The following is a 44,386-nucleotide window of genomic DNA, read 5'->3' as shown; positions in this document are numbered from 1 at the left end:
CCCGGCCACCCCCACCGGCGGGCGGACGCCGACGTACCGGGAGGGGACGGGCCGGGGTGCCCCCGCAGGGGGACGAACGGAAAGGGGCTGGACGTCATGGAAGTGGGTGCACGTTCGTCGCCCGAGGAGGTGCCCCGGACCGGCACCGACCAGGCACAAGCGGCACCCGCAGACGAAGAAAGCACCCGCACGGGTGGGCGGGTGGGCGGGCGGGAAAAATAAGCAAGATGAGGACACACGCGGTGATCGCCTCCCCCGTAGGCGACCTGACAGTGGTCCGCGAGGGCCCCGCCCTCGTAGGGCTCTACTTCGAGGGCCACAAACGAAGGCCCAACAAAACCACCTTCGGCGAACGCGCCGACGAATCCTTCGACGACGTACGCCACCAGCTCAAGGAATACTTCGCCGGAACCCGGCACACCTTCGACCTCGAACTGACCCCGGAGGGCAACGAGTTCCAGCGCCGCGTCTGGACCCTGCTGACCCGCATCCCGTACGGAGAAACCCGCTCCTACGGCGACCTCGCCCGCCAGCTCGGCGACATCTCCCTCTCCCAGGCCGTCGGCGCCGCGAACGGCCTGAACCCGTTGTCGGTGATCGTCCCGTGCCACCGCGTGGTGGCGGCCGACGGAAACCTGCGCGGCTACGCGGGCGGCCTTGCCCGCAAGCGGTACCTGCTGGAACTGGAGGAGCCCGACGCCGCCTCGGCGGACCGCCTCTTCTGAAGCGGACCGCAGTTCCGCGGCGAACCGCACCTCCGAAGCGAACCGCACCTCCGAAGCGGACCGCAGGTCCAAAAGCCCCCCGCGAAAGCCACCTCACGTTTCGGCGCCCCCACGCGTTTACCCCATGTGAGCAAGCCACTGTTCGAACAGATCGTGACCGACCACGGGCCGATGGTGCTCCGGGTGGTCCGGGCCGTCGTGGGCCCGCACGACGCGCAGGACGCGTGGTCGGAGACCTTCCTGGCCGCGCTGCGGGCGTACCCGGAGCTGCCCGCGGACGCGAACGTCGAGGCGTGGCTGGTGACCATCGCGCACCGCAAGGCCGTCGACATCACGCGGGGCAACGCGCGCCGCGCGACACCGCTGGCGGAGCTGCCCGAGCGGGCGAGCCGCACCGGGCGGCCCGAGGACTGGGACCCGGATCTGTGGACGGCGCTGAAGGCGCTGCCGGAGCGGCAGCGGCAGACGGTCGCGTACCACTACCTGGCGGGCCTGCCGTACAAGGACATCGCCGCCGTGACGGGCGGCAGCCCGGACGCGGCGCGCAGGGCCGCCGCCGACGGGGTGAAGGCCCTGCGCCGCAGCTATCCGCGGGACACCGCGGGAGGAGGAGACCCCTCATGAACGACGCGAACGACGCGAACGACGCGAACGACACGAACGACACGCAGGACGTGCAGGACGTGCAGGACACGAACGACACGGCCGCCCAGCTCCTGGAAGCCCTCACCGCGCAGGACGACGCGACGATGGACCGGCTCCACGAGCGCCTGGCGGCGGAAGCCGGGCAAGCCGGGCTGCTGGACGTCGCGTACCGGACGCTGGACAGCCCGGTGGGCCCGCTGCTGCTGGCGGCGACCGAGAAGGGCCTGGTGCGCGTGGCGTTCGCCGTGCAGGACCACGCGGCGGTGCTCCAGCAGCTCGCGGACACCATCAGCCCGCGGGTGCTGCGCGCCCCGCGGCGGCTGGACGCGGTGAGCCGCCAGCTCGACGAGTACTTCACCGGGCAGCGCCGCGGCTTCGAAGTCCCCCTGGACTGGCGGCTGTCGAAGGGCTTCAGGCGCGAGGTGCTGACGCACCTGCCGGACATCGCGTACGGCAGGACAGCGAGTTACGCGCAGGTGGCGGCGGCGGCGGGCAGTCCGCGGGCGGTCCGCGCGGTGGGCACGGCGTGCGCGCTCAACCCGCTGCCGCTGGTGGTGCCGTGCCACCGGGTGGTGCGCTCGGACGGTTCGGCCGGGCAGTACGCGGGCGGCGCCGACGCCAAGCACCTGCTGCTGGAGCTGGAGACGGCCGCCTGAGGCGGGCGTGACGTCCCGCGTCAACGGCCGTACGGACCAAGGCCGTTACGGCAGCACCCCGTCCTCCGTCCGCAGCAGCCGCAGAAACGCCTTCAGACCGGCGATGATCTCGGTGTTGTCGGTCAGCCGGTTCACCGTCGCCTCGAACTCCCGCGCCAGCGCGGCGATCCGGCGGTCGGTCCCGTCGGCCCGCGCGTAGACGGACAGGCCCAACGCGTCGACCGCGGACCGGAGTTCGCCGAGCGCGTGGTACTGCTCCTCGGCCTTGCCCTCCAGGACCTTGGCGCCGCTCTCGACGCGGGTGACGGTGGCGCGCAGGGCGAGGACGTCGTCGCGCGGGTAGGTGACGTCCTTCAGGAGGGTGCCGAGGCGGCGCCGCAGCGCCGCGAACCAGGCGCCCGCGGGCCGGAAGACGGTGCTCAGCAGGAAGAATCCGGCGAGCCAGTAACCGGCGGCGCGGCCGGTCGCCGCGGCGACGGCGACCGCGAGGGCGGCCGTGACGAGGTGTCCCGCGAGGGCGACGCGCAGCATCAGGCGGGCGATCCGCCCGGCCTCGGTGTCGCGTTCCGGGGAGACGGTCAGGCCCTTTTCGCGGCTGGTCCGGATCTCGGCGAGGACGGCGTGGGCGCGGAAGTAGAGGTTCCACGGCACGGTCAGCAGAAGGAGCAGCCAGAGCAGGCCGAGCAGGCCCGCGGCGGTGCCGAGGACGGTGGACAGCGGTGCGCCGACGGCGTGGACGACGGCGAGTGTTCCGACGGTGACGAGGGTGACCACGACCGTGCCGGTGAATTTCCCCATGCCGCTCATCGTCCCGCCGCGCGGGCGGCCCGGCATGAGTACGGCTACTCAGGAGTAATACCCTTTCGCCGTACGGCTATCCGGCCGGGCTCGGCGACTCCGGCGCGGTGCTGGGGGCGTCGGTCGTGGGCGGCGCGGTCGTCGGCGGAGGCGTCGTCGGGGGCGGGGTGGTGGGCGGCGGGGTCGTCGGCGGAGGCGTGGTCGGCGGGGGCGTCGTCGGGGAGGACGAGGACGGCGGCGGGGTGGTCGGGGAGTCAGAGGCGGGCGGCGGCACATTGCGGGTGGAGGAGCCGCGCAGGATCACGGTCGCGTGCGCCGGGGAGAAGGCGATGCGGGCGGTCCAGGAGCCGGAGGGCTCCAGGGCGTGGTCGACGCTCAGGGTGAGAGTGACCGATTCTCCGGGCCGCAGGTCGCCCGAGGTCGCGGAGAGCCGGATCCAGAACGCGGCGGTGTCGGCCGTCCAGTGCACGGGGGCCGCGCCGCGCGCGGTCAGGGTGACGGTGGTGCCGCTGGCGGTGACGGTGAGCGTACTGCCGCCGGGGGACGCCGAGCCGGCGGCCGTGGGGTCGGTCGAGACGGTCGTGGTGAGGACCGGCGCCGGGGTGTCCGTACCGCTGGAGTGCTGGGGGTCGGGGGCCTGCCGGGAACTGCCCGCCTCCTGGTACGGGTCGCCGTTGAGACCGTCGGGCTCGCTGGCGGCGCGGTCCGTGCCGGGCGCGTCGGCGCCGAGCGGCGCCGCGTGATAGGCGGCCCACAGGGCGAGTACGGGCGCGGCGACGACGGCCGCGACGACCGTACTGGTGACGGCCCGGTGCCTGAGCTGCGCGCGGCGGGCGGCGCGGTCCTTGAGGTCCATGGGGAAGCCGCGCCGGTCGAAGCGCGGGGTGGCGTCGCGGGAGCGCCCGGCCCCGGCGTCCATGGCGTGCAGCAGGGCGGCGTACGCGGCCGAGCGCGGCGCCTCGATGAGGGCGAGGACGGCGGTGGACCCGGCCCCCGGAGCGCCCGGTACGCCCGAGGCCCCCGGCCAGGGCCCCGCGGCGACGACGCGTTCCGCCGTACGCCTGCACACCGGGCAGTCGTCGACGTGCCTGACGAGTTCCGTGCGCAGCGCCGTACCGAGCAACACCTTGGTCTCGCCCGCGATCTGGGCGAGGGCGGCGCAGTTGCCGGTGTCCACGACGGACAGCGCGGTGCGGGTCCGCTCCACCTCGCAGGCGGCGCGGGCGAGCAGGCCGCGCGCGGTGTCGGCGTCGATGCCGAGGACGGCGGCGACTTCGTGGGGCGGGAGTTGGTGGCGGACCGCCAACTCCAGGGCCTCGCGCTGCTCGGGCGTGGTGCCCGCGGCCTCGGGCCAGGCGAGCGCGGCGAGTTGGGCGTGCCGCTGCTCGGCGACGGCGACCGACGTGCTCGGCGGCTCCGGCGGCCCGGCGGCGAGCCGGCGCAGGCAGGTCCAGCGGGCGAGCGCGTACAGCCAGGGGCGGAGCAGCTTCGGGTCGCGCAGGTGGCCGCGCTGCCGTTCGGCGAGCGCCAGCACCTCGCCGAGCGCCCCGGCCGCCGCGTCGTGCTCGCACAGGATCGACAGGCAGTACGTGAACAGGCCGTCCAGATACGGCTCGTAGTGCGCGGGCGGCTGCATGGGGAGCGTGCCGTGCGGGCGTTGACGGTCGTGCGCCTTGTGCGTCGCTTCCCGGCGGACGTCCTTGCGGCCGTCCTTGCGGCCGTCCTTGCGCGACGGCTCCTTGCGGGCGGCCTTGCGCGCGTCGCCGCGGGCCTCCTTGCGGGACACGCGCGCTCCCTCCACGCGCGGTCCCTCCGGACGCGGCGCCTCGGTGCGCGGCGCCTCGCCGCCCGGCGTGTCCTTGCGGGCGGCCCGGCCGGCCGGCGCGCGGTGCTTGCGGTGTGCGCCGGTCGTCTGGTTCTGGGTGGGGGTCTCCTGCCTGCTCATCACCGGGCGACGGTAGGCCCGGTACGGCCCCCGGTTCAGCTCTCCTGGCGTGCGTTAATCCTTATGGGTAGTGATGCTGCCCAAAAGGGGACAGCTCCGTCATTCTTACGAGTGAACGCACGTGCGCGCGCTCGATGTCCGCGCCGCACGCCCCCTTGAGCGCCCCCGGCAGCCGCAGGAGCCGGTCCGGCCGCCTTGTCGGACCCTCCCGCTACGGTGGGCGGCATGGCTGCCCGTAAGACCGTCTCGAAGGACCGTCCCTCCTACCGCTGCACCGAGTGCGGGTGGACGGCGCTGAAGTGGCTGGGCCGCTGCGGCGAGTGCCAGGCGTGGGGGACGGTGGAGGAGTTCGGCGCCGCGCCCGCCGTACGGACCACCGCGCCCGGCCGGGTGACGACGGCGGCGCGGCCGATCGGCCAGGTCGACGGGCGGCAGGCGACCGCGCGCTCCACGGGCGTGCCGGAGCTGGACCGCGTGCTCGGCGGCGGCCTGGTGCCCGGCGCCGTCGTCCTGCTCGCGGGCGAGCCCGGCGTCGGCAAGTCCACGCTGCTGCTCGACGTGGCGGCGAAGGCGTCCAGCGCACAGGGCGCGACGCTGTACGTGACCGGTGAGGAGTCCGCCTCGCAGGTACGGCTGCGCGCGGACCGGATCGGCGCGCTCGCCGACCATCTGTATCTGGCCGCGGAGACGGATCTTTCGGCCGTTCTCGGTCACCTGGACGACGTGAAGCCGGCGCTGCTGGTGCTGGACTCCGTGCAGACCGTCGCGTCGGCCGAACTGGACGGCGCGCCCGGCGGCACCGCGCAGATCCGCGAGGTCGCGGGCGCGCTGATCCGGGCGTCGAAGGACCGCGGGATGTCGACCATCCTGGTCGGACACGTCACCAAGGACGGCTCGATCGCGGGCCCGCGACTGCTGGAGCACCTGGTCGACGTGGTGCTCAGCTTCGAGGGCGACCGGCACGCGCGGCTGCGGCTGATCCGCGGCATCAAGAACCGTTACGGCGCCACGGACGAGGTCGGCTGCTTCGAACTGCACGACGAGGGCATCACCGGCCTGGCCGATCCGTCCGGCCTCTTCCTCACCCGGCGCGACGAGCCGGTGCCCGGCACCTGCCTGACCGTGACGCTGGAGGGCCGCCGCCCGCTGGTCGCCGAGGTGCAGGCGCTGACCGTCGACACCCAGATCCCCTCGCCGCGCCGCACCACCTCGGGTCTGGAGAACTCGCGCGTGTCGATGATGCTCGCGGTGCTCGAACAGCGCGGCCGGATCAAGGCCATCGGCAAGCAGGACATCTACACCGCGACCGTGGGCGGCGTGAAGCTCACCGAGCCCGCCGCCGACCTCGCGGTGGCGCTCGCGCTGGCCAGCGCCGCCATCGACACCCCGCTGCCGAAGAACCTGGTGGCGATCGGCGAGGTGGGCCTGGCCGGTGAGGTCAGGCGCGTCACCGGCGTGCAGCGCCGCCTGTCGGAGGCGGCCCGGCTCGGCTTCACCCACGCCCTGGTACCGCCGGACCCCGGCAAGATCCCGGCGGGCATGAAGGTGGTGGAGGTCGCGGACATAGGGGACGCGCTGCGGGCCCTGCCGAAGCGGACCGCACGGTCGTAGCGCCACGGCGTACGCCGGTACGGCCGCGGACGCCGGTGCCCGTACGGCCGTGCAGACGTCCGCGACGTACGGCTGTACGGCCGCAGGCGCCCGGCTCGCGGGCACGGGGGATCGGCCCCGCACCCCTTCCCGGAGAACGCCCGGCTCGCGGTTCCGGGGAACACCCGGCACCCGTTCGGGTTGCGCGCGGCGTACAGTCACGGAAGGCCCGGCACACGGTCGTGCGGGGCCTCGCGCGCGCTCCCGGGAGAGCCCGCGCGCCGTCGCGGGACCCCCGTAGGACCGTCGCGGGACCCCGGTAGGAGCCGTCCGGCCCGCGCCGCGCCCCCCGGAAGCCGTAAACTTTGCCCTGGTCTCGCCCATTGGGCATCCGTAGCGACCGGAGGATTGCAGAGTGGCAGCCAATGACCGGGCAGGGGGCCCTCCCCCGGCCCGAAGGGCATCGGGCGACTCCCCCGGCAGGTCCGGCGGGGTTTTCGGCGCCGACGCCGGGCTGATGCGCGCCTCTTTGAGCGCCGTCGCACCCGGCACCTCGCTCCGTGACGGCCTGGAGCGCATCCTGCGCGGCAACACCGGCGGCCTCATCGTGCTGGGCATGGACAAGACCGTGGAGTCACTGTGCTCCGGCGGCTTCGTGATGGACGTGGAGTTCACCGCGACCCGGCTGCGCGAGCTGTGCAAGCTGGACGGCGCGCTGGTCCTCGACAAGGACATGACGAAGATCCTGCGCGCGGGCGTGCAGCTCGTCCCCGATCCGACCATCCCCACCGAGGAGACCGGCACCCGGCACCGCACCGCCGACCGGGTCAGCAAGCAGGTCGGCTTCCCGGTCGTCTCGGTCAGCCAGTCGATGCGGCTGATCGCGCTCTACGTGGACGGGCAGCGCCGCGTCCTGGAGGACTCCGCCGCGATCCTCTCCCGCGCCAACCAGGCACTGGCCACGCTCGAACGGTACAAGCTGCGCCTCGACGAGGTCGCGGGCACGCTGTCCGCGCTGGAGATCGAGGACCTGGTGACGGTGCGCGATGTCACCGCCGTCGCCCAGCGCCTGGAGATGGTCCGCCGGATCGCCACCGAAATCGCCGAGTACGTCATCGAGTTGGGCACCGACGGACGGCTTCTCGCCCTGCAACTGGACGAGTTGATCGCGGGCGTCGAGCCCGAGCGCGAACTGGTCGCCCGCGACTACGTGCCGGAGCCGACCGCCAAGCGCAGCCGTACGGTCAACGAGGCGATGGCCGAACTCGACTCGCTGCCGCAGAGCGAACTCATCGAACTCACCACCGTGGCACGGGCCCTGGGTTACACCGGCTCCCCCGAATCCCTCGACTCCGCCGTCTCGCCGCGCGGTTACCGGCTCCTCGCCAAGGTGCCCCGGCTGCCCAACACCGTCATCGAGCGCCTGGTCGAGCACTTCGGCGGCCTCCAGAAGCTGCTCGCCGCGAGCGTCGACGACCTCCAGACGGTCGACGGCGTCGGCGAGGCCCGCGCCCGCTCCGTCCGCGAGGGCCTCTCCCGCCTCGCCGAGTCGTCCATCCTGGAGCGGTACGTCTAGACGTACCGCTGGAGTCAGCTGCCTCGGGGACCGGAAGCGCCCCGACCTCGTCCGCCGCCCACACGAAGCGGCGGACCGGGGACAGCCGGGGGGCCGGACCCCCCGGGGTTAGTCCTGGGAGAGGACGAAGGAGACCTGCTTGGCGCCGTAGCCGGAGAGCCGGGCCTGGATCAGGTAGGTGCCGGGCGCCGCAGCGCTCCCCTTGGGGGTCGCGCACTTCGGGGAGCTGGTCTTGGCGTTCCACCGGAGCGTGTACGTCGTGGAGCCGTGGGCGGGCACCTGGAGGAGGTAGGAGCCGCTGCCCGCGGTGGGGCAGTCGTCGGAGGCCCAGGTGTGGGCGTTGCCCGCGGTCGAGGTGATCGTGAAGACGGCCTTGGCGGGGCCGAAGTCGACCTTGCAGGAGACGGATCCGGAATTCGCGGCGCGCAGCTCGAAGACGGGGGTCTCGTCCGGCGAGTAGGAGTTCTGGACGCTGCGCAGCGAGAGCTGGACGCTGCCGGGCGAGCAGTCGGGGAGCGTGGAGCCGGCGGGCAGTTGACCGCCCGAGCCGCCGTTGCCCGAGCCGCCGCTGGTGGCGACACCGCCGGAGGCCGCGCCGCCGGACGACGAGGTGCCCGCCGTACCCGACGTACCGCCGTCGTTGCCGCCCGAGGAACCGGCACCGGCCGAACTTCCGTCCGTGGCACCGCCGTTGGAGCCGCCATTCGAGCCGCCGCCGGAGCCGGAGGAGCCCGCGGAGGAACCGGAGGAGCCGCCGCTGTCGCCGCCCGAGGTGTCGCGGCCACCGGGGCGCCCGGTGATGTGCGTACCGGTCGGCTCGGGGCCCGGCGTGATCGTGCCGACCGGCGTGTGGGTGCCCGAGGAGCCGTTGTTGCCGCTACCGCCGCCCCCGCCGGTCGAGTTGACCAGCCAGAAGATCAGCAGGGCGACGAGCGCGAGCACACACAGCGCAACGGCCCGCCGCCGCCAGTAGATGGTCGACGGCAGAGGTCCGACGGGATTGCGCATTGAGCCCACACCCGAACTCTAGGGGAGATCACCCGCGCCTCGCCGCAACACCCGCCGCTCGGCGCCCGGTCTTTGCCGATCATCACGTTTAAGGGGACGGCCGGTCGCTGTCAGTGGCCTGTGCGAGGATCGGGAGGACATGAGCACCGACATCCGCGACGCTTCCGTCAGCACCTCAGCCCGCACGTCCCCGGCCGCCCCCGCGGGTTCGGCGGTCCCCCCGGCTCCCCCGGCCGCCGTCACCGAACTGCACGACCTGGTGATCGACTGGTTCGGCGAGCACGCCCGCGATCTGCCCTGGCGGCGGCCGGACGCGGGCGCGTGGTCGGTGATGGTCAGTGAGTTCATGCTCCAGCAGACGCCGGTCGTCCGGGTGCTGCCGGTGCACCAGGAGTGGCTGACCCGCTGGCCCCGCCCGGCCGACCTCGCGGCGGAGTCGCCCGGCGAGGCGGTACGCGCCTGGGGGCGGCTCGGCTATCCGCGCCGCGCGCTGCGGCTGCACGCGGCGGCCACCGCCATAGCGGCCCAGCACAACGGCGAAGTCCCCGAGGACCACGGCCAGTTGCTGGCCCTGCCCGGTGTCGGGGAGTACACGGCGGCGGCCGTCGCGTCCTTCGCGTACGGGCGGCGGCACATCGTGCTCGACACCAATGTGCGGCGGGTCTTCGCCCGCGCGGTAACCGGCACCGCGTATCCGCCGAACGCGACGACGGCCGCCGAGCGGCGGACCGCCCAGACGCTCCTCCCGGCCGAGGAGCCGGTCGCGGCGCGGTGGGCTGCGGCCACCATGGAGCTGGGCGCGCTGGTGTGCACCGCCCGCTCCCCCGAGTGCGGGCGCTGCCCGATCGCGGCGCGCTGCGTCTGGCGGCTGGCCGGTTCGCCCGCGCACGACGGGCCGCCGCGCCGGGGCCAGACGTACGCCGGGACCGACCGGCAGGTACGCGGCCGGCTGCTGGCCGTCCTCCGCGCCTCCACCGCTCCCGTACCGCAGGCCGCGCTCGACGCCGTGTGGCACGAGCCGGTGCAGCGGGCCCGGGCACTGGACGGCCTGGTCGAGGACGGCCTGGTCGAGCCGCTGGCGGACGGCGTGTACCGGCTGCCGGTCTAGGGCGTACCCGCCACCGCCGTATCCGCCGCAGCGCCGTATCCGCCACCGCGCGGTATCCGCCACCGCGCCGCATCCGCTTCAGGGCCGCATCCGTCACAGCGCCGTAACCGTCACAGCTCTCCGCCGGGCACGGTCTCCGGATGATCCGGGCCCGGCGGCGCCGCGCGCCCTCCCCCGGCGGTGCCGTGTGCCCGCCCCCGTCCCCACTCCCACCTCGGCTTTCGTGGGCCGCGCCCCCTGTGACGCCTGACTTCTCGGGTCCGTAAATGCCCGTTTAAACACAGAATGCGCCTATTCATAGCGATTCACGGCTTGCATTCCACCCGTTACAGAACCGATGGGTTGCTGTGAGGCCGCTGTGCGCTCGCGGTGGCGAAAGCCCAACATCCGCTCCGTAGCGTCCTCGATGTCGGCAGGGAACGACGACAGCGGCAGGCAGGCACGGGACGGAGTCACACCATGGCGGGGAACGGCGAGGTACTGGAGTTCGAGGAGTACGTGCGGACTCGGCAGGACGCCCTGCTGCGCAGCGCCCGCCGCCTGGTGCCCAATCCGGTCGACGCGCAGGACCTCGTACAGACCGCGCTGGTGCGGACGTATCCGCGCTGGGAGGGCATCGCCGACAAGACGCTGGCCGACGCGTACATGCGCCGGGTCATGATCAACACCCGTACCGAGTGGTGGCGGAACCGGAAGCTGGAAGAGGTGCCCACGGGCGAGCTGCCGGACGCGAGCGTGGACGACGGCTCGGAGCAGCGCGCGGACCGCGAAATGCTGCTCGACGTGATGACGGTGCTGGCGCCCAAGCAGCGGCAGGTCGTGATGCTGCGGCACTACGGCCAGCTCTCCACCCAGGAGACGGCCCGCGCGCTGGGCATGTCGACCGGTACGGTGAAGAGCACCCTGCACCGGGCGCTGGCCCGGCTGCGGTACGAACTGGAGCACGGCCGCTACGGCTACTCCCGGCTGGACGCGGTGGACCGGGACTCTGCCGGGCGTGACGCGTCCCAACCGGAATCGGCATACTCGACGCACCCGGCTCATTCGACGGACGCGACCGGACCGCTCGGCGCGGCCGCTCCGCTCGGCACGGCCGGCTCGACCGGGTCGGCCGGCTCGACCGACCCGCTGGACCCGGCCGCGCTCGGCCGGGAACCGATGGAACGCATGGAGGGCGTGTGGGCCGCGTAGCCTCGACTCTCGCGACGGGCGCGCTGGCGTGCGCGTGCGTCGTGGTCGCAGGCTGCGGTACGGCCGCCACCGGCGCCCGCCGTGAAGGCCCGGCGCCGGCCGCCACCCGGGTGAAGACGCCGTCCACCGTCGCCCCGGCGATCGTCGCCGACCAGGTGGCGCTGGCCACGATGGTGCGCAAGGACAACAGCGTCAGCGCGGACGTACGCGAGGATCTGACGCCGTGCGTGGGGGCCGGTTATCCGATGGACACCGACTCGGGCGACCTCACGGCGGGCGACGGCCCCGACCTGGTGATCAACGTGACGACGTGCGGCGACGGCCTCGGCATCGCCGCGTACGTGTACCGGATGGTCAACGGCAAGTACCAGAACGTGTTCGCGGACGAGCAGCCGCCGGTCTACGGCAGTGTCGAGGACGGGCGGCTCCAGATCATCCACGAGGTGTACAGGACCGACGACCCGGCGACGTATCCGACCGGGCAGGAGTCGATCACGTACGCCTGGCGCGGGCAGCGCTTCGTCGAGGTCGCGCGGGACTTCTCGGACTTCGGCGCGCGGACGCCGACCGTCTCGCCCGAGCCGACCTCGACCGACCCGGCGCCGCTGCCCAAGTCGGACCCGGTCGATCCCGGCGTGCCGGCGGCGGAGACCACGACCCCGGCGCCGGCCAAATCCCCCTCCTCCGGCGTGTCCGGCAGGCCGAGCAGTCCCGCCGCTGCCGGTTCGACGGCCCCGCAGATGTCGGCCGACGGCGACGCCGTCCAGCACGGCCAGGGACAATAGCCCGGTGGCCGCCACTCATGTCCTGTTCGTCGAGGACGACGACGTCATCCGCGAGGCGACGACTCTCGCGCTGGAACGCGACGGCTTCGAGGTCACGGCCGCGCCCGACGGGCTCGAAGGGCTCACGGCCTTCCGCGCCCGCAGGCCGGACCTCGCGCTGCTCGACGTGATGGTGCCGGGCCTGGACGGCGTGTCGCTGTGCCGCCGGATCAGGGACGAGTCGACGGTGCCGGTGATCATGGTGTCGGCGCGGGCCGACGCCATCGACATCGTGCTCGGCCTGGAGGCCGGGGCCGACGACTACGTGACCAAGCCGTTCGACGGCGCGGTGCTGGTGGCGCGCATCCGCGCCGTACTGCGCCGCTTCCGGGCGGCGGGCGGTGACGACGGGCTGGACGACGCGCCGCAGCTCTCCTTCGGGGACATCGAGATCGACCCCGAGGGCATGGTGGTCACGCGGGCCGGGGAGCGGCTGGCGCTGACCCCGACCGAGATGCGGCTGCTGCTGGAATTCGCGGGCGCGCCCGGCACCGTGCTCTCCCGCGACCGGCTGCTCCAGCGGGTCTGGGACTACGAGTGGGGCGGCGACACGCGGGTCGTGGACGTCCATGTGCAGCGGCTGCGCGCCAAGATCGGCCAGGACCGGCTGGAGACCGTCCGCGGTTTCGGCTACAAGCTGCGGGCCTGAGGTCGCGTGCCGTCCCGTCCGGCGGACTCGCCGTCCGCCTCCTCGTACCCCGGAGCCCCGCGCCGCTCGCGTACCGGCCCGCGCCGCTTGCGTACCGGCCCGCGCCGCTTCGGTACCGGCCCGCGCTGGTTCCGTGCCGGTCTGCGCTGGAAGATCGCCGCGGCCATCGCCGTGGTGTCGGCGCTGGTCGCGCTCGCGCTGAGCCTGGTCGTGCACAACGCCGCGCGGGTCAGCATGATCAACAGCACCCGTGACGTCCAGGACGAGCGCGTCCAGTCGGCGCTGCGGATCTACGAGACGACCGGGCGGCTGGTGTTCTACGCCAAGATCGACGACCCGGAGCTGCCGCGCGAACTGAAGGAGTTCGCGGCCAAGGGGCAGCGCGCCACGTATGTGCAGGACACCGGCGGTCACCCGATGGTGTGGGCGGAGACGCCCGCCGCGGACGGCCGGGTGCTGTCGCTGAAGACCGGTTTCACCGACCGCTACTCCGTGCTGGACGACCTCGACCAGGCGCTGGTGGCCGGGTCGCTCGCGGTCGTCGTCGGCGGTACGGCGATCGGCGTGCTGATCGGCGGCCGGATGTCGCGGCGGCTGCGAATGGCGGCGGTCGCGGCCCGCAAGGTCGCGGACGGCGACACCGAGGTACGGGTGCGCGAGGCGATCGGCGGCCGGCGCGTACGGGACGAGACGGACGAGCTGGCGCGGGCCGTCGACGCGATGGCTGACGCGCTGCAACTGCGGCTGGAGGCCGAGCGGCGGGTGACGGCCGATATCGCGCACGAGCTGCGGACGCCGGTCACCGGCCTGGTCACCGCCGCCGAGCTGCTGCCGCCCGGCCGCCCCTCGGAGCTGGTGCGCGACCGCGTGCACGCGCTGCGGACGCTGGTCGAGGACGTCCTGGAGGTGGCGCGGCTGGACGGCGCCGCGGAACAGGCCGACCTCCAGGAGCTGGCGCTCGGCGAGTTCGTCCGCCGCCGCGTCGTGGCACTGGCGCCGGACGCCTCGGTCACGGTGGCCGAGGAGGCCGTCGTGCCCACCGACCCGCGCCGCCTGGAGCGCATCCTCGGCAATCTGCTCGCCAACGCCGCCCGGCACGGCGGCGCCCCCGTCGAGGTGGTGGTCGACGGCCCCTATCTGCGCGTCCGCGACCACGGGCCCGGCTTCCCCCCGGACCTCCTGCGCGACGGCCCCAACCGCTTCCGTACGGGCTCCGCCGCCCGCTCGGGCGGCGGCCACGGCCTCGGCCTGACGATCGCCACCGGCCAGGCCCGCGTCCTCGGCGCCCGCCTCACCTTCCGCAACGTCCCCGCCGAGGACGGCGGCGGCGCGGTCGCGCAACTGATGCTGCCCCGCGAGTAGCCGTGGGTCCGGCACTTCGCGGGGCTTGCACAATCCGGTGACCTCCCGCCACGCGAATGTCGGTCGCAGTCGAATGGCACGCGTCTACATCTCCCGCGGGTGGTCGGTGGACGCCGTGGGGACAGCCGTTGGCTGCCAGGGGTCGGTGAGTTCGTAGCAGTGGCCGCCGGGGTGGTCCGCGTACTGGCAGCACCCCTCGTCCAGCGGTTCGGGCGCGCGTACCCGGCAGTCGGGCAGCACCGTGAGGGCGAGTGGCCCCTCGCTGCGGTCCCACCGGGCCCAGACCGAACCGGTGTCGCGGCCGTCGATGTGCATCACGTACGCGTGGTGGTCGCCTGCGGCGTGGGCCTGGAGCACGCATCGCAGGTCGCGGTCCACGTGCTCGGGCTCCGTGGTGTCGGGCGGGGCGAACGCCCTCGCCGCGGGCACGAGTTGGTCGGGTAAGAGGCGGCGGGCACCGCACACGGGTAAGGGTGCGGGCACGAAGTCGTTCACGGCGGACCCTCCATGGTTGTTCTCGAAGTCGCGTCGCCCGGAATCGAACCGGGGCCTGCCCGACCGGGGGGCCGGGTCTCTTCCACGGAAATACGGGGGGGGTGACGGTCACGCGGGCTCGCGCACCAAAGCGGCTACGACGGCCCACGTCGTCTTCGTGCCGTTCTCGTGCGGTGTCCAGCCCCAGTCCCGCGAGAGCGCGGCCACCAACGGCAGCCCGCGACCGGTCTCGCCGTAGCGATCGGGGCCGCGGTCGATGACCGGCGGACGGCGCGAGCCGTCGCGTACTTCGATCAGCACGTGACCGTCGGCTGCGGTCACGGTCAACGCGATGCTCGGGCACGGCGCGTGCTGTAACGCGTTGCCGACCAGTTCGCTGAGCACGATCAGCGCCACGTCCGCTGCCTCGCTCAGTCGCCACTCGGCCAGGCGGTCACGCAACTCGTGGCGCGCACGGCCCACCTCGGCGAGTTCGGGCCTCAGTCCGAGTGCGATGCGATGCCGCGCAATCATGCGGGGCCGGCCGCGAGGCGCAACGGTTTTGGTCGGCATGGGCGATCTCCGTTCCAGAATGAGCAGCGTCTCTGGTAGTTGCTCGTAGTTGCTCATCGAGGAAAACCGATAGCGTCCGGCGATCGCGTGGCCACCGGCGTGTAAGAAGCATGCAATTGGCACATCGGAGTCGCCCCGACCGGGCATCCAGCCTCCAACGTGCCGCTTCAGAAGCTACGTTCTGACCGTCAACGTGCTGAAGTGCCGGAGCCGAGATGACCGCAGACGCCAAGCCCAACAACGTCATCCGCGATGTGCGGGAAGCTCAGTTCCGCATGAGCCGGACCGAGTTCGCCCGACACGTCAACGCCACGGCGTCAACTCTGGGCGAGAACACCGGCTGCACTCCGCGCCTCATCGCGGCGTGGGAGCGCGGAGAGGTCGCCAGCCCCCGTCCTGTCTACGAGCGCGTGCTGCACAAACTCACCGGTCGCTCCCTGACCGACCTGGGATTCAGCCCACGGCGGGCCACGACCAGCACAGTCGCGGTGACCGTCCGGCGGGCGACGTACGGACGGACCAGGGCCAGGACCGCGACCGGACACGGCGGGCCAATCCATATCGACAACGCGTTCGTTCAGGAGCCCGACTCAGGCACTCTTGAGGACATGATCCGTCGTGAGTTCCTACGACTCGTCAGCGTCACGGGGGCGATAGTCGCGCTCCCGCAGCCCGTGGCGCCGCCCGAGACCGGTGCGGCTCCCACCGAGGACATGCGTGAGCGCAGCACGCTCAATGCCGATCTATGGAGCGTTTACGGTCTGACATCGACCAAGCAGTCGGTGTATCCGCTGGTGCGGGAACAACTCGCCTCTCTCACCTCTGCCCTGAGGGGAGGGCAGCGGGCCTCGGATCACCGCGAACTGTGCGGCATGGTCGGCGACATCGCCCAACTCGCCGGCGAGGTCTGGTTCGACGCGAACCGGTACACCGAAGCCGCTCAGTGCTACCTGCTGGCCGGTGACGCGAGCAAGGAAGCCGGGGACCGGGATCTGTGGGCTTGTGCGCTGGTCCGGCACTCGTTCGTCAGTCTCTACGCGCGCCAGTACGACGAGGCGCTTCCGCTGCTTGAGGCAGCCGCGGCCCTCGCGCGGAACGGAGACGGTGAGCTGCCCACCCGCCACTGGGTCGCATCCGTGCGGGCGCAGGTCCTCGCCGGGCTGGGTGACGCGGACGGCTGCAACCGCGCGCTGGACGAGGCGGCCGGCGTGCAGGATCTCACCGGCCCCGCCCCCGGCGGCTGGCTGCGCTTCACCGGCGACCGACTGGCGGAGGAACGGGGGGCCGCCTATATCTCCCTGGGTCGGCTGGACCTGGCCGAGCAGGCTCTCACGAGAGCGCTTCGTGAACCGCTCTCCCCGCGCCGCCAGGGCTCGGTGCTCACCGACCTCGCCGTGATCGGTGCCCGCCGCAAGGACATCGACCGGCTGGTGAGCCATGGGACGGGCGCGGTGGACGTGGCATACCGGACCAGGTCGGGTTACATGATCCAAAAACTGCACGGCTTGAGGAGTCATCTCACGCCGTACGTGTCCGACAGGCGGGTCCGGGAGTTGTCGGACCGCATGACAGCGTTGGGAGTCCGAACGTGACACAAGAACCTGGACGCCTGTTTCGTGAGGCGTGGATCACCGGAGTGCACCGGCACTTCCCGGGGGAGCCGAAGGCCGGGTACGTGACGCCGTGGGAGGCGACGCCGGAGTGGGAGCGGGCGTCGGCGGCGGCCGTGGAGGGGCAGGTGCGGGAGTTCCTGGCGGTGAGCGGCGGGCACGCGGGCAGGCTCGGCCGGGAGCAGAAGGGGCGGTTCGTGGCGACGTGCTGGATCGCGCAGATCTACCGGCACTTCGAGGACCCGAAGCCCGGGTATGTCGCGGACTGGGCTGAACTGCCGCCCTGGCAGCGGGAAACGGACGCGGACATCTTCGAGGCGGTCGAGGCCGCGTCGTAGCCGCGGCGCGACCGAGCCCCGCGTCTGCCGGGGCGGGCGCGGGGCTCGTACGGGGTAACGGTCAGATGATCAGATGGCGTCGGCCAGGACCGGGGGCTGTTCGTCCTCGGAGCTGGCGGCCTTGGGGGCCGCCGCGCGCAGCGGGGTCTCGGTGATGAACCAGGCCGCGACGAAGCCGACGACGCTGATGACGGCGCCCCACAGGAAGACGGTGTGGGTGCCGTCGGCGACCGCGTGGAAGTACGCGTCCTTCACGGCCGGCGGGAACTTGGCGATGGTGGCCCGGTCGAGCTGGGCACCGGCTCCAGCGGCCCCGGAACCGGCTCCGGCGGCGCTGGAGGCCATGCCGTGGGAGACGGTGTGCGTGAAGAGGGCGCCGAAGAGCGAGACGCCGAAGGAGCCGCCGATCGTACGGAAGAGGGTGGAGGACGAGGAGCCGACGCCGATGTCCTTCATCTCGACGCTGTTCTGCGCGATCAGCATCGTGATCTGCATGACGAAGCCCATGCCGACGCCCAGTACGGCCATGTAGAGGCCGGAGGTGAAGCGGCTGGTGTTGACGTCCATGGTGGAGAGCAGGAACAGGCCGAAGGTCATGAAGGCGCCGCCGACCAGCGGGAAGATCTTGTACTTGCCGGTGGAGGTGGTGATGCGTCCGGCGACCATGGAGACGACGAGCATGGCGCTGAGCAGCGGCAGCAGCAGGAGTCCCGAGTTGGTCGCGGAGGCGCCCTGGACGGTCTGCTGGTACAGCGGCAGGAAGGTCATCGCGCCGAACATCGTGAAGCCGACGATGAAGCCGACCAGCGAGATCAGCGAGAAGTTGCTGTTGCGGAAGATCCGCAGCGGCAGCACCGGCTCGGCGGCGCGGGTCTCGGCGTAGAGGAAGGCCGCGAGCGAGACGAGGCCGAGCACGAGCAGGCCGATGATCTGCGCGGAGCCCCAGGCGTACTGCGTGCCGCCCCAGGTGGTGAGCAGGACCAGCGAGGTGATCGCGACGGTGAGCAGCGACGCGCCCCAGTAGTCGATACGGCCCGAGCGCCGCTTCTTCGGCAGGTGCAGCACGATGGTGACCATCGCGAGGGCGACGACGCCGATCGGCAGGTTGATGTAGAAGCTCCAGCGCCAGCCCCAGTTGTCGGTGATGCTGCCGCCGACGAGCGGGCCGCCGATCATGGCGATGGCCATGACACCGGCGATCATGCCCTGGTACTTGCCGCGCTCGCGGGGCGGGATCATCTCGCCGATGATCGCCATCACGCCGACCATCAGACCGCCGGCGCCCAGGCCCTGGACGGCGCGGAAGCTGATGAGCTGGTCCATGGTCTGCGACATGCCGGAGAGCGCGGAGCCGAGCAGGAACAGCACGATGGACGTGAGGAAGATGCCCTTGCGGCCGTACATGTCGCCGAGCTTGCCCCAGATGGGGGTGGAGGCGGCGGTGGCCAGCGTGTAGGCGGTGACGACCCACGACAGGTGGTTGAGCCCGCCGAGTTCGCCGACGATCGTCGGCATCGCGGTACCGATGATCATGTTGTCGAGCATCGCGAGCATCATCGCGATCAGCAGGCCCGCCATGACGACGCGCACACTGCGCTGTCGCGGCTCCGCCTTGACGGCGGCGGCGGTGTCGGTCTGGGACATGGCGGTGGGTCCTCCCCCGGTGAGGGCGGTTCTCCGGGTCCGGCGACACTCACTTCGCCGTCCGCTTACTTGCCGCCCGGCTAGCTAGGTACGGAATGAAGGTACGGGCGTAACTAGCCGGGCGTCAAGTAAGTGCGTAGGGTTTGACCAAGGCCGTACCGTCATGCCCCGTACAGCCCGTCGAGCCGGTCGGGCTCCGTCTGCCCGACGCGAGCGCAGCAGGAGTGCACAGCCATGGTCACAGCGCAGACCCGCCGCGGCGACACCCGCCGCCGCATCCAGGACGTCGCCCTCGAACTCTTCGCGGAGCAGGGCTACGAGAAGACCTCACTGCGCGAGATCGCCGAGCATCTGGACGTCACCAAAGCGGCGCTCTACTACCACTTCAAAACCAAGGAAGACATCCTCATCAGCATCGCGCAGGACCTGTCGAAACCGGTCGACGCGCTGATCGCCTGGGGCAACGAGCAGCCGCGCACGCTGGCCACCAAGCAGGAGGTGCTGCGCCGCTACAGCGAGGCGCTGTGGGGCGCGGAGGCGCTGTTCCGGTTCTTCCAGGAGAACCAGGCCACGGTGCGCGAGCTGAGCATCGGCGAGTCCTTCAAGGGCAAGATCGGCTCGCTGAGCGGGCTGCTGAGGGAGCCGGAGTGGCCGATGCCCGCGCAGGTGCGCTGCATGACCGCGCTCTTCGCCATGCACGCCGGGATGTTCGCGATGCGCGACATCGAGGGCGATCCGGCCGCCAAGCGCGCCGCCATCCTCGACGTCGCGCTCGACCTGGTCGCGCAGGCGGAGGCCGAGGCGGGGGTCTGAGGGGGCTGAGCTTGCGAGTGGCTGAGCTTGCGAGGGGCTGAGGGGCTCTTCCGAGGGGCCTCGCACGGGTAGAGACGGCGGCCGGATGTTGACGGCCGCCGTCTCTCTTGTACGACTGGATCTCTTGTACGACTGGTGGGATCAGACGTGCGTCGGACGTGCGTCAGATGTACGTCAGACGTGCACGCCGTGCGTGCGCAGGAAGTGCAGCGGCTCGACGGAGGAGCCGTAGTACGGGGTCTTGCGGATCTCGAAGTGCAGGTGCGGACCGGTCGAGTTGCCGGTGGAGCCGGACTTGCCGATCTCCTGGCCGGTGTCCACCTTCTGGCCGACGTGCACGCCGATGTGCGACAGGTGGCCGTACTGCGAGTACGTGTTGTCCGCGTGCTTGATCACGATGTTGTTGCCGTACGCGCCGCCCCAGCCCGCCGTCACGACGGTGCCGGTGTGCGCGGCCCGCACGCTCGTGCCGCTCGGCACGACGAAGTCTTGGCCGGAGTGGGTGTGCGCCCAGTGCGGACCGGCCTGCGCGTACCCCGCGCCGATCACGTAACCGCTGGTCGGGGTCACCCAGGACGCGCTGCGGGCCTTGCGGTCGGCGGCGGCCTTGGCGTCCGCGCGCTTCTTGGCGTCGGCCGCGGCCTTGGCCTTGGCCTCGTTGGCGGCCTTGGTCTTCGCGGCGTCGGCCTTCACCTTGGCCGCGGTGGCCTGCTGGCCGCTGGCCTGCTTCTGCACCACGTCGGAGATGCTGCTCGCCGTCCCGGCGGCGAGGAATCCCTCGTGCTGCGTGTCGGCAGCGATCGCCGCCGTCGAGCCCAGGGCGAGCGCCGCGACCAGTCCGCCCGTCACTACCGCGACACGGCCACGGGTGACGGACTTCGGGGCACGGTTCATCGTCGAGTTCTTGCGCATGAAGAAACAACCTCACTGAAAGGGGGGAGCAACAGGTCCGGAGATCCGAAACATCCGACTGCGGCTCGTTGCCCATCCTTGGTAACGCGGCATTCCGCCGGACCACAAGGACCCCTATTACTAAGCGCGGTCGTAGCGCCGACCTCTCGGATTCCGCCCTTCCCTTCACCCTTTTTACGTCGAATGCCCGGTACGCCCACCCGCTCAAGTCGCACCAAAACGGGCATCAAGGGCCCCGCCCCTTCACTTCCCTGTCCCCCGCCTGTGCGTGATCCACAGGCTCCGCACACCCCGCGAACCCGCCACTATTTCGCTTAGTAAGTGGCCTGGCTCACATGGGGCACATCACCTCGCCACGCGATCCGGCGAATTCCACCGGGACCAAGGACCTGTGACCGCCACCACTTCCCCGCCACTTCCCCGCCCCTTAGAACCCGCCCCCTTCCACGAATTCGTGGCGCGGGTCACATTCCCGCCCCTATCGTGAGGCCCGGACACAAGGGGGGCTCCATGCCGGATCTGCCGCACACACCGCTCGACGCCATCGACCTGGCCGACGCCGTCGAAGCCGTCCGCCACGGCCTCGTCACGGGCGCCGCCCGCGGCGCGGGCCAAGCCGTCCGCTTCGAGGTCGGCGAGATCCACATGGAATTCGCCGTCACCCTCGAACGCGTCCGCACCGGCCACGGCGGGATCAAGGCCGTGGTCGTCGAAGCGGGCGCCGACACCGCCCGCACCACGGGCCGCACCCACACGGTCTCCTTCACGCTCCGCCCGAAGGACGCGGCGACGGGCCGGCCGGTGGAGATCGCCGCCCCGGCCGCTGGCCGACGAGAGCGCCTTCGCCCGCGGTCGCCCCAACCTGTGGGCCATGCTGTCCTCCCTCGCCCCCGTCCCCGACTGCCAGGCCATCGGCTTCCCCTACGCCCAGCGCGACGCGAGCGGCGGCCTCGACACCGAACAGCTCACCGGTACGTACAAGCCCGGCTCGGGCCTGCTCGGCGGCCGGGACGTACTCGCCGTCGACGGCACCCCGCCCGCGCCGCGCCCTGACGGCCTCTCCCCCTGGGCGGGCATGTCCGGCGCCGCCGTCTTCGCGGGTGACGTCCTGATCGGCGTCGTGACCACCGACCCGACCGGCTGGCAGCACGGCCGCGTCACCGTCACACTCCTCCAGCGCCCCTACGACGGCACCGGCCTGCGCAGCGTCCTCAGCCAGCAGGGCTTCACCCCCCTGTTCGTCCCGCCCCCCGGCCAGCTCATCGACCCCCGCTCCACCTTCGAGGCCCGCTACGCCCCCTACCTCGTCAAACGCCACGGCACGCTCCGCATCTTCGGCATCGACCTCACCGACCGCAAACGCGCCACCTGGCCCCTGGACGCCGCCTACTACAGCCTGGAGGCGACACCGACGGCCGATCCGGCCATGGAAGACCTCGCGCCGCGCGCCCACCGCCCGCTCCCCGCAGAGCAGGCGCTCGCCGGGCACGACCGGGTGCTGCTGCGGGGTGTCGCGGGCTCGGGCAAGACCACCCTCGTGCAGTGGCTGGCGGTCGCCACCGCCCGGCAGGACCTGGGCGAGCACCTGGAGCACCTGCGCGGCCTGGTCCCGTACGTCCTCCCGCTCCGTACGATCGCCCGCCGCGACCGGCTGCCCGCGCCCGCCGACTTCCTGAGCGCCGTCGAGGTGCCGCTGAGCCCGCCGTCGCACTGGGCCGAGGACGTCCTGGCCGAACGGCGCGGGCTGGTCCTCATCGACGGCCTGGACGAGATCGACGAACGGTCCCGTGAGCGCGTCGGCGACTGGCTGCGCGGCCTGCTCGCCGCGTATCCCGGCAACCGCTGGCTGGTCACGTCCCGCCCGACGGCCGTCTCCGACTCCTGGCTCGCCGACGAGGGCTTCACCGACCTGACCCTCTCCCCCATGAGCCGGGGCGACATCCGCGCCTTCAGCGAGCGCTGGCACGACGCCGCCCGCGCCAGCGTCCCCGACGAGGAGCCCGAGGAGCGGGCGCGCCTCGACACGTACCAGCGCACCCTCCTCGACGCCCTCCACACCAAGCAGGACCTGGCCCGGCTCGCCACGAACCCGCTCATGTGCGGCCTCATCTGCGCCCTGCACCGCGACCGCAGCGGCTACCTCCCCACCGGCCGCAAGGAGCTGTACGACGCCGCCCTCGGCATGCTGCTGATCCGCCGTGACCGCGAACGCGATCTGGCGACCCCGCTCACCGAGGAACCCCAGATCCAGCTCCTCCAGAAGCTGGCGTACTGGCTGGTGAAGAACGGCCAGGCCGAGATGGACATCTCCGACGCCATGCGCCTGATCTCAGCCGCCCTGCCCGCGATGCCGTCCGCCGCCGCGCTCGGCGACAGCGCCTCCGTCTACTGCCACCTGCGCGACCGCAGCGGGCTGCTGCGCGAGCCCACGCCGGACACGGTCGACTTCATCCACCGCACCTTCCAGGACTTCCTGGCCGCCCGCGCAGCCGTCGAAGACCTCGACTTCGACCTGCTGGCCGCCAACGCCCACCACGACCAGTGGGCCGACGTCATCCGCATGGCCGTCGCCCACGGCCGCCCGGCCGAGCGGGCCAGGCTGCTGCGGAAGCTGATCGAGCGCGGCGACGCGGAGCCGGACCACTCAGCCCGGCTGCACCTGCTGGCGACGGCGTGCCTGGAACACGCCACAGAGCTGGACCCGCGGGTCCGCGCGGAGGTGGTGCATCGTGCGGAGAGGCTCATCCCGCCACGGACGGCCGAGGACGTCCAAGGACTGGTGAGCGTCGGCCCGCTGGTCCTGGAAACTGCTTCCGGGCCCGGAAAGGCTGAGCCGCGACGAGGCTTCGGCCGTCGTCGAGGTGGCGTGGTCCATCGGTGGAGACGCCGCGGTCGTTCTGCTGGCTCGGTTCGCAGCTCACGACCGCCATCATGGAAGCGCGTTGCCCCAGGGACCCCGGCCCGGTCGACCTGGCGCCGCTCGCGGCCCTTCCCGCTCTGACCAAGGTCACGGTCACCGGCCCCGGCCCCGGCCCCGTCCTCAACGCCGACCGCATCCCGCGCGTGAAGGTCACCGTCCACGCCCCGAGGTGACAAAAGGGGCGGGCCCCGGACCGTTATCGCTGGTCCGGGGCCCGCCCCTCACTGCGCCGCTGTCGCGGCGGACGCTACCGCGCCGGAGGCGCTACGCGTCCTTGGTCAGATTCGGCCCGCTCGCCGTCTCCACCGGCGGCGCGTCCGCGACCGTGACCTTTTCCTCGCCACGGAACGTGAACTTGGCCGTCTCGCCCTCGCCCTCGACGTCGACCACGACGATGTGACCGGGGCGCAGCTCGCCGAAGAGGATCTTCTCGGAGAGCGAGTCCTCGATCTCGCGCTGGATGGTCCGGCGCAGCGGCCGGGCGCCCAGGACGGGGTCGTAGCCGCGCTTGGAGAGCAGCACCTTGGCGTCGGGGCTGAGCTCGATGCCCATGTCGCGGTCGCGCAGCCGCTCGTCGACCCGGCTGATCATGAGGTCGACGATCTGGAGGATGTCCTCCTCGGTGAGCTGCGGGAAGACGATGACATCGTCGACGCGGTTCAGGAACTCCGGGCGGAAGTGCTGCTTCAGCTCGTCGCTGACCTTGTTCTTCATCCGCTCGTAGTTGGACTTCGTGTCGCCCTGGGCGGCGAAGCCCAGGTTGAAGCCCTTGGAGATGTCCCGGGTGCCGAGGTTGGTGGTCATGATGATCACCGTGTTCTTGAAGTCCACGACCCGGCCCTGGGAGTCGGTCAGGCGACCGTCCTCCAGGATCTGCAACAGCGAGTTGAAGATGTCGGGGTGGGCCTTCTCGACCTCGTCGAAGAGGACGACGGAGAACGGCTTGCGGCGCACCTTCTCGGTGAGCTGGCCGCCCTCCTCGTACCCGACGTAGCCGGGAGGCGAGCCGAAGAGCCGCGAGACGGTGTGCTTCTCGCTGAACTCCGACATGTCGAGCGCGATCAGCGCGTCCTCGTCGCCGAAGAGGAACTCGGCGAGCGCCTTGGACAGCTCGGTCTTACCGACGCCGGACGGGCCGGCGAAGATGAACGAGCCACCGGGACGCTTGGGGTCCTTCAGACCGGCACGCGTGCGTCGGATGGCCTTGGAGAGCGCCTTGACGGCGTCCCGCTGGCCGATGACGCGCTTGTGCAGCTCGTCCTCCATGCGCAGCAGGCGGGAGGACTCCTCCTCGGTCAGCTTGAAGACCGGGATGCCGGTGGCGGTCGCCAGGACCTCGGCGATCAGGTCGTCGTCGACCTCGGCGACGACGTCCATGTCGCCGGCCTTCCACTCCTTCTCGCGCTTGGTCTTCGCGGCGAGGAGCTGCTTCTCGTTGTCCCGGAGCGAGGCCGCCTTCTCGAAGTCCTGCGAGTCGATCGCGGACTCCTTCTCGCGGCGCACGTCGGCGATCTTCTCGTCGAACTCGCGCAGGTCCGGCGGCGCGGTCATCCGGCGGATGCGCATCCGGGAACCGGCCTCGTCGATCAGGTCGATCGCCTTGTCCGGCAGGAAGCGGTCCGAGATGTACCGGTCGGCCAGGGTCGCGGCGGCCACCAGGGCGGAGTCCGTGATGGACACCCGGTGGTGCGCCTCGTACCGGTCGCGCAGGCCCTTGAGGATCTCGATGGTGTGCTGGAGCGACGGCTCCGCGACCTGGATGGGCTGGAAGCGGCGCTCGAGGGCCGCGTCCTTCTCCAGGTACTTGCGGTACTCGTCCAGCGTGGTGGCGCCGATGGTCTGGAGCTCACCGCGGGCCAGCATGGGCTTGAGGATGGAGGCGGCATCGATCGCGCCCTCGGCGGCACCGGCGCCGACCAGGGTGTGCAGCTCGTCGATGAACAGGATGATGTCGCCGCGGGTGCGGATCTCCTTGAGGACCTTCTTCAGGCGCTCCTCGAAGTCACCGCGGTAGCGGGAGCCGGCGACCAGGGCGCCGAGGTCAAGCGTGTAGAGCTGCTTGTCCTTCAGCGTCTCGGGCACCTCGCCCTTGACGATCGCCTGGGCCAGGCCCTCGACGACGGCGGTCTTGCCGACGCCGGGCTCGCCGATGAGCACGGGGTTGTTCTTGGTGCGGCGGGACAGCACCTGCATGACCCGCTCGATCTCCTTCTCGCGCCCGATCACCGGGTCGAGCTTGGTCTCACGAGCGGCCTGGGTCAGATTGCGGCCGAACTGGTCGAGGACGAGCGAGGTCGAGGGGGTGCCCTCGGCCGGGCCGCCTGCCGTGGCCGACTCCTTCCCGCCGGAGTAGCCGGACAGGAGCTGGATGACCTGCTGCCTGACCCGGTTGAGATCGGCGCCCAGCTTCACCAGGACCTGGGCTGCGACGCCCTCGCCCTCGCGGATCAGGCCGAGCAGGATGTGCTCGGTGCCGATGTAGTTGTGGCCGAGCTGGAGGGCCTCGCGGAGCGACAGCTCCAGGACCTTCTTCGCCCGGGGGGTGAAGGGGATGTGGCCGGACGGGGCCTGCTGGCCCTGGCCGATGATCTCCTCCACCTGCTGGCGGACCGCCTCGAGCGAAATCCCGAGGCTCTCCAGGGCCTTAGCGGCGACACCCTCACCCTCGTGGATCAGGCCCAGGAGGATGTGCTCGGTGCCGATGTAGTTGTGGTTGAGCATCCGGGCTTCTTCCTGAGCCAGGACGACAACCCGCCGCGCGCGGTCGGTGAACCTCTCGAACATCGTTAATCGCTCCTCAGAGCGGTCGGGCAGTGAGGGGTCGGTCCCCTCCCTGTCCTTCCGCATGCTAGTCCCGCACAGCGGCGCCGCTCACGTATCCACCCCCGCTCGCGCGAGGAAAGCTGCGCTACCGGCTGACGTCACTCACACAACCTCGATGGTGCGAGACGATGTTCCCGCAGGCCAGGCGAATACCCCTTTATCAAGTACGCCCGTGGCGAACGCACGCCCTCGCCTGCTCGAACACCAGCCCTTCCCACTAGGTACTTCTTACCCTCTGCCCAGGACACTCCATGCCGAAAGCGGCTGGGGAGTGCGCTAAGGGCGAACAACCTTGCGCCGTTACGGACACTTCCGGCCGACACCGAACGTGTTCACCCATCGACGGTACGTGGTCACCGCCGTAACCCCTGCCCCGGCGGGCAGTTGCACACGGCATGGGCTGGTACGAGCACGAACTGGGGTGGCCGACCACCGGGGCGCTGCCGCCGGGTCTGGTCACCGGGGTGCGGTTCGACGCGGTGGACGTGCCCGCGGAGGCGGGTCTGGCGATGCTGAACCGTTTCCCGCGGCCGGGCCAGCTCGGCCCGGTGGCGCTGGACGGCCACCGGATCCGGCTGCTGGTGGCCGCCGGATCCGCCGAGGAGCTGCCGGGGCTGCTGGAGTGGCTGGAGTGGGGCGGTATCCGGCTGGATCTGACGGCGCTGGGGTCCGGCGCTCCGATGCGAGCGCCCGCGCACCCCGAGTGGGGCCGCCGGGAGGCCGCGTACGACCGGTCCGCGCCGGTGTGGCTGCGGCCTCCCCGACCGGGGTGCGAAGTCGAGTCCACGGTGCCCGCGCTGCGTGTCACGGATGGAGCCGATGGAACGGGGGTACCCATCGGGCTCACGGCACTGGTGGCCGCCCTTGCGACGGCCTGCCACCGGATCACGCTGCGGACGCGTAGCCAGGATCAGCCGTGGGCCTTCTCGTACGCCTCACGAATGGTGGCCGGAACACGACCGCGGTCGTTGACCTCGTAACCCTTCTCCTTGGCCCACGCACGGATCTTCGCGGTGTCGGGACCGGAAGCGCCGCCTCCGCGGACCGCCTTGGTACGGCCACGACCGGCCCGTCCGCCGGTACGACGGCCACTGTCCGTGTACGGGTTGAGCAGCCCGCGGAGCTTGTCAGCATTCGCGGTGGTGAGGTCGATCTCGTAGGTCACACCGTCGAGAGCGAACGTGACGGTCTCGTCCGCCTCGCCGCCGTCGAGGTCGTCAACAAGAAGAACCTGGACCTTCTGAGCCACCGGCTTCCCTTTCATCGAAAACGGATTAACGGTAAAAGCAAAGCGCCTTTGCGGGAAAAACACAAACCCCTTGCACGAACGGGCGCCCGCGAGGTAGCGCGATCCGGACAAACCGGAACGGTCAGAGTTGCAGCAGCATGCGGCTGTTGCCCAAGGTGTTCGGTTTCACTCGCTCCAGGTCCAGGAACTCCGCGACACCCTCGTCATTGGAACGGAGGAGCTCGCCGAAGACATCGCCGTCGACCGGCGTCTCCCCGATCTCCACGAAGCCGTGCTTCGCGAAGAAGTCCACTTCGAAGGTGAGGCAGAAAATTCGGCGGACTCCCAGCCAGCGTGCGGTGTGCAGCAACTTTGCCAGCAACTGGTGGCCGACACCCTTGCCGCGCTGCGTCGGGTCCACCGCCAGCGTCCTGACCTCGGCCAGGTCCTCCCACATCACGTGCAGGGCGCCGCACGCGACCACGTTCGCGTCCTCGTCCCGTTCCGCGACCCAGAACTCCTGGATGTCCTCATAAAGGGTCACTGTCGGCTTGTCGAGCAGGATGCCGTCACGCACATAGGAGTCGAGCAGCGTCCGTACCGCGGCGACATCGCCGGTGCGCGCCCGGCGGATGGTGACGTCATTCGACATGAGGGGCATGTGCGGACGCTATCGCCCTTCGGGATCCGCAGGACCGGAGGGGTCGACGGACTGGATGATGCGCAATGCGTCACGGACCGCTTCACGCTGTTCCGGAGACATCATGCCGAAGAAGTGGACGAGCGCGGCGGCCGGGTTGTCGCTCGCGGACCACGCTTCGTTCATCAGTGCGGCAGAGTATGCGGCACGCGTCGAAACGGCCTCATAACGATAAGCGCGGCCTTCCTCCTCGCGGCGGAGCCAGCCCTTCTGGCGCAGGTTGTCCATTACGGTCATGACAGTTGTGTACGCGATGGATCGATCCCGTGAGAGATCCTCCAGGACCTCACGAACCGTGACCGGTCGGTTCCACTCCCACACTCGCGTCATGACGGCGTCTTCGAGGTCTCCCAATGGCCGGGGCACATTCCGGATACTAGCCGCAGACGTTCCGCTTATCGGGACCAAACGGGTCGGACCGGCGCACGGCGCCTTGTCGGGCGCCGCGCACCGGTCCGTGGATCGGGCATGGATCTTCGGCCAAGTATCAGATGATATTGATTTCCTTGGCCGTCAAATGCCGCGGCGGGCGTCAGCGGTCCTCGGCGGAGGGCTGGCGCGCGGCCTCGGCGCGGGCGAAGGCGGCGTCCACCGCCGCGTCCTCCTTGGCCTTGTTGGCCCCGCCCTGGTTCTTGATGATCGTCACGATGACGGCGATGAAGAGGATCGCCATCACCAGCGGCGGCACGATCGCGGATACGTAGTCCATACCGACCAGCGTAGCCACGCCTCCCGCGCCGCCGACGGCGGGTGGGTGCGGCGGGGCCCGTCAGGCCGAGCGGGCCTCGTCGTCCCGCTTGGGCGCGGCGGGCTTGCGGCCGGGCGGCCAGATCTCGGCGGGCGTCGGCGGGCGCTTGGGCGCGCCCTCGCCGGGCCCCGGCGAGGGGGACGGCGCCGGGGACTTCGGGCGGGGCGAAGGAGCCGGGGACGGCTTCTTCTCCGCCGGGTCCGCGGCGGTGGCGGAACGGGCGCCCGGAAGGGCGAGCAGGCGGCGCGACGTGGTCATATGGGCCTCCAGACGGAGTCGTACGTCGTTCTCTGCGAGGGTTTCGCAGCGGCGCAGCAGTGCGGTGCGCCGCCGGTACTCCGGGGTTCCGCTCGGTGCGGCACGCAGGCGGCGCAGTGCGGCGAGGTCGTCCGCGCCGGGTACGTAGCCGCCGGCGAGCGCGGCGGTGAGCCGTTCCAGATACCCGCCCGCGCTTCCGGGCAGCGCCTGCCGGTACCGGCTCAGCTCGTCCAGCAGGAACGACCGCAGCCGTCCCGCCTCGGCCACCGCGTCGTCCACGGCGTGCACGAGCCGGAGGTATTCCTGTACGTGCTCGGCGGGCCGCGCCGGTACGCGCGCCTGTGCGGCGGGGCGTACGGGTCCGCGGAGCTGTTCCGCCGGGCGTACGTGCTCGGCCGGGCGCGGCGCGAGCACGGCGTCGGCGGCGGCGGTGTCGGTCCGGCCCGCGTAAGGGGACAGGACTTCCGCCAGGGCTCGGCGCAGCACGCGCAGTTCGTCCGCGCTGAACGCCATCCCGCCTCGGTTTCCGTGTGGCGTGGGCATAGCGAAAGATTAGTCTTTAACCGGACAAATCACACGCATCCGCGCGCACTCGGGTGCGTCGCCCGCCCCGTACCGCCGCAAGCCCCCCGTACGGCCCGGAGCCGCCCCGTACCGCCGGGCGACACGGCGAGACACGCCGGGCGCTATGACGTCTGGACGTTCCGCTCGTACACCAGCCGCAGTCCGATCAGCGTCAGCCAGGGCTCGTGCTCGTCGATGATCGACGCCTCGCCCAGGACCAGCGGCGCCAGGCCGCCCGTCGCGATGACGGTCACGTCGTCCGGGTCGTCGGCCAGCTCGCGCGCCATCCGCTCGGCGATGCCGTCGGCCTGCCCGGCGAAACCGTAGAGGATGCCGGACTGCATGGCCTCGATCGTGTTCTTGCCGATGACGCTGCGCGGCCTGGCCAGCTCGATCTTGCGCAGCTGCGCGCCGCGCATGCCGAGCGCGTCCACCGAGATCTCGATGCCGGGCGCGATGGCGCCGCCCACGTACTCCCCGCGCGCCGACACCGCGTCGAAGGTGGTCGCCGTGCCGAAGTCCACGACGATGCACGGGCCGCCGTAGAGGTGCACGGCGGCCAGCGAGTTGATGATCCGGTCGGAGCCGACCTCCTTGGGGTGGTCGACCAGGATCGGCACACCGGTCTTGACGCCCGGCTCGACCAGGATCGACGGGACGTCGCCGTAGTAGCGGCGGGTCACCTCGCGCAGCTCGTGCAGCACCGACGGCACCGTCGAGCAGATCGCGATGCCGTCGATGCCGTCGCCGAGGTCGCCGAGCAGCGGGTGCATCCCCATCAGGCCCTGGAGCAGTACGGCCAGTTCGTCGGCGGTACGGCGCGGGTCGGTGGAGATCCGCCAGTGCTCGACGATCTCCTCCCCGTCGAACAGCCCGAGGACGGTGTGGGTGTTGCCGACGTCGATGGTGAGCAGCATGCGCCCCTACGCTTCCGCTCGCCGGCCCGCGGCGTCCGCGCGCAGGTCGAGGCCGATGTCCAGGATCGGGGAGGAGTGGGTGAGGCCGCCGACCGCCAGGTAGTCCACGCCGGTCTCGGCGTAGGCGCGGGCGGTGTCCAGGGTGAGGCGGCCCGAGGACTCCAGCACCGCGCGGCCCGCGACCAGCGCGACGGCCTCCGCGGTCTCGGCCGGGGTGAAGTTGTCCAGCAGGATCAGGTCGGCGCCCGCGTCCAGCACCTCGCGCACCTGGTGCATCGTGTCGACCTCGACCTCGACCGCCAGATCGGGGAACTCCTCGCGGACCAGCTTGAACGCCTGCGCCACGCCGCCCGCCGCGACCACGTGGTTGTCCTTGACCAGCGCCGCGTCCGACAGCGACATCCGGTGGTTGACGCCGCCGCCGCAGCGGACCGCGTACTTCTCCAGCGCCCGCAGGCCCGGTGTCGTCTTGCGGGTGTCGCGGACCTTCGCGGAGGTGCCCTCCAGCACGTCGGCCCACTCGCGGGTGGCGGTGGCGATACCGGAGAGCCTGCACAGCAGATTGAGCGCGCTGCGCTCGGCGGTCAGCAGGTCGCGGGTGCGGGTGCGCACGGTGAGCAGCTTCTGCCCGGCCGCGACCCGGTCGCCGTCCTCCACGTGCCGCTCGACCTCGAACTCGTCGGTGCACACCACCGACAGCACCGCCTCGGTGACCCGCAGGCCCGCCACGGTGCCCGCCTCGCGGGCGGTGAAGTCGCCGGTGGAGAAGGCGTCCTCGGGGACGGTCGCCACGGTCGTGACGTCCACGCCCTGGTCCAGGTCCTCCTCGATCGCCATGTGCGCGATGTCCTCGACCTGCACCGGGTCAAGGCCCGCGTCCATCAGGAGCTGCGCCAGGTCGGGGTCGAGGCCGCACTCCAGCGGGTCGAGGCCGTACGCGTCGTCGTACGCCTCGCCCGCGCCGCAGCCGCAGCCGTCACCGCAGCCGCCGCCGGTCACCTCGCTCGGCGGGCCGATCTGCGGCAGCGGGAGGGCGACGGGCCGGGGACGGTCGGGGGTGGTCACGAGGGCTCCTTCGGATTCCGAGCGGCGTGCGGCGGACGGTTCGCGGTACTGGGCGCGGCGTCCGGCGCGGTGCCGTTGGGGGCGGCCCCATCATCCACGATCGGAGCGGTCCCGGGGGCGCCGCCCCGGGTGTCCCCCGTGCCGCCGCCGGTCGGCGGGAAGTCCGTGCCTTCGGTGGTGTGCACCGCGAGCGTGCGGTGCGGGGTGAGGCGTACGACGAGATGCCGGCGCCACGCCTGGTCGTCACGGTCGGGACGGTCCTCGCGCCAGTGGCAGCCGCGGGTCTCCTCGCGGCGGCGGGCGGCGGCGACCAGCACCCGGGCGACCAGGCCCAGATTGGTCGCCTCCCAGGTCTCGACGCACGGCTCGGCGGTCTTGCCGTCCCTGTCGTACTCCTCGACGGCCGCGGTGTGCAGCCGTTCCAGCGCGCCCGCCGCGGTGGCCAGGCTGTCGGCGCTGCGCAGGACGCCCGCGCCCGCCGACATGATCCGCTGCACCTCGTAGCGCGCCTCGGAGGCCAGCAGCGGGGTGTGCGCGGGCTCCGGGATGACGGGCTCGCCCGGCACCGTCGGGTCGGCGACGATGTCGGCGGCGATCCGCTCGGCGAAGACCAGCCCTTCGAGGAGCGAGTTCGACGCGAGCCGGTTCGCGCCGTGCACGCCCGTACAGGCGACCTCGCCGCACGCGTACAGGCCGGGGACGGTCGTACGGCCGAGGAGGTCGGTACGGACGCCGCCGGACGCGTGGTGCGCGGCGGGCGCGACCGGGATCGGCTCGGTGACGGGGTCGATGCCGTGGGCGCGGCAGGCGGCCAGGATGGTGGGGAAACGCTCCTCCCACATGGTGGCGCCGAAGTGCCGGGCGTCGAGGTACATGTGCTCGGCGCCGGTCTCCTGCATCCGCCGCGTGATGCCCTTGGCGACGATGTCGCGCGGGGCCAGTTCGGCCAGTTCGTGCTGGCCGACCATGAAGCGGACCCCGTCGGCGTCCACCAGGTGCGCGCCCTCGCCGCGTACCGCCTCCGAGACCAGCGGCTGCTGGCCCTCGGCGTCCGGGCCCAGCCACAGCACGGTCGGGTGGAACTGGACGAATTCCAGGTCGCTGACCTCGGCGCCCGCGCGCAGCGCCAGCGCCACGCCGTCGCCCGTCGACACCGCCGGGTTGGTGGTCGCCGAGAACACCTGGCCCATGCCGCCGGTGGCCAGGACGACGGCGCGGGCGCGTACGGCTCCGACGCCGTCGCGCTGCCCGGCGCCCATCACGTGCAGGGTGACGCCCGCGGTGCGGCCCTCGGCGTCGGTGAGCAGGTCGAGGACCAGCGCGTTCTCGACGAAGTCGATATTGGCTTCGCGGACCGCCTCGATCAGCGCGCGGGAGACCTCGGCGCCGGTCGCGTCGCCGCCCGCGTGGACGATCCGGCGGCGGTGGTGGCCGCCCTCGCGGGTCAGCAGGATCTCGCCGCTGGTCTTGTCGGTGTCGAAGTGCGCGCCGGTCGCGATGAGGCGGCGCACCGCGGCGGGGCCCTCGGTGACCAGGGTGGCGACGGCCGTCTCGTCGCAGACGCCCGCGCCCGCGACGAGGGTGTCGGCCAGGTGCTGCTCGGGGGTGTCGCCCTCGCCGAGGGCCGCGGCTATGCCGCCCTGCGCCCAGCGGGTCGAGCCGTCGTCCAGGTGCGCCTTGGTCACGACGGTGACCTTCGCTCCCGCGGCGGCGCAGCGCAGGGCGACGGTGAGGCCCGCGACGCCCGAGCCGACCACGACCACGTCGGAGGTCAGCGTCCAGCCGGGCTCGGCGGCGTACAGGCGGATGCCGGTACTCGCGCTTGTGGCTCTGGTTCCGTTCATTCGGCGGCTCCGAACTCCAGCGGGAGGTTGTCGATCAGGCGGGTGGTGCCGGCCTTGGCGGCGACGGCGAGGACGGCGGGGCCCGCGTGGTCCGGCGCGGCTTCGGTGAAGTCGGCGGGGTCGATGAGGGCCAGGTAGTCGACGGCGAGGCCGTCGGCCGTGGCCAGGACGTGTCCTGCCGCCCGTCGTACGGCGTCCGGGCCGCCCCCGGCCGCGTCCCGGCCCGCGAACAGGGCGCGGGACAGGGCCAGGGCGTGCTCGCGGTCCCGCTCCGACAGGTAGCGGTTGCGGCTGGACAGCGCCAGGCCGTCCGGCTCGCGCACGGTCGGTACGGCGACGATCTCGACGGGGAAGTTCAGGTCGGTGACCATGCGGCGGATCAGGGCGAGCTGCTGGGCGTCCTTCTGCCCGAAGAAGGCCGCGGCGGGCCGCGTGAGGTGCAGCAGCTTGGCGACGACGGTCAGCATGCCGTCGAAGTGGCCGGGCCGGGACGCGCCCTCGTACCGCTCGCCCATGGGTCCCGCGGTGATACGGACCTGCGGTCGGCCGCCGGGGTAGACCTCGTCGGTGGCGGGCGCGAAGACGTGGTCGGCGCCGGCCTTCTGCGCCAGCACGACGTCGGCTTCGAGGGTGCGGGGGTAGCGGTCGAGGTCCTCGTTCGGCCCGAACTGGAGGGGGTTGACGAAGACGGTGACGGTGACGAGGCCGTCGCCCGCGTAGGCGCGGGCCGCGCGGATCAGGGCGGCGTGGCCCTCGTGCAGCGCGCCCATCGTCATGACGACGGCGGCGGCCGGGGGCAGTTCCGCCGCGGTGTGCACCAGCTCGGTCACGGGGTCCCTCCATTGGCGAGGGCGCCGAGCAGCGCCTCCGCGAACTCCGGTTTCAGCATTCCGTTGGCCAGAGCGCGGTCCGCGGTGGCGCGGGCCATTCCCACATACGAGGCCACCGTCTCGGGGGCGTGCGCGCGCAGTTCGTCCAGGTGCGCGGTGACGGTGCCGGCGTCGCCGCGGGCGACCGGCCCGGTCAGGGCGGCGTCACCGGAGCGCAGGGCGTTGTCGAGCGCGGCGCCCAGCAGCGGGCCGAGCATGCGGCCGGGCTCGGCGACGCCCGACGCCTTGAGCAGGTCCATCGACTGGGCCACGAGGGTGACGAGGTGGTTCGCGCCGATGGCCAGTGCCGCGTGGTAGAGCGGGCGGGCGGCCTCCTCGATCCACTCGGGCTCGCCGCCCATCTCGATGACGAGGGCCTCGGCGGCCAGCCGCAGCTCGCCGGGGGCGGTCACGCCGAAGGAGCAGCCCGCCAGGCGCTGCACGTCCACCGGGGTGCCGGAGAAGGTCATCACCGGGTGCAGCGCGAGCGGCAGCGCGCCCGCGCGCAGCGCCGGGTCGAGCACGGACGTGCCGTACCGGCCCGAGGTGTGCACCAGCAGCTGGCCCGGCCGCACCGCGCCGGTCTCCGCGAGGCCCTTGACCAGGTCGGGCAGGGCGTCGTCGGGGACGGTCAGCAGTACGAGGTCGGCGCGTTCGAACACCGCGGCCGGTTCCACCAGGGGGACGCCGGGGAGCAGCGCCGCGGCGCGGCGCTTGGACGCCTCGGACACGCCGGACGCCGCCACGGGGCGGTGCCCCGCCATGCGCAGCGCCGCCGCCAGTGCGGGGCCCACTCTGCCGGCTCCCACGACCCCGACGGCCAGTCGCGCCGGCCGCCCCTCCGCCTTGCCCATCTCGTCCACGCGCGCTCCGAGCCTTCCGTTCCAGTCCTCACCGGGGTACCGGACGCCTTCTCGTCAATCCTACGCGAATCCCCTCCGGGGCGGTCAGCCCGTGCGGGGTGCGGCCTGCGAGAGCTTCAGCACACCGCTGCGTCTCTTTGTCTTGTTTCTTTCCCGCCCGCCCACCCGTGCGGGTGCTTTGTCGTCTGCGGGTGCCGCCTGTGCCTGGTCGGTGCCGGGCCGGGGCACCTCCTCGAAATGCGGCTACCTGGCCCCGCGTATCCGGCACCCTTCTTGTCACCGCATTTCTGCGGGGGCACCCCGGCCCGTCCCCTCCTCGCTCGTCGGCGTCCGACGGTCCGCCGTGGTGGCGGAGGGAGGGGGGTCCCTTCGGCGAGCCGCCCCGCGTCACCCGACGTCCAGCCGGGGGGGCGAAAGGTCTGTCGGAAGGGCGCACCGGCGCAGGGCGGTTCGCCGGGAGGACCCCCCTTCCCCGGCCACCCCCATCGGCGGGCGGACGCCGACGTACAGGGAGGGGACGGGCCGGGGTGCCCCCGCAGGGGGACGAACGGAAAGGGGCTGGACGTTTTCGAAGTGGGTGCACGTTCGTCGCCCGAGGAGGTGCCCCGGCCCGGCACCGACCCAGGCACAAGCGGCACCCGCAGACGAAAAAACACCCGCACGGGTGGGCGGGCGGGCGGGAAAGGAGGGAGGGCGGGCACCCGCGCGGGGGGCGATAAGGCGTGGCGGGGGGCCGCCCTGGAAGGGAGTATCGGGGGATGGGCGATGACGGCGAGATGCGGGAGAAGGTCGCGGCGGCAGTCGCGAAGTGCGACGGAAGGGTCCTGATGTCCGGCCCCAAGGCGACCCTTGGGGAACGGCTGGCGCGGCTCGCCGAAGAGGCGGCGACGGCGTACGACGTGACGGAACCGGTGGACATCTACGGCGACGGCGTCGTGGCCGCCCTGGAGCGCCGCGTGGCGGAAACCCTCGGCACGCAGGACGCGGCCTTCTTCCCGACGGGCACGATGGCCCAGCAAGTGGCCCTGCGGGCATGGGCGGGCCGCACGGGCAACGCGACGGTGGCGCTGCACCCGATGGCGCACCCGGAGGTGCACGAACGCGGCGCGCTGCACGCGGTGAGCGGCCTGCGCACCGTCCACCCGACGACGGAACCCCGCCTGCCGACCGCGGAAGAGATCCGCGACTTCGAGGAGCCGTTCGGCACCCTGATGCTCGAACTGCCGCTGCGGGACGCCGGTTTCGTGCTGCCGTCGTGGGACGAGCTGACGGCGACGGTGGCCGCCGCCCGCGACCGGGACGCGGTCGTGCACTTCGACGGCGCCCGCCTGTGGGAGTGCACACCCCACTTCGGCCGCCCGCTGCCGGAGATCGCGGCCCTCGCTGACAGCGTGTACGTGAGCTTCTACAAGTCGCTGGACGGCATCTCGGGCGCGGCCCTGGCCGCCTCCGCGGACGTCGTCGCGGAGGCGAAGGCGTGGCGGCACCGGTACGGCGGCATGCTGTTCCAGCAGTTCCCCGCCGCGCTGGCGGCGCTGGCCGGTCTCGACACCGTACTGCCGCGGCTCCCGTCGTTCGTGGCGCACGCCAAGCCGGTCGCGCGGGCCCTGCGCGAGGGCCTGACGGAGGGCGGTGTGCCGTGGCTGCGGGTGCACCCGGAAGAGCCGCAGACCCACCAGTTCCAGCTCTGGCTGCCGTATCCGGCCGACGTCCTGGGCGAGGCGTCGCTGCGTCAGGCCGAGGAGACCAGGATCTCCCTCTTCGGCCGCGCCGTCTTCGCGGAGCCGGGCGTGCCCGGCCTGTCCATGACGGAGGTGACGGTCGCGGCCCCGGCGCTCGAATGGACCGAGCAGGACGTCAGGGAGGCGGCGGCGGCCTTCGCGCGCCGCCTCCCCCGGCCGTAGGACCGAGGCCGTCCGCTCAGCCGCCCACCCGCAGCAGCAGCTTCCCCGTGCTCCTGCGCGACTCCAGCAGCCGGTGCGCCTCCGCCGCCCGCTCCAGCGGGAATTCGGCGCTCACCGGCAGCTCCACATCGCCGTCGGTGACGGTACGGAAGGCGGCGTCGGCGATCCGCCGCAGCCGCTGCGGCTCCTGCGCGGCCATGCCGAGGACGGAGAAGCCCGAGACGGACAGCCCCAGCGGATACGTGTCGGCGGGCCCGATCCGCCAGGGCTCCTCCGAACCGGCGTTGCCGAAGGAGACGAGGCGGCCGAAGCGGCCGAGCGTGCCGAGGGTGCGGCGGAAGGTCTCGCCGCCGACCGGGTCGAGGGCGATGTCGACGCCCCGCCCGCCGGTCGCCGCCCGGACGTCGGTGTCGAAGGTCGCGGCCGTGAAGACCTCGTCGTAACCGGACTTGAGCGCGTGGTCGGCCTTGTCGAGGCTGGAGACGACGCCGTAGACGGCCGCCGCGCCGCCCAGCCGGGCGAGCTGTCCCGCGACCGTGCCGACGCCGCCCGCCGCGCCCTGGACGAGCACGGTGTCGCCCTCGCGCAGCCGCCCGACCTCGTGCAGCAGCGCGTACGCGGTGGGCAGCACGCTGGGGAGGGTGGCGCCGGTGCGCAGGTCGAGTCCCGCGGGCAGGGCGAAGACGGTGGCGGCGGGCGCGAGCGCGGTCTCGGCGTAGCCGCCGCCGTCGAGGAAGGCGGCGACCTCCTGGCCGGGCGTGAAGTCGGTGACGTCCGGGCCGACCTCGCGGATCAGCCCCGAGACCTCGAGGCCCGGCCGGAAGGGCAGCGCCTCCACCCGGTAGCCCTCGGCCCTGGCCTTGACGTCGGCGAAGTTGACGCCCGCCCAGGCGACGTCGACGGTGACCTCGCCGGGGCCCGGCGAGGGCCGCGGCACGTCCGCGAGGCGCAGGACCTCGGGACCTCCGTACTGCTCGAAAACGATGGCGCGCATGTCGTACTCCCCCGTGCTGTGATCCCTACCGGTCGGTACGGACCTTCCCTGATCGGCCCGGCGTGAACCCGTATCCGCGAACCGCCGGTAACCGCTTCAGGGGTCCGGCCGCCTCAGCCGCCGGCCCGCACCAGGCCCGTCTCGTAGGCCAGGACGACGGCCTGGACGCGGTCGCGCAGGCCCAGTTTGGTGAGGATGCGGCCGACGTGCGTCTTGACCGTGGCCTCCGACAGGACCAGCTTGCGGGCGATCTCGCCGTTGGACAGGCCCTGGGCGACCAGCAGCAGCACCTCGCGCTCGCGCTCGGTCAGCTTGTCGACCTCCTTGTGCTCCTCGGCCGCCGCGGACGGCAGCATCGGGGTGAAGCGGTCGAGCAGCCGCCGGGTGGTGCTGGGCGCCACCACGGCGTCGCCGCTGTGCACGGCCCGGATCGCGCCGAGCAGTTCGTCCGGCGGCACGTCCTTGAGCATGAAGCCGCTGGCGCCCGCCTTGAGCGCGGCGAAGGCGTACTCGTCCAGGTCGAAGGTGGTCAGGATGAGGACCCGCGGGCCCTCGCCCTCCCGGCGGACCGCCTCGCCGCGGTCGCCCCCGCAGATGTGCCGGGTCGCCTCGACCCCGTCCATCCGCGGCATGCGGACGTCCATCAGCACGACGTCGACCCGCGTGTGCCGCAGCACCTCCAGCGCTTCGGCGCCGTCGCCCGCCTCGGCCACGACCTCCATGTCCGGCTGGGCGGCGAGCACCATCCGGAACCCGGTGCGCAGCAGCACCTGGTCGTCGACGAGCATGACGCGGATCGCCATGTGTCCTGCCTCTCGGTAGTTCTCCGTGGTCACGGCCGCCGGTCCTCGCCGGTCCCGGCCGTGGTGATCGTCCGGCTAACCGGTTCTCAGCGGCAGCACCGCGCTGATCCGGAAGCCCCCGCCGGGGCGCGGACCCGCGTCCAGCGTGCCGCCGACCATGCCTATCCGCTCCCGCATGCCGATCAGGCCCTGGCCCAGGCCGTCCCGGCCGCCCTGCTGGTACAGATCGTGCCGGGCGCCGCGCCCGTCGTCCTCGATCAGCAGGTCGAGCGCCGCGTCGCCGAAGCCCAGCATGACGCTGGCGCTGGCGCCGTCCCCGCCGTGCTTGCGGACGTTCGTCAGTGCCTCCTGCACGATGCGGTACGCGGTCAGCTCGACGCCGCTGGACAGCGGTCTGGCGTCGCCCGCGACCTCGAATCTGACCGGCAGGCCCGCGCCGCGCACCTGGTCGATCAGATCGGCGAGCTGGTCGACGCCGGGCTGCGGCACGTACTCGCCGCCCGCGTCGTCGCCCGCGCGCAGCAGCCCGAGCAGCCGCCGCATCTCGGCGAGGGCCTGTCTGCCGGTGGTGGAGATGGTCGACAGCGCCTGCTTGGCCTGGTCGGGCGCGGCGTCCAGCACATACGCGGCGCCGTCCGCCTGGACGACCATCACCGAGACGTTGTGCGCCACGACGTCGTGCAGCTCGCGGGCGATACGGGCCCGCTCGGCCGCCACCGCCGCCTTGGACTGCGCCTCGCGCTCCCGGTGCAGTCGGGCCGCCCGCTCCTCCAGCTCCGCGTAGTACGCGCGGCGGGTACGGAGGCGGTCGCCGACCACCCACGACAGGGCGAAGATCACCGTCAGGAAGAAGGTCTGGAGCAGCGTCGTCCAGACCGTCGAGTACTCGTCGTGCGGCGGCCAGCGCAGCATCGACAGCGGCGCCGCCGCGAGGCCCGCCAGCAGGGCCAGCCGGGACGACCAGCGCTCGCCGTTGGACGCGCACGTGTAGATGATCGCCAGCATCGCCGCGTCGCCGGGATTGGTCTGCACGCCCAGCGCCAACTGGGTCAGGCCGACCCCGATGGCCAGCAGCAGCATCTTCTCCGGCGCACGGCGGCGCAGCGCCACCACGACCGCCAGCGCGCCGGACAGCGGCACCGCCAGCAGCCGCTCGGGGAACCTCAGGTCGGGGACTTCCAGCACCCACACAGCGCAGACCACGAGCAGGACGAGGGCCCAGAAGCCGTCGACCCACGTCGGGTGTCTGCGGAGAAAGTCGTAGATGCGCTGCACATAACCCAGCGTAGGCAACGGAACCCGTGCCGGGGTCAGCCGCTGGAGCGATCTCCCCTACTCCCCAAGGTGGACCCTCCGGGCCGGGTTCCCCCACTCACCTCTACGTCCCGCCGCCCGTGCCCCGCCTCTCCGCGGGAGGGCCCGCCCCGCCCTGGGCGCGGGGAGAGCGCGCCGCCGGCCCCCGCCGGCCGGTGGTCCGCAGACCACCGGACTGCCCCGCCGGGGCCGGTGGTGACCTGCGGGAGCACCGTGGCTGAGCGCGCGGTTCCTCCCCCGGTGCAACGGAAGCGCCCGGGGCCGGGCCGCGAAGAGCCACGACCCGCGCGGGGAGGGGTCAGCCGGCGCGGCGGTGGCCCGTGCGGGAGCGCGAGCGTTTCTCGACGTACATGCGCTGGTCGGCCGAGTGGAGGACTTCCTCGGCGGTCATCCCGCACCCGGCCCAGCCGATGCCGAAGCTGGCGCCGACGCGGACGGCGCGCCCGTCGACGCGGATGGGCGGGATGATGGCGTTGCGGAGGCGGACGGAGAGGTCGGCGGCGTCGGCGGGCGCCAGCCCGTCGGCGAGTACGACGAATTCGTCGCCGCCGAGGCGGGCGACGGTGTCGCCGTCGCGGACGGCGCCGGTGAGGCGGCGGGCGACCTCGATGAGGACGGCGTCACCGGTGTGGTGCCCGAAGCGGTCGTTGATGGACTTGAAGCCGTCGAGGTCGCAGAAGAGGACGGCGAGGCCCTTGCCCGCGTTCTCGGGGTCGCTCTCGTCGGGCGCGGTGACGTGGGTGTGCGAGTCGTAGCCGAGGGCGCCGAGGGGCGCGGCGAGCTCCTCGGGCCCGTAGCCGTAGCTGAAGGCGAACTCGTCGGGCCCTTCGCCGGGGACGCCGAGGGCGTCGGAGAGGTCATGGGCGTCGCGGTCCTGGGGCCGCGAACAGAGCCGGGCGGAGAGCCGGGCGCGCAGTTCGGCGCTGTTGGGCAGGCCGGTGAGCGAGTCGTGGCTGGCGCGGTGGGCGAGTTGCAGCTCGCGGCCCTTGCGCTCCTCGATGTCCTCGACGTGGGTGAGCAGGAAGCGCGGCCCGTCGGCGGTGTCGGCGACGACCGAATTGCGCAGCGAGGCCCAGACGTAGCTGCCGTCGCGCCGCGCGAGCCGCAGTTCGGCCCGGCCGCCCTCGGCGGAGGTGCGCAGCAGCAGGCCGACGTCCTCGGGGTGGACGAGGTCGGAGAAGGAGTAGCGGCGCATGGTGGAGGCGGAGCGGCCCAGGAGGCGGCACAGGGCGTCGTTGGCGCGCAGCAGCTTGCCGTGCTGGTCGCCGCCCATCTCGGCGATGGCCATGCCGCTGGGGGCGTACTCGAAAGCCTGCCGGAAGCTCTCCTCGCTGGCGCGCAGTGCCTGCTGGTCGCGTTCGAGCCGGACGAGGGCGCGCTGCATGTTGGCGCGCAGCCGGGCGTTGCTGATGGCTATGCCGGCCTGGAACGCGTACATCTGGAGGGCTTCGCAGCCCCAGGGGCCGGGGTGCCTGCCGCTGGTGGGCTTGTCGACGGATATGACGCCGATCAGCTCGCTGCCGACGGTCTGCGAGGAGTACATGGGGGCGTAGAGGCGGTCGCCGGGGTGCCATTCGTCGGCGAAGCGGGGCAGCGGGCCCTCGGTGTGCCACTGGGGCACGTCGTCGTCGATGAGGACCCAGCCCTCGGTGTGCGGGATGAAGCGCAGGGTGCCCCAGCGCTCGCCCATGGTGAGGCGGCGCTCCCAGGAGGTGCGCGAGCCGATGCGTCCGGCCATGAGGGCCTCGGCCGCGGCGCTGCCCGCGAAGGCGGCCACGATGAGATCGCCGTCGGGGCGTACCAGATTGACGGCGGCCAGCTCGTAGTTCAGCCCTTTGACCACGCCTTCCGCGACGGCCTGAAGGGTGTCCGCGAGACTCCGCGCCGTGTTGAGGTCCGCGACGACCTGGTGCAGCTGACGCAGGGTCGCGAGACGGACATACGGCTCCGACTCGGTGTCCATGCCTCTCTCCGCGCCCTCGACAGCAACTCCTGATAATTTCAAATCAACGGATTACACGGGCCACTGAATCACAGCGAGCTGTGCCCCAGGTACACAGGGTCAACAATTCCTCGCCCTTGTGACTCAAGTCACATCATCATGTAAGCGGTTGAACACACAACGTAGAGCCCTGGTCCTAGGACCGGCCACGGCCCACCTCCGACCGGAGCCCGATGCGCGCGATTCCTACCGCCCCGTAACGTGATGGATGTGCTTGAACCTTCACCCGGACGGCATCCTGGGACCACCATGGGCCTATCCGAGACCGTCGACCTCGACGACTTCCGCGCCGCGATGTCCCGCCTGGCGGCGGGCGTCGTCCTCATCACCGCACACGACTCGGAGGACGAGCCGCGCGGCGAGGACGTCGGCATGACCGCCACCGCCTTCCTCTCCGTCTCGCTCGAACCGCCGCTGGTGATGGTGAGTGTCCGCGAGGGCTCGCGGATGGACGACCTGCTGGAGCGGCAGCCGCGCTGGGCCGCCTCGGTCCTCAGCGAGAGCCAGCGGCACATCGCGGGCCGCTTCGCAATGCGCGGCCGGATCAGCGACCGGCTGCTCTTCGAGGACATCTCGTACTACCGCGGCGAACACTCCGGCGCTCCCGTGCTCGGCGGCGCGCTCGCGATACTCGAGTGCGAGACGCAGCAGCGGGTGCCCGCCGGTGACCACACCCTGGTGGTGGGGCGGGTGCTGACGGCCAGGACGCCGAGCGCCGACGGCGGGCCGCTGACGTACTTCCGCGGCCGGTACCGCTACCTGCGCTGAGCCGTGGGCTCCCGCCCGCGCCGAGCCGTGCGCCGAATACCCGGGGATACGGGTCCCCGGTTACCCGAGGCGGTCCGCTCAGTCCCAGCCGCCGCCGCTGCGGCCCCGCTTGGTCTGACTGCGCTGCTTCTTCACGCGCAGCCGCCGCTCGTTGATCCCGCGCGGGATCTTCGTGGCGCGGCGCGCCTTGGGCGGCGGCGCCGTGGCCTGCGCCAGCAGCGCGGCGAGGCGGGTGAGCGCCGTCTCCCTGTTGCGCCACTGCGAGCGGTGCTCGGACGCCTTGACCGTCAGTACGCCGCCGGTCAGCCGTCCCGCGAGCCGTTCCAGCGCGCGTTCCTTCCACACCGGCGGCAGCGACTCCGTACGCGCGAGGTCGAAGCGCAACTCGACTTGCGAGTCGGAGGTGTTCACATGCTGACCGCCCGGCCCCGAGGAACGCGAGAAACGCCACAGAAGCTCGGCCTCCGGCACGGAGACCGAACCGCGAATGAGAAGTGGCCCGGACATGTGTCCCATGATCCCGCGTCCGGGGCCCGCGCGTCACGGGGTTTTCGACAGTGGCGCAACAGTTTCGGCGGCGGCGCAACAGCACAGTTGCAGGATTACTGAACCGTACGATCCTGTGACCGCGTTCTGGGGAATGACGGTAGTTTCGTCGGAGTACCTATGACAGACCACAAAAGGGGACTCCTCATGGCTGTAAGCCTGTCCAAGGGCGGCAACGTCTCACTGACCAAAGAGGCGCCCGGCCTGACGGCCGTGACTGTCGGCCTCGGCTGGGACGTGCGGACGACCACCGGCACCGACTTCGACCTCGACGCCAGCGCCATCGCCGTGAAGGTGGACGGCAAGGTCTACTCCGACGGCCACTTCGTCTTCTTCAACAACAAGCAGACCCCGGACCAGACCATCGTCCACACCGGCGACAACCGCACCGGTGAGGGCGACGGCGACGACGAGGCGATCAACGTCAACCTCGCAGGCCTGCCCGCCGACATCGACAAGATCGTCTTCCCCGTCTCGATCTACGACGCCGAGGCCCGCAGCCAGAACTTCGGCCAGGTCCGCAACGCGTACATCCGCATCGTCAACCAGGCCGGCGGCGCCGAGATCGCCCGCTACGACCTGAGCGAGGACGCGGCCACCGAGACCGCCATGGTCTTCGGCGAGCTGTACCGCAACGGCGCCGAGTGGAAGTTCCGCGCCGTCGGCCAGGGTTACGCCTCCGGCCTCGTCGGCATCGCGACCGACTTCGGTGTGACCCTCTAACACACGGGTCACCGTCAGAGCCGCCCACCGCACGGCCCCCGCCCCGGACGCTTCCGGGGACCGGGGGCCGTTCGCGTGTCCGGGCGCAGGCT

General features: G+C 72.1%; 40 protein-coding genes and 2 pseudogenes. 19 read left to right on the top strand and 23 right to left on the bottom strand.

Annotated features, from left to right (window positions below; translation table 11 throughout):
- Positions 1 to 227 precede the first annotated feature (227 nt).
- The 3 genes from ABZX65_RS21800 (at position 228) to ABZX65_RS21790 (ending at position 2,026) form a co-directional block, all read left to right on the top strand.
- On the top strand, positions 228 to 725 hold the full coding sequence (locus ABZX65_RS21800) for a methylated-DNA--[protein]-cysteine S-methyltransferase (RefSeq protein WP_355342321.1): 498 nt from the start codon (positions 228 to 230) through the stop codon (positions 723 to 725).
- Positions 726 to 851: 126 nt separating this feature from the next.
- Positions 852 to 1,349, top strand: a complete 498-nt coding sequence (locus ABZX65_RS21795; RefSeq protein WP_355342318.1) for a sigma-70 family RNA polymerase sigma factor — start codon at positions 852 to 854, stop codon at positions 1,347 to 1,349.
- The gene (locus ABZX65_RS21790) at positions 1,346 to 2,026 is read left to right on the top strand and encodes a methylated-DNA--[protein]-cysteine S-methyltransferase (RefSeq protein ID WP_355342315.1); all 681 of its coding nucleotides are present in this window, start codon (positions 1,346 to 1,348) and stop codon (positions 2,024 to 2,026) included. The genes ABZX65_RS21795 and ABZX65_RS21790 overlap by 4 nt, the downstream gene beginning before the upstream one ends.
- Before the next feature lie 45 nt (positions 2,027 to 2,071).
- Here the strand turns inward: ABZX65_RS21790 and ABZX65_RS21785 are convergent, their stop codons facing one another.
- Entirely contained in the window at positions 2,072 to 2,824 is a 753-nt protein-coding gene (locus ABZX65_RS21785; RefSeq protein ID WP_355342312.1) for a hypothetical protein, read from the bottom strand.
- 76 nt (positions 2,825 to 2,900) lie between these two features.
- Positions 2,901 to 4,769 carry a hypothetical protein gene (locus ABZX65_RS21780; RefSeq protein ID WP_355342309.1) on the bottom strand — a complete coding sequence of 623 codons (1,869 nt, stop codon included), beginning with the start codon at positions 4,767 to 4,769 and terminating at the stop codon, positions 2,901 to 2,903.
- Positions 4,770 to 4,994: 225 nt separating this feature from the next.
- Here ABZX65_RS21780 and radA point away from each other — a divergent pair, with 225 nt between their 5' ends.
- Together radA and disA are read left to right on the top strand one after the other, a co-directional pair.
- A complete protein-coding gene (radA, locus tag ABZX65_RS21775; RefSeq protein ID WP_355342306.1) occupies positions 4,995 to 6,380 on the top strand; it encodes a DNA repair protein RadA in 1,386 nt (461 codons plus the stop codon).
- A gap of 496 nt (positions 6,381 to 6,876) precedes the next feature.
- Entirely contained in the window at positions 6,877 to 7,935 is a 1,059-nt protein-coding gene (gene disA / locus ABZX65_RS21770) for a DNA integrity scanning diadenylate cyclase DisA (protein WP_188283947.1), read from the top strand.
- Positions 7,936 to 8,043: 108 nt separating this feature from the next.
- On the opposite strand, the gene ABZX65_RS21765 is transcribed toward disA, so the two are convergent.
- Positions 8,044 to 8,943: a hypothetical protein gene (locus ABZX65_RS21765; RefSeq protein ID WP_355342303.1), complete on the bottom strand. Its 900-nt coding sequence runs from the start codon at positions 8,941 to 8,943 to the stop codon at positions 8,044 to 8,046.
- Between the two features lie 139 nt (positions 8,944 to 9,082).
- Between ABZX65_RS21765 and ABZX65_RS21760 the strand changes: the two genes are divergently transcribed.
- The 5 genes and pseudogenes from ABZX65_RS21760 (at position 9,083) to ABZX65_RS21740 (ending at position 14,077) form a co-directional block, all read left to right on the top strand.
- The gene (locus tag ABZX65_RS21760) at positions 9,083 to 10,051 is read left to right on the top strand and encodes an A/G-specific adenine glycosylase (RefSeq protein ID WP_355342300.1); all 969 of its coding nucleotides are present in this window, start codon (positions 9,083 to 9,085) and stop codon (positions 10,049 to 10,051) included.
- A gap of 459 nt (positions 10,052 to 10,510) precedes the next feature.
- Positions 10,511 to 10,993 (top strand): annotated as a pseudogene (locus ABZX65_RS21755) (SigE family RNA polymerase sigma factor); the annotation flags it as partial.
- A 236-nt stretch (positions 10,994 to 11,229) separates the two neighbouring features.
- A complete protein-coding gene (locus ABZX65_RS21750; RefSeq protein ID WP_355342297.1) occupies positions 11,230 to 12,027 on the top strand; it encodes a hypothetical protein in 798 nt (265 codons plus the stop codon).
- Positions 12,028 to 12,031: 4 nt separating this feature from the next.
- The gene (gene cseB, locus ABZX65_RS21745) at positions 12,032 to 12,715 is read left to right on the top strand and encodes a two-component system response regulator CseB (RefSeq protein ID WP_355342294.1); all 684 of its coding nucleotides are present in this window, start codon (positions 12,032 to 12,034) and stop codon (positions 12,713 to 12,715) included.
- Between the two features lie 87 nt (positions 12,716 to 12,802).
- Complete coding sequence (locus tag ABZX65_RS21740; protein ID WP_355342367.1) at positions 12,803 to 14,077, top strand: HAMP domain-containing sensor histidine kinase; 1,275 nt, start codon at positions 12,803 to 12,805, stop codon at positions 14,075 to 14,077.
- Positions 14,078 to 14,161: 84 nt separating this feature from the next.
- Here ABZX65_RS21740 and ABZX65_RS21735 read toward each other — a convergent pair whose 3' ends face one another.
- Together ABZX65_RS21735 and ABZX65_RS21730 are read right to left on the bottom strand one after the other, a co-directional pair.
- Positions 14,162 to 14,572, bottom strand: coding sequence for a hypothetical protein (locus tag ABZX65_RS21735; RefSeq protein ID WP_355342291.1), 411 nt, complete (start codon positions 14,570 to 14,572; stop codon positions 14,162 to 14,164).
- 108 nt (positions 14,573 to 14,680) lie between these two features.
- Positions 14,681 to 15,181 carry an ATP-binding protein gene (locus tag ABZX65_RS21730; protein ID WP_355342288.1) on the bottom strand — a complete coding sequence of 167 codons (501 nt, stop codon included), beginning with the start codon at positions 15,179 to 15,181 and terminating at the stop codon, positions 14,681 to 14,683.
- Between the two features lie 158 nt (positions 15,182 to 15,339).
- Between ABZX65_RS21730 and ABZX65_RS21725 the strand changes: the two genes are divergently transcribed.
- Positions 15,340 to 16,716, top strand: a complete 1,377-nt coding sequence (locus ABZX65_RS21725) for a transcriptional regulator (protein WP_355342285.1) — start codon at positions 15,340 to 15,342, stop codon at positions 16,714 to 16,716.
- Entirely contained in the window at positions 16,713 to 17,072 is a 360-nt protein-coding gene (locus ABZX65_RS21720; RefSeq protein WP_355342282.1) for a hypothetical protein, read from the top strand. The genes ABZX65_RS21725 and ABZX65_RS21720 overlap by 4 nt, the downstream gene beginning before the upstream one ends.
- Before the next feature lie 69 nt (positions 17,073 to 17,141).
- Here ABZX65_RS21720 and ABZX65_RS21715 read toward each other — a convergent pair whose 3' ends face one another.
- Positions 17,142 to 18,716, bottom strand: coding sequence for an MDR family MFS transporter (locus ABZX65_RS21715; protein ID WP_355342279.1), 1,575 nt, complete (start codon positions 18,714 to 18,716; stop codon positions 17,142 to 17,144).
- Positions 18,717 to 18,950: 234 nt separating this feature from the next.
- Between ABZX65_RS21715 and ABZX65_RS21710 the strand changes: the two genes are divergently transcribed.
- Positions 18,951 to 19,529, top strand: a complete 579-nt coding sequence (locus ABZX65_RS21710; RefSeq protein WP_355342276.1) for a helix-turn-helix domain-containing protein — start codon at positions 18,951 to 18,953, stop codon at positions 19,527 to 19,529.
- Between the two features lie 174 nt (positions 19,530 to 19,703).
- Here ABZX65_RS21710 and ABZX65_RS21705 read toward each other — a convergent pair whose 3' ends face one another.
- Positions 19,704 to 20,441, bottom strand: a complete 738-nt coding sequence (locus tag ABZX65_RS21705) for a M23 family metallopeptidase (protein WP_355342273.1) — start codon at positions 20,439 to 20,441, stop codon at positions 19,704 to 19,706.
- A gap of 510 nt (positions 20,442 to 20,951) precedes the next feature.
- Between ABZX65_RS21705 and ABZX65_RS21700 the strand changes: the two are divergent.
- Both ABZX65_RS21700 and ABZX65_RS21695 read left to right on the top strand, forming a co-directional pair.
- Positions 20,952 to 21,158: pseudogene (locus ABZX65_RS21700) on the top strand (trypco2 family protein); the annotation flags it as partial.
- 154 nt (positions 21,159 to 21,312) lie between these two features.
- Positions 21,313 to 23,442 (top strand): NACHT domain-containing protein, encoded by a 2,130-nt coding sequence (locus ABZX65_RS21695; RefSeq protein ID WP_355342270.1) that lies wholly within the window; start codon positions 21,313 to 21,315, stop codon positions 23,440 to 23,442.
- A gap of 183 nt (positions 23,443 to 23,625) precedes the next feature.
- Here ABZX65_RS21695 and ABZX65_RS21690 read toward each other — a convergent pair whose 3' ends face one another.
- Positions 23,626 to 26,145, bottom strand: coding sequence for an ATP-dependent Clp protease ATP-binding subunit (locus tag ABZX65_RS21690; protein WP_355342267.1), 2,520 nt, complete (start codon positions 26,143 to 26,145; stop codon positions 23,626 to 23,628).
- 434 nt (positions 26,146 to 26,579) lie between these two features.
- On the opposite strand from ABZX65_RS21690, the gene ABZX65_RS21685 reads away from it, so the two are divergent.
- Entirely contained in the window at positions 26,580 to 27,164 is a 585-nt protein-coding gene (locus ABZX65_RS21685; RefSeq protein WP_355342264.1) for an SCO3374 family protein, read from the top strand.
- Here the strand turns inward: ABZX65_RS21685 and ABZX65_RS21680 are convergent.
- The 10 genes from ABZX65_RS21680 to ABZX65_RS21635 all read right to left on the bottom strand — a co-directional run bounded on the left by ABZX65_RS21680 (position 27,095) and on the right by ABZX65_RS21635 (position 35,231).
- The gene (locus ABZX65_RS21680; protein ID WP_355342261.1) at positions 27,095 to 27,433 is read right to left on the bottom strand and encodes an Lsr2 family protein; all 339 of its coding nucleotides are present in this window, start codon (positions 27,431 to 27,433) and stop codon (positions 27,095 to 27,097) included. The genes ABZX65_RS21685 and ABZX65_RS21680 overlap by 70 nt on opposite strands.
- A gap of 121 nt (positions 27,434 to 27,554) precedes the next feature.
- Complete coding sequence (locus tag ABZX65_RS21675; RefSeq protein WP_355342258.1) at positions 27,555 to 28,073, bottom strand: amino-acid N-acetyltransferase; 519 nt, start codon at positions 28,071 to 28,073, stop codon at positions 27,555 to 27,557.
- Between the two features lie 9 nt (positions 28,074 to 28,082).
- Positions 28,083 to 28,478, bottom strand: a complete 396-nt coding sequence (locus ABZX65_RS21670; protein WP_355342255.1) for a BlaI/MecI/CopY family transcriptional regulator — start codon at positions 28,476 to 28,478, stop codon at positions 28,083 to 28,085.
- 166 nt (positions 28,479 to 28,644) lie between these two features.
- Positions 28,645 to 28,821: a hypothetical protein gene (locus ABZX65_RS21665; RefSeq protein WP_355342252.1), complete on the bottom strand. Its 177-nt coding sequence runs from the start codon at positions 28,819 to 28,821 to the stop codon at positions 28,645 to 28,647.
- A 60-nt stretch (positions 28,822 to 28,881) separates the two neighbouring features.
- Entirely contained in the window at positions 28,882 to 29,661 is a 780-nt protein-coding gene (locus ABZX65_RS21660) for a hypothetical protein (RefSeq protein ID WP_355342249.1), read from the bottom strand.
- 143 nt (positions 29,662 to 29,804) lie between these two features.
- A complete protein-coding gene (locus ABZX65_RS21655; protein ID WP_355342247.1) occupies positions 29,805 to 30,599 on the bottom strand; it encodes a type III pantothenate kinase in 795 nt (264 codons plus the stop codon).
- Positions 30,600 to 30,605: 6 nt separating this feature from the next.
- Positions 30,606 to 31,664, bottom strand: coding sequence for a carboxylating nicotinate-nucleotide diphosphorylase (gene nadC, locus ABZX65_RS21650; RefSeq protein WP_355342244.1), 1,059 nt, complete (start codon positions 31,662 to 31,664; stop codon positions 30,606 to 30,608).
- The gene (locus ABZX65_RS21645; protein ID WP_355342241.1) at positions 31,661 to 33,508 is read right to left on the bottom strand and encodes an L-aspartate oxidase; all 1,848 of its coding nucleotides are present in this window, start codon (positions 33,506 to 33,508) and stop codon (positions 31,661 to 31,663) included. The genes nadC and ABZX65_RS21645 overlap by 4 nt, the downstream gene beginning before the upstream one ends.
- Positions 33,505 to 34,338, bottom strand: coding sequence for a pantoate--beta-alanine ligase (gene panC / locus ABZX65_RS21640; protein ID WP_355342238.1), 834 nt, complete (start codon positions 34,336 to 34,338; stop codon positions 33,505 to 33,507). The genes ABZX65_RS21645 and panC overlap by 4 nt, the downstream gene beginning before the upstream one ends.
- Complete coding sequence (locus ABZX65_RS21635) at positions 34,335 to 35,231, bottom strand: DUF2520 domain-containing protein (protein WP_355342364.1); 897 nt, start codon at positions 35,229 to 35,231, stop codon at positions 34,335 to 34,337. Before ABZX65_RS21635 ends, panC begins: the two co-directional genes overlap by 4 nt.
- 785 nt (positions 35,232 to 36,016) lie before the next feature.
- Between ABZX65_RS21635 and ABZX65_RS21630 the strand changes: the two genes are divergently transcribed.
- Positions 36,017 to 37,144: a beta-eliminating lyase-related protein gene (locus tag ABZX65_RS21630; protein ID WP_355342361.1), complete on the top strand. Its 1,128-nt coding sequence runs from the start codon at positions 36,017 to 36,019 to the stop codon at positions 37,142 to 37,144.
- A gap of 16 nt (positions 37,145 to 37,160) precedes the next feature.
- On the opposite strand, the gene ABZX65_RS21625 is transcribed toward ABZX65_RS21630, so the two are convergent.
- The 4 genes from ABZX65_RS21625 to cdgB form a co-directional block, all read right to left on the bottom strand.
- A complete protein-coding gene (locus ABZX65_RS21625) occupies positions 37,161 to 38,138 on the bottom strand; it encodes a zinc-binding dehydrogenase (protein WP_355342235.1) in 978 nt (325 codons plus the stop codon).
- A gap of 113 nt (positions 38,139 to 38,251) precedes the next feature.
- A complete protein-coding gene (locus ABZX65_RS21620) occupies positions 38,252 to 38,941 on the bottom strand; it encodes a response regulator transcription factor (RefSeq protein ID WP_355342358.1) in 690 nt (229 codons plus the stop codon).
- A gap of 75 nt (positions 38,942 to 39,016) precedes the next feature.
- Positions 39,017 to 40,216, bottom strand: a complete 1,200-nt coding sequence (locus ABZX65_RS21615) for a sensor histidine kinase (RefSeq protein WP_355342232.1) — start codon at positions 40,214 to 40,216, stop codon at positions 39,017 to 39,019.
- Between the two features lie 337 nt (positions 40,217 to 40,553).
- A complete protein-coding gene (gene cdgB, locus ABZX65_RS21610; protein WP_355342229.1) occupies positions 40,554 to 42,218 on the bottom strand; it encodes a diguanylate cyclase CdgB in 1,665 nt (554 codons plus the stop codon).
- Between the two features lie 288 nt (positions 42,219 to 42,506).
- Here cdgB and ABZX65_RS21605 point away from each other — a divergent pair, with 288 nt between their 5' ends.
- Positions 42,507 to 43,025, top strand: coding sequence for a flavin reductase family protein (locus ABZX65_RS21605; protein WP_355342226.1), 519 nt, complete (start codon positions 42,507 to 42,509; stop codon positions 43,023 to 43,025).
- A gap of 78 nt (positions 43,026 to 43,103) precedes the next feature.
- Here the strand turns inward: ABZX65_RS21605 and arfB are convergent, their stop codons facing one another.
- The gene (gene arfB / locus ABZX65_RS21600; RefSeq protein ID WP_355342223.1) at positions 43,104 to 43,541 is read right to left on the bottom strand and encodes an alternative ribosome rescue aminoacyl-tRNA hydrolase ArfB; all 438 of its coding nucleotides are present in this window, start codon (positions 43,539 to 43,541) and stop codon (positions 43,104 to 43,106) included.
- A gap of 177 nt (positions 43,542 to 43,718) precedes the next feature.
- On the opposite strand from arfB, the gene ABZX65_RS21595 reads away from it, so the two are divergent.
- Positions 43,719 to 44,294, top strand: coding sequence for a TerD family protein (locus tag ABZX65_RS21595; protein WP_355342220.1), 576 nt, complete (start codon positions 43,719 to 43,721; stop codon positions 44,292 to 44,294).
- Positions 44,295 to 44,386 lie beyond the last annotated feature (92 nt).

The sequence above is a fragment of the Streptomyces sp. NPDC003300 genome (assembly GCF_040610915.1).
In the GTDB taxonomy this organism is placed as follows: Bacteria; Actinomycetota; Actinomycetes; order Streptomycetales; family Streptomycetaceae; genus Actinacidiphila.
Note: the sequence above shows the minus strand (reverse complement) of the source record. Positions and strands in the feature narration are given on the sequence as shown.

Bases quoted from the DNA above. Each gene is read 5' to 3' on its own strand.
- ABZX65_RS21625 (WP_355342235.1), bottom strand. From the start codon at position 38,138: ATGCGCGCCATCGTTTTCGAGCAGTACGGAGGTCCCGAGGTCCTGCGC.
- ABZX65_RS21620 (WP_355342358.1), bottom strand. From the start codon at position 38,941: ATGGCGATCCGCGTCATGCTCGTCGACGACCAGGTGCTGCTGCGCACC.
- ABZX65_RS21630 (WP_355342361.1), top strand. From the start codon at position 36,017: ATGCGGGAGAAGGTCGCGGCGGCAGTCGCGAAGTGCGACGGAAGGGTC.
- ABZX65_RS21655 (WP_355342247.1), bottom strand. From the start codon at position 30,599: ATGCTGCTCACCATCGACGTCGGCAACACCCACACCGTCCTCGGGCTG.
- ABZX65_RS21705 (WP_355342273.1), bottom strand. From the start codon at position 20,441: ATGCGCAAGAACTCGACGATGAACCGTGCCCCGAAGTCCGTCACCCGT.
- ABZX65_RS21765 (WP_355342303.1), bottom strand. From the start codon at position 8,943: ATGCGCAATCCCGTCGGACCTCTGCCGTCGACCATCTACTGGCGGCGG.
- ABZX65_RS21595 (WP_355342220.1), top strand. From the start codon at position 43,719: ATGGCTGTAAGCCTGTCCAAGGGCGGCAACGTCTCACTGACCAAAGAG.
- arfB (WP_355342223.1), bottom strand. From the start codon at position 43,541: ATGGGACACATGTCCGGGCCACTTCTCATTCGCGGTTCGGTCTCCGTG.
- ABZX65_RS21780 (WP_355342309.1), bottom strand. From the start codon at position 4,769: ATGAGCAGGCAGGAGACCCCCACCCAGAACCAGACGACCGGCGCACAC.
- ABZX65_RS21800 (WP_355342321.1), top strand. From the start codon at position 228: ATGAGGACACACGCGGTGATCGCCTCCCCCGTAGGCGACCTGACAGTG.
- ABZX65_RS21695 (WP_355342270.1), top strand. From the start codon at position 21,313: ATGCTGTCCTCCCTCGCCCCCGTCCCCGACTGCCAGGCCATCGGCTTC.
- ABZX65_RS21715 (WP_355342279.1), bottom strand. From the start codon at position 18,716: ATGTCCCAGACCGACACCGCCGCCGCCGTCAAGGCGGAGCCGCGACAG.
- ABZX65_RS21785 (WP_355342312.1), bottom strand. From the start codon at position 2,824: ATGGGGAAATTCACCGGCACGGTCGTGGTCACCCTCGTCACCGTCGGA.
- ABZX65_RS21790 (WP_355342315.1), top strand. From the start codon at position 1,346: ATGAACGACGCGAACGACGCGAACGACGCGAACGACACGAACGACACG.
- cdgB (WP_355342229.1), bottom strand. From the start codon at position 42,218: ATGGACACCGAGTCGGAGCCGTATGTCCGTCTCGCGACCCTGCGTCAG.
- ABZX65_RS21710 (WP_355342276.1), top strand. From the start codon at position 18,951: ATGGTCACAGCGCAGACCCGCCGCGGCGACACCCGCCGCCGCATCCAG.
- ABZX65_RS21690 (WP_355342267.1), bottom strand. From the start codon at position 26,145: ATGTTCGAGAGGTTCACCGACCGCGCGCGGCGGGTTGTCGTCCTGGCT.
- ABZX65_RS21730 (WP_355342288.1), bottom strand. From the start codon at position 15,181: ATGAGCAACTACGAGCAACTACCAGAGACGCTGCTCATTCTGGAACGG.
- ABZX65_RS21645 (WP_355342241.1), bottom strand. From the start codon at position 33,508: ATGAACGGAACCAGAGCCACAAGCGCGAGTACCGGCATCCGCCTGTAC.
- disA (WP_188283947.1), top strand. From the start codon at position 6,877: ATGCGCGCCTCTTTGAGCGCCGTCGCACCCGGCACCTCGCTCCGTGAC.
- ABZX65_RS21665 (WP_355342252.1), bottom strand. From the start codon at position 28,821: ATGGACTACGTATCCGCGATCGTGCCGCCGCTGGTGATGGCGATCCTC.
- ABZX65_RS21605 (WP_355342226.1), top strand. From the start codon at position 42,507: ATGGGCCTATCCGAGACCGTCGACCTCGACGACTTCCGCGCCGCGATG.
- ABZX65_RS21760 (WP_355342300.1), top strand. From the start codon at position 9,083: ATGAGCACCGACATCCGCGACGCTTCCGTCAGCACCTCAGCCCGCACG.
- radA (WP_355342306.1), top strand. From the start codon at position 4,995: ATGGCTGCCCGTAAGACCGTCTCGAAGGACCGTCCCTCCTACCGCTGC.
- ABZX65_RS21635 (WP_355342364.1), bottom strand. From the start codon at position 35,231: ATGGGCAAGGCGGAGGGGCGGCCGGCGCGACTGGCCGTCGGGGTCGTG.
- ABZX65_RS21725 (WP_355342285.1), top strand. From the start codon at position 15,340: ATGACCGCAGACGCCAAGCCCAACAACGTCATCCGCGATGTGCGGGAA.
- ABZX65_RS21685 (WP_355342264.1), top strand. From the start codon at position 26,580: ATGGGCTGGTACGAGCACGAACTGGGGTGGCCGACCACCGGGGCGCTG.
- ABZX65_RS21675 (WP_355342258.1), bottom strand. From the start codon at position 28,073: ATGCCCCTCATGTCGAATGACGTCACCATCCGCCGGGCGCGCACCGGC.
- ABZX65_RS21660 (WP_355342249.1), bottom strand. From the start codon at position 29,661: ATGCCCACGCCACACGGAAACCGAGGCGGGATGGCGTTCAGCGCGGAC.